The sequence below is a fragment of the Trinickia sp. genome (genome assembly GCF_036503415.1).
Taxonomy (GTDB): domain Bacteria; phylum Pseudomonadota; class Gammaproteobacteria; order Burkholderiales; family Burkholderiaceae; genus Trinickia.
The window spans coordinates 1-56,716 of the sequence record NZ_DASXWY010000180.1 but is presented as its reverse complement, the minus strand read 5'-3'; the positions used below and the strand labels follow the sequence as shown (position 1 = coordinate 56,716).

The 56,716-nt window shown below is 63.7% G+C and carries 51 protein-coding genes, 3 tRNA genes, 1 pseudogene and 1 riboswitch (1 of these 56 cut by a window edge); of the genes and pseudogenes, 28 read left to right on the top strand and 27 right to left on the bottom strand.

Annotated elements, in window-relative coordinates; translation table 11 throughout:
- Positions 1-732: the 3' portion of a guanine deaminase gene (guaD, locus tag VGL01_RS22170; protein WP_414720324.1), read on the top strand. It extends 624 nt beyond the left edge of the window; only the last 732 of its 1,356 coding nucleotides appear in the window; its start codon lies beyond the left edge, outside the window; the stop codon is at positions 730-732.
- Between the two features lie 68 nt (positions 733-800).
- A riboswitch (yybP-ykoY riboswitch) is annotated at positions 801-935 on the top strand.
- 83 nt (positions 936-1,018) lie between these two features.
- Entirely contained in the window at positions 1,019-1,591 is a 573-nt protein-coding gene (locus tag VGL01_RS22165; RefSeq protein WP_331573197.1) for a TMEM165/GDT1 family protein, read from the top strand.
- 43 nt (positions 1,592-1,634) lie between these two features.
- Here VGL01_RS22165 and VGL01_RS22160 read toward each other — a convergent pair whose 3' ends face one another.
- Positions 1,635-2,339 (bottom strand): DUF4136 domain-containing protein, encoded by a 705-nt coding sequence (locus VGL01_RS22160; RefSeq protein WP_331573195.1) that lies wholly within the window; start codon positions 2,337-2,339, stop codon positions 1,635-1,637.
- A gap of 154 nt (positions 2,340-2,493) precedes the next feature.
- Here VGL01_RS22160 and pepN point away from each other — a divergent pair, with 154 nt between their 5' ends.
- The 3 genes from pepN to VGL01_RS22145 all read left to right on the top strand — a co-directional run bounded on the left by pepN (position 2,494) and on the right by VGL01_RS22145 (position 6,491).
- A complete protein-coding gene (gene pepN, locus VGL01_RS22155; RefSeq protein ID WP_331573193.1) occupies positions 2,494-5,184 on the top strand; it encodes an aminopeptidase N in 2,691 nt (896 codons plus the stop codon).
- Positions 5,185-5,344: 160 nt separating this feature from the next.
- Positions 5,345-6,361, top strand: a complete 1,017-nt coding sequence (locus tag VGL01_RS22150) for a class 1 fructose-bisphosphatase (protein ID WP_331573191.1) — start codon at positions 5,345-5,347, stop codon at positions 6,359-6,361.
- Positions 6,362-6,415: 54 nt separating this feature from the next.
- A tRNA-Thr gene (locus tag VGL01_RS22145) sits at positions 6,416-6,491 on the top strand.
- A gap of 118 nt (positions 6,492-6,609) precedes the next feature.
- Here the strand turns inward: VGL01_RS22145 and pcaG are convergent.
- Together pcaG and pcaH are read right to left on the bottom strand one after the other, a co-directional pair.
- Positions 6,610-7,257 carry a protocatechuate 3,4-dioxygenase subunit alpha gene (pcaG, locus tag VGL01_RS22140; RefSeq protein ID WP_331573189.1) on the bottom strand — a complete coding sequence of 216 codons (648 nt, stop codon included), beginning with the start codon at positions 7,255-7,257 and terminating at the stop codon, positions 6,610-6,612.
- The gene (gene pcaH, locus VGL01_RS22135; protein ID WP_331573187.1) at positions 7,257-8,009 is read right to left on the bottom strand and encodes a protocatechuate 3,4-dioxygenase subunit beta; all 753 of its coding nucleotides are present in this window, start codon (positions 8,007-8,009) and stop codon (positions 7,257-7,259) included. The genes pcaG and pcaH overlap by 1 nt, the downstream gene beginning before the upstream one ends.
- A gap of 137 nt (positions 8,010-8,146) precedes the next feature.
- On the opposite strand from pcaH, the gene VGL01_RS22130 reads away from it, so the two are divergent.
- From VGL01_RS22130 to pcaC, 3 genes are all read left to right on the top strand, one after another.
- The gene (locus VGL01_RS22130) at positions 8,147-9,097 is read left to right on the top strand and encodes a LysR substrate-binding domain-containing protein (RefSeq protein WP_331573185.1); all 951 of its coding nucleotides are present in this window, start codon (positions 8,147-8,149) and stop codon (positions 9,095-9,097) included.
- 87 nt (positions 9,098-9,184) lie between these two features.
- Positions 9,185-10,585, top strand: a complete 1,401-nt coding sequence (locus tag VGL01_RS22125) for a 3-carboxy-cis,cis-muconate cycloisomerase (RefSeq protein WP_331573183.1) — start codon at positions 9,185-9,187, stop codon at positions 10,583-10,585.
- Entirely contained in the window at positions 10,586-10,981 is a 396-nt protein-coding gene (gene pcaC / locus VGL01_RS22120; RefSeq protein WP_331573181.1) for a 4-carboxymuconolactone decarboxylase, read from the top strand.
- A 12-nt stretch (positions 10,982-10,993) separates the two neighbouring features.
- Here the strand turns inward: pcaC and VGL01_RS22115 are convergent, their stop codons facing one another.
- Complete coding sequence (locus VGL01_RS22115; RefSeq protein ID WP_331573179.1) at positions 10,994-11,935, bottom strand: LysR family transcriptional regulator; 942 nt, start codon at positions 11,933-11,935, stop codon at positions 10,994-10,996.
- A gap of 117 nt (positions 11,936-12,052) precedes the next feature.
- Here VGL01_RS22115 and VGL01_RS22110 point away from each other — a divergent pair, with 117 nt between their 5' ends.
- The 3 genes from VGL01_RS22110 (at position 12,053) to VGL01_RS22100 (ending at position 14,366) form a co-directional block, all read left to right on the top strand.
- Positions 12,053-13,171 carry an aldo/keto reductase gene (locus VGL01_RS22110; RefSeq protein ID WP_331573177.1) on the top strand — a complete coding sequence of 373 codons (1,119 nt, stop codon included), beginning with the start codon at positions 12,053-12,055 and terminating at the stop codon, positions 13,169-13,171.
- Positions 13,172-13,418: 247 nt separating this feature from the next.
- A complete protein-coding gene (locus tag VGL01_RS22105) occupies positions 13,419-13,568 on the top strand; it encodes a hypothetical protein (RefSeq protein ID WP_331573175.1) in 150 nt (49 codons plus the stop codon).
- A gap of 201 nt (positions 13,569-13,769) precedes the next feature.
- A complete protein-coding gene (locus tag VGL01_RS22100) occupies positions 13,770-14,366 on the top strand; it encodes a chorismate mutase (RefSeq protein ID WP_331573173.1) in 597 nt (198 codons plus the stop codon).
- 17 nt (positions 14,367-14,383) lie between these two features.
- Here VGL01_RS22100 and VGL01_RS22095 read toward each other — a convergent pair whose 3' ends face one another.
- Positions 14,384-15,547, bottom strand: coding sequence for an exonuclease domain-containing protein (locus tag VGL01_RS22095; RefSeq protein WP_331573171.1), 1,164 nt, complete (start codon positions 15,545-15,547; stop codon positions 14,384-14,386).
- Positions 15,548-15,644: 97 nt separating this feature from the next.
- Positions 15,645-15,857 carry a cold-shock protein gene (locus VGL01_RS22090; RefSeq protein WP_173257085.1) on the bottom strand — a complete coding sequence of 71 codons (213 nt, stop codon included), beginning with the start codon at positions 15,855-15,857 and terminating at the stop codon, positions 15,645-15,647.
- Between the two features lie 375 nt (positions 15,858-16,232).
- Between VGL01_RS22090 and VGL01_RS22085 the strand changes: the two genes are divergently transcribed.
- Together VGL01_RS22085 and VGL01_RS22080 are read left to right on the top strand one after the other, a co-directional pair.
- A complete protein-coding gene (locus VGL01_RS22085; protein WP_331573169.1) occupies positions 16,233-16,499 on the top strand; it encodes a hypothetical protein in 267 nt (88 codons plus the stop codon).
- 484 nt (positions 16,500-16,983) lie between these two features.
- The gene (locus VGL01_RS22080) at positions 16,984-18,135 is read left to right on the top strand and encodes a porin (protein ID WP_331573167.1); all 1,152 of its coding nucleotides are present in this window, start codon (positions 16,984-16,986) and stop codon (positions 18,133-18,135) included.
- 112 nt (positions 18,136-18,247) lie between these two features.
- Here VGL01_RS22080 and greB read toward each other — a convergent pair whose 3' ends face one another.
- On the bottom strand, positions 18,248-18,811 hold the full coding sequence (gene greB, locus VGL01_RS22075; RefSeq protein ID WP_331573165.1) for a transcription elongation factor GreB: 564 nt from the start codon (positions 18,809-18,811) through the stop codon (positions 18,248-18,250).
- 114 nt (positions 18,812-18,925) lie between these two features.
- Between greB and VGL01_RS22070 the strand changes: the two genes are divergently transcribed.
- Positions 18,926-19,002, top strand: a tRNA-Arg gene (locus tag VGL01_RS22070).
- 63 nt (positions 19,003-19,065) lie between these two features.
- Here the strand turns inward: VGL01_RS22070 and VGL01_RS22065 are convergent.
- The 4 genes from VGL01_RS22065 to VGL01_RS22050 form a co-directional block, all read right to left on the bottom strand.
- Positions 19,066-21,444 carry a bifunctional (p)ppGpp synthetase/guanosine-3',5'-bis(diphosphate) 3'-pyrophosphohydrolase gene (locus tag VGL01_RS22065; protein ID WP_331573163.1) on the bottom strand — a complete coding sequence of 793 codons (2,379 nt, stop codon included), beginning with the start codon at positions 21,442-21,444 and terminating at the stop codon, positions 19,066-19,068.
- Between the two features lie 108 nt (positions 21,445-21,552).
- Positions 21,553-21,756 (bottom strand): DNA-directed RNA polymerase subunit omega, encoded by a 204-nt coding sequence (gene rpoZ / locus VGL01_RS22060; RefSeq protein WP_006400783.1) that lies wholly within the window; start codon positions 21,754-21,756, stop codon positions 21,553-21,555.
- Positions 21,757-21,816: 60 nt separating this feature from the next.
- A complete protein-coding gene (gmk, locus tag VGL01_RS22055) occupies positions 21,817-22,515 on the bottom strand; it encodes a guanylate kinase (RefSeq protein ID WP_331573161.1) in 699 nt (232 codons plus the stop codon).
- A 7-nt stretch (positions 22,516-22,522) separates the two neighbouring features.
- On the bottom strand, positions 22,523-23,446 hold the full coding sequence (locus tag VGL01_RS22050) for a YicC/YloC family endoribonuclease (protein ID WP_331573159.1): 924 nt from the start codon (positions 23,444-23,446) through the stop codon (positions 22,523-22,525).
- A 222-nt stretch (positions 23,447-23,668) separates the two neighbouring features.
- Here VGL01_RS22050 and rph point away from each other — a divergent pair, with 222 nt between their 5' ends.
- The 7 genes from rph to VGL01_RS22015 all read left to right on the top strand — a co-directional run bounded on the left by rph (position 23,669) and on the right by VGL01_RS22015 (position 28,362).
- Entirely contained in the window at positions 23,669-24,409 is a 741-nt protein-coding gene (gene rph, locus VGL01_RS22045) for a ribonuclease PH (protein ID WP_331573157.1), read from the top strand.
- A gap of 25 nt (positions 24,410-24,434) precedes the next feature.
- On the top strand, positions 24,435-25,061 hold the full coding sequence (gene rdgB / locus VGL01_RS22040; RefSeq protein ID WP_331573242.1) for an RdgB/HAM1 family non-canonical purine NTP pyrophosphatase: 627 nt from the start codon (positions 24,435-24,437) through the stop codon (positions 25,059-25,061).
- Positions 25,058-26,275 carry a radical SAM family heme chaperone HemW gene (gene hemW, locus VGL01_RS22035; RefSeq protein ID WP_331573155.1) on the top strand — a complete coding sequence of 406 codons (1,218 nt, stop codon included), beginning with the start codon at positions 25,058-25,060 and terminating at the stop codon, positions 26,273-26,275. The genes rdgB and hemW overlap by 4 nt, the downstream gene beginning before the upstream one ends.
- A gap of 60 nt (positions 26,276-26,335) precedes the next feature.
- Positions 26,336-27,007: a UdgX family uracil-DNA binding protein gene (locus tag VGL01_RS22030; RefSeq protein WP_331573153.1), complete on the top strand. Its 672-nt coding sequence runs from the start codon at positions 26,336-26,338 to the stop codon at positions 27,005-27,007.
- 97 nt (positions 27,008-27,104) lie between these two features.
- Positions 27,105-27,194: transfer RNA gene (locus VGL01_RS22025), tRNA-Ser, on the top strand.
- A gap of 404 nt (positions 27,195-27,598) precedes the next feature.
- The gene (locus VGL01_RS22020) at positions 27,599-28,078 is read left to right on the top strand and encodes a DUF2778 domain-containing protein (protein ID WP_331573151.1); all 480 of its coding nucleotides are present in this window, start codon (positions 27,599-27,601) and stop codon (positions 28,076-28,078) included.
- Positions 28,075-28,362, top strand: coding sequence for a hypothetical protein (locus VGL01_RS22015; RefSeq protein ID WP_331573149.1), 288 nt, complete (start codon positions 28,075-28,077; stop codon positions 28,360-28,362). Before VGL01_RS22020 ends, VGL01_RS22015 begins: the two co-directional genes overlap by 4 nt.
- A gap of 434 nt (positions 28,363-28,796) precedes the next feature.
- On the opposite strand, the pseudogene VGL01_RS22010 reads toward VGL01_RS22015, so the two are convergent.
- The 3 genes and pseudogenes from VGL01_RS22010 to VGL01_RS22000 all read right to left on the bottom strand — a co-directional run.
- Positions 28,797-28,928: pseudogene (locus tag VGL01_RS22010) on the bottom strand (type II toxin-antitoxin system RelE/ParE family toxin); the annotation flags it as partial.
- Positions 28,929-28,983: 55 nt separating this feature from the next.
- Positions 28,984-30,138, bottom strand: a complete 1,155-nt coding sequence (locus VGL01_RS22005) for a branched-chain amino acid ABC transporter substrate-binding protein (RefSeq protein ID WP_331573147.1) — start codon at positions 30,136-30,138, stop codon at positions 28,984-28,986.
- Between the two features lie 298 nt (positions 30,139-30,436).
- Positions 30,437-31,168, bottom strand: a complete 732-nt coding sequence (locus VGL01_RS22000) for a LuxR family transcriptional regulator (RefSeq protein ID WP_331573145.1) — start codon at positions 31,166-31,168, stop codon at positions 30,437-30,439.
- Between the two features lie 360 nt (positions 31,169-31,528).
- Between VGL01_RS22000 and VGL01_RS21995 the strand changes: the two genes are divergently transcribed.
- The 4 genes from VGL01_RS21995 to VGL01_RS21980 all read left to right on the top strand — a co-directional run bounded on the left by VGL01_RS21995 (position 31,529) and on the right by VGL01_RS21980 (position 35,370).
- Positions 31,529-32,275 carry a hypothetical protein gene (locus VGL01_RS21995; RefSeq protein WP_331573143.1) on the top strand — a complete coding sequence of 249 codons (747 nt, stop codon included), beginning with the start codon at positions 31,529-31,531 and terminating at the stop codon, positions 32,273-32,275.
- Between the two features lie 11 nt (positions 32,276-32,286).
- Positions 32,287-32,877 (top strand): C39 family peptidase, encoded by a 591-nt coding sequence (locus VGL01_RS21990; RefSeq protein WP_331573141.1) that lies wholly within the window; start codon positions 32,287-32,289, stop codon positions 32,875-32,877.
- 449 nt (positions 32,878-33,326) lie between these two features.
- Complete coding sequence (locus tag VGL01_RS21985) at positions 33,327-33,836, top strand: TonB family protein (protein WP_331573139.1); 510 nt, start codon at positions 33,327-33,329, stop codon at positions 33,834-33,836.
- Positions 33,837-34,053: 217 nt separating this feature from the next.
- Positions 34,054-35,370, top strand: coding sequence for an MFS transporter (locus VGL01_RS21980; RefSeq protein ID WP_331573137.1), 1,317 nt, complete (start codon positions 34,054-34,056; stop codon positions 35,368-35,370).
- Positions 35,371-35,420: 50 nt separating this feature from the next.
- Here the strand turns inward: VGL01_RS21980 and opgC are convergent, their stop codons facing one another.
- A complete protein-coding gene (opgC, locus tag VGL01_RS21975; RefSeq protein WP_331573135.1) occupies positions 35,421-36,566 on the bottom strand; it encodes an OpgC domain-containing protein in 1,146 nt (381 codons plus the stop codon).
- Between the two features lie 192 nt (positions 36,567-36,758).
- Entirely contained in the window at positions 36,759-36,896 is a 138-nt protein-coding gene (locus VGL01_RS21970) for a hypothetical protein (RefSeq protein WP_331573132.1), read from the bottom strand.
- A gap of 343 nt (positions 36,897-37,239) precedes the next feature.
- Between VGL01_RS21970 and VGL01_RS21965 the strand changes: the two genes are divergently transcribed.
- Positions 37,240-38,637 (top strand): chloride channel protein, encoded by a 1,398-nt coding sequence (locus VGL01_RS21965; protein WP_331573130.1) that lies wholly within the window; start codon positions 37,240-37,242, stop codon positions 38,635-38,637.
- 91 nt (positions 38,638-38,728) lie between these two features.
- On the opposite strand, the gene minE is transcribed toward VGL01_RS21965, so the two are convergent.
- From minE to VGL01_RS21935, 6 genes are all read right to left on the bottom strand, one after another.
- Positions 38,729-38,983: a cell division topological specificity factor MinE gene (gene minE / locus VGL01_RS21960; protein WP_173257066.1), complete on the bottom strand. Its 255-nt coding sequence runs from the start codon at positions 38,981-38,983 to the stop codon at positions 38,729-38,731.
- A 12-nt stretch (positions 38,984-38,995) separates the two neighbouring features.
- A complete protein-coding gene (gene minD / locus VGL01_RS21955) occupies positions 38,996-39,808 on the bottom strand; it encodes a septum site-determining protein MinD (protein ID WP_331573128.1) in 813 nt (270 codons plus the stop codon).
- 62 nt (positions 39,809-39,870) lie between these two features.
- Positions 39,871-40,608, bottom strand: coding sequence for a septum site-determining protein MinC (minC, locus tag VGL01_RS21950; RefSeq protein WP_331573126.1), 738 nt, complete (start codon positions 40,606-40,608; stop codon positions 39,871-39,873).
- A gap of 170 nt (positions 40,609-40,778) precedes the next feature.
- Entirely contained in the window at positions 40,779-41,285 is a 507-nt protein-coding gene (locus tag VGL01_RS21945; protein ID WP_331573125.1) for a GNAT family N-acetyltransferase, read from the bottom strand.
- 203 nt (positions 41,286-41,488) lie between these two features.
- On the bottom strand, positions 41,489-42,841 hold the full coding sequence (locus tag VGL01_RS21940; RefSeq protein WP_414720325.1) for a DUF3999 domain-containing protein: 1,353 nt from the start codon (positions 42,839-42,841) through the stop codon (positions 41,489-41,491).
- A complete protein-coding gene (locus VGL01_RS21935; protein WP_331573123.1) occupies positions 42,838-45,702 on the bottom strand; it encodes a DUF2339 domain-containing protein in 2,865 nt (954 codons plus the stop codon). Before VGL01_RS21935 ends, VGL01_RS21940 begins: the two co-directional genes overlap by 4 nt.
- A 247-nt stretch (positions 45,703-45,949) precedes the next feature.
- Here VGL01_RS21935 and VGL01_RS21930 point away from each other — a divergent pair, with 247 nt between their 5' ends.
- Positions 45,950-46,327: a copper resistance protein CopC gene (locus VGL01_RS21930; RefSeq protein ID WP_331573121.1), complete on the top strand. Its 378-nt coding sequence runs from the start codon at positions 45,950-45,952 to the stop codon at positions 46,325-46,327.
- Positions 46,328-46,387: 60 nt separating this feature from the next.
- Here VGL01_RS21930 and VGL01_RS21925 read toward each other — a convergent pair whose 3' ends face one another.
- Genes VGL01_RS21925 through VGL01_RS21905 form a run of 5 tightly spaced genes read right to left on the bottom strand, consistent with a single transcriptional unit; the run spans position 46,388 to position 56,506 of the window.
- Positions 46,388-48,499 carry an HlyD family efflux transporter periplasmic adaptor subunit gene (locus VGL01_RS21925; protein ID WP_331573119.1) on the bottom strand — a complete coding sequence of 704 codons (2,112 nt, stop codon included), beginning with the start codon at positions 48,497-48,499 and terminating at the stop codon, positions 46,388-46,390.
- Between the two features lie 40 nt (positions 48,500-48,539).
- Complete coding sequence (locus VGL01_RS21920) at positions 48,540-49,964, bottom strand: efflux RND transporter periplasmic adaptor subunit (RefSeq protein WP_331573118.1); 1,425 nt, start codon at positions 49,962-49,964, stop codon at positions 48,540-48,542.
- 5 nt (positions 49,965-49,969) lie between these two features.
- Positions 49,970-50,779: an efflux RND transporter periplasmic adaptor subunit gene (locus tag VGL01_RS21915; protein WP_331573117.1), complete on the bottom strand. Its 810-nt coding sequence runs from the start codon at positions 50,777-50,779 to the stop codon at positions 49,970-49,972.
- Positions 50,776-52,362: a TolC family protein gene (locus tag VGL01_RS21910; RefSeq protein ID WP_331573115.1), complete on the bottom strand. Its 1,587-nt coding sequence runs from the start codon at positions 52,360-52,362 to the stop codon at positions 50,776-50,778. Before VGL01_RS21910 ends, VGL01_RS21915 begins: the two co-directional genes overlap by 4 nt.
- A gap of 22 nt (positions 52,363-52,384) precedes the next feature.
- Complete coding sequence (locus VGL01_RS21905) at positions 52,385-56,506, bottom strand: hypothetical protein (protein WP_331573113.1); 4,122 nt, start codon at positions 56,504-56,506, stop codon at positions 52,385-52,387.
- On the opposite strand from VGL01_RS21905, the gene VGL01_RS21900 reads away from it, so the two are divergent.
- On the top strand, positions 56,490-56,716 hold a 227-nt coding region (locus VGL01_RS21900; RefSeq protein WP_331573111.1), incomplete at its 3' end, for a hypothetical protein. The genes VGL01_RS21905 and VGL01_RS21900 overlap by 17 nt on opposite strands.

Below are 56,716 nucleotides of genomic sequence, written 5' to 3'. Positions count from 1 at the left end.
CGTTTCGCGCCGACATCGACGCCCGAGCAGCTGCAAGCATGCGGCGCGCTCGCGCAAGCCCATCCGGACGTATTCGTTCAGACGCACGTCGCCGAGAACGTCGACGAGATCAAGTGGGTGGCCGCGCTCTACCCGGGTTATCGCAGTTATCTCGATGTCTACGATCGCCATGGACTGCTGCGCCGCCGTGCGATTTATGGGCACTGCATTCATTTCGACGATCGCGATCGGGCTCGCATGGCCGAGAGCGGAGCCGTCGCTTCGCATTGCCCGACATCGAATCTCTTTCTCGGCAGCGGTCTGTTCGATATTGCCAAGGCAGGCGCGCATGGCATGGCGGTGACGCTCGGCACCGACGTGGGCGGGGGCACCGCTTTCTCCATGCTGCGGACGATGAACGAAGCGCATAAAGTCGCGCGTCTGAGCGGGCATCACCTCAGCGCGACGCGCATGTTCTGGCTCGCCACGGCCGGTGCCGCGCAGGCTCTCGATCTGGACGGGACCATCGGCACGCTGGCGCCGCAGACCGAAGCCGATTTCATCGTGCTCGATCCGCAGGCCACACCGCTGCTCGAGCGGCGTATGCAGCGTGCCGAGTCGCTCGAGGAACGACTGTTCGCGTTCGCCTTGCTCGGCGACGATCGCGCAGTATTCGAGACCTATGTGGCAGGCCGATGCGTACATCGCCGCGACGACGATGCGCGCCGCCGACGCGCGCTCGCCGCCCACTGAACGCCGGCGCGACGCGAGGCTGCCCGGCCGCCCGGTTCCGCGGCCCAGCGCCGCGCCTGTGTTAGAATCCGTCCCTCATTGGGGAGTAGCCGCCCCGCCGCTTCGCGCCGGTTCACCGGTCATGCCGAGCGCGGCGGGGGCATCCGTCAACAGACTTGGCCTACGGCCATGGCGGATGCAGCCTCGGGCCTGGCGAGACCGATGACCCGCACGCGCGCCGTTTATGGGCCCGGTGTCGCCGCGGGTCGTCGCTCGTACACATCTCGGCCCGGGAAGAACCAACAACGTGGACCAAGCCTTTCTGATCTCGACCGGCGCCGTCGCGCTCGCTGAAATCGGCGACAAGACTCAATTGCTCTCCCTAGTCCTTGCGGCCCGCTACCGCAAGCCCATTCCGATCATGCTCGGCGTGCTCGTCGCTACGCTGGCCAACCATGCGGGCGCCGGCGCAATCGGGAATTGGCTCGGCGCGCTCGTCACGCCGACGGTCATGCGTTGGGCATTGACGATCTCGTTCATCGCCATGGGCATCTGGGTGCTGATACCCGACAAGCTCGATGCAAACGAGGCAAACGTCGCGCGCGGCCGGCTTGGCGTCTTCGGCGCCACCCTCGTCACGTTCTTTCTGGCTGAAATGGGCGACAAGACGCAGATCGCGACCGTCGCGCTGGCCGCACGATTTCACGACTTCATCGGCGTGGTGGCCGGCACCACCCTCGGCATGATGCTGGCCAACGTGCCGGCCATCCTGCTCGGCGAGCGCTTCGCTCACCGTCTGCCGACACGCACCGTGCATGTGATCGCAGCCGTCCTGTTCATCGTGCTCGGGGTGCTCGGGCTGGTGCGCGGAACGGTTTGACGGGCGCGGACGGCCGCGGCGAAAGCAGGCGGCCGTGACGATGCTATTGCGCCGCCGGGACGGATGCTGCAGCAGGAGCGCGGCCTGTTGCCGGCGGTGCGACCGGCACCTCGTTCGACGCCGCGCCGCCATGCGAATCGACGGGTATGCGCACCGTGCGCACGACCCCGTTGCCGAGCGGGAAATCGGCCAACGCGCTGCGGGCAAGATAAGGCATGGCCTGCACTAGCGAGGGCTCATCGTTCGTTGTGCGCGCGGTGACGTTGTAGACTTCCCGGCCTGTCGAGCGCTCGGTGATCCGCACGCCCAGCGTATGCGTGTAGACCGGATAGGTTTGGCTCACATAATCCGGCGGGAACCCGCCAAAGGGCCCAAACGGGCCCATGGGCCGCCAGAACGGGCCCGGCCAGGGGTTCCCATAGTAGACCGGCTGCGTGACAGTCATCGCGCCGGCATCGGTCTTGTAACCGAGTCCCACGAGATAATGTGCGTCGGTACGCGGTACACGCCGGAACGCATAACGATCGAGCTCGGAGGCAACGAGTTGCTCGTAGGTCGCTTGCTCGAGGCTGTTTTGCTGCGCCGGGGTGCGGTCGAATGAATAAGTCCGCGTTGCGTCGCTGCCGCTCCATTCCGAAAAAGCCGTGACCTGCGAGCTCACGTAGGTCGTACACCCCGCCAACGTCAATGCCGACACGGCGCAGACCGGCGCGACCGCACGTCTTACCTGTTGCCACTTCGCCTTCATATCTTCCTCTGTTTTGCTACGGGGCCTGCCTTCACCCCGGGCCTCGTCGCGATGATACGCCGAGCCTGCAGCGCCGCGCCGGCCGGCTTTGTACAATGGATGACGACCTCGCCGCTGATGCGCGAGCCCAAACGGTCCATTTTCCCGATCCGCCATGTCCGATACCGCCAATTCCGCTGTGATCCGCCGGGCCGACTATACGCCGCCGGCTTTTCTCATCGACTCGGTTGCGCTCGAGTTCGATCTCGTTGCCGAACGCACGATCGTCAAGAACACGATGCGGGTGCGACGCAACCCCGGCGCCGCGCATGCTGCACGCCTGGAACTCATGGGCGAAGCGTTGGAACTTCTCTCGGTCTCGCTCGACGGCACGTCTTCCGCGGAGCATCGCGTCCACGAGCACGGCCTGGTGCTCGACGCCGTACCCGACACGTTCGAGCTGACGATAGTGAGCGCGTGCAAGCCGGCCGAGAATACGACGCTCTCCGGCCTTTACGTCTCGAGCGGCAACTTTTTCACCCAATGCGAGGCCGAAGGTTTTCGGCGCATCACCTACTTTCTCGATCGCCCCGACGTCATGGCCACCTACACGGTGACGCTGCGCGCGGACAAAACCGCCTATCCGGTCCTGCTCTCGAACGGCAATCTCGTCGACACGGGCGATTTGCCGGACGGACGCCACTTCGCCAAATGGCAGGACCCGTTCAAGAAGCCGAGCTACCTTTTCGCGCTGGTCGCCGGCAAACTCGTCGCGCTCGAAGAGCGAATCCGCACCGGCTCCGGCAAGGAAAAACTGCTGCAGGTCTGGGTCGAGCCGCATGATCTCGACAAGACGCGACACGCCATGGATTCGCTCGTCAACGCGATTCGGTGGGACGAAGCGCGCTTCGGCCTCGAGCTCGATCTCGACCGCTTCATGATCGTCGCCGTCAGCGATTTCAACATGGGCGCCATGGAAAACAAAGGCCTGAACATCTTCAACACGAAGTATGTCCTGGCCAACCCCGAAACCGCCACCGATACCGATTTCGCCAACATCGAGGCCGTGGTCGGCCACGAGTATTTCCATAACTGGACAGGCAATCGCGTCACCTGCCGCGACTGGTTCCAATTGAGCCTGAAGGAAGGGCTTACCGTCTTTCGCGATCAGGAGTTCTCGGCCGATATGCAAGGCGGCGCGACCGACGAAACGGCGCGCGCCGTGAAACGCATCGAGGATGTACGCGTGCTGCGGCAGATGCAATTCGCGGAAGACGCGGGCCCCATGGCGCATCCGGTGCGCCCCGAGAGCTACGTCGAAATCAACAACTTCTATACGATGACCGTCTACGAGAAAGGCGCCGAAGTCGTGCGCATGTATCAGACGCTCTTCGGGCGCGACGGTTTTCGCCGCGGTATGGATCTCTACTTCAAGCGGCATGACGGGCAAGCCGTCACGTGCGACGATTTCCGCCATGCGCTGGCCGATGCGAACGGGCGCGATCTGGCGCAATTCGAGCGCTGGTACAGCCAGGCCGGCACGCCGCGTGTCGGCGTGCGGACAGCGTACGATGAAAAAACCAAGCGCTTCACGATCACGCTCTCGCAACGGTATGCGGACGCGGCGCCCGCTGCGCGCGAAACACAACAAGGCCCGCTCCTGATTCCGTTTGCGATGGGTCTCATCGGCCGCAACGGCGCCGATCTGCCGCTCCGTCTCGAAGGGGAGCCCGCTGCGGCCGGGACGACGCGTGTGCTGGAGCTGACGGAGAACGAAGCGCAGTTCACGTTCGTCGATGTGGCCGAAGCGCCCTTGCCTTCCCTGCTGCGCAACTTTTCGGCACCGGTGATCGTCGAGTACGACTACACCCATGACGAATTGGCGTTTTTGCTCGCGCACGACAGCGATCCATTCAATCGATGGGAGGCTGGCCAGCGCCTCGCCACGCGCGAGCTGCTGGCGTTGGCCGCGCGCGCGGCAGCCGACGAGCCGCTCACGCTCGACGATTCCGTTGTCGCGGCATTCGCGCGTGTGCTGACCGACAAGACGATCTCACCCGCGTTTCGCGAGCTCGCGCTCGTGCTGCCCTCGGAGTCGTACCTTGCCGAGCAGATGGCCGAGTCCGACCCGTCGGCGGTGCACCGCGCGCGGCAATTCGTGCGCAAGCGCCTCGCCACGGCGCTGCGCGACCAGTGGCTGAGCCTCTACGAAAATCATGTGACGCCGGACCCGTACGAGCCGACGGCGCAAGCCGCGGGCCATCGCGCCCTCAAGAATCTCGCGCTGGCCTACCTTGCCGAGCTCGACGACCCGTCCGACGCCGTGCGGCTCGCGAATGCGCAGTACGACGCCGCCGACAACATGACCGATCGTGCGGCCGCGCTCGCGACGCTCATCGCCGCGGGTGCCGCGACGAATACGCCGATCGCGGAGCGTGCGCTCGAAGACTTCTATCGCAGGTTCGAGCGCGAGCCGCTCGTCATCGACAAGTGGTTCTCGATGCAGGCCACGCAGCGCGGTAGCGAGAAGCGGCCCGTGATCGAGATCGTGCGCAAGCTCATGAGTCATCCGGCGTTCACCTTGCGCAATCCGAACCGAGCGCGTTCGTTGATCTTCAGCTTCTGCTCGGGCAATCCCGCGCAGTTCCATGCGGCCGACGGCTCGGGCTACGCGTTCTGGGCGGAACAGGTCGTGGCGCTCGATGCGCTCAATCCCCAGGTGGCCGCGCGCCTCGCACGCTCGCTGGAACTCTGGCGTCGCTACACGCCGGCGTTGCGCGAGCGCATGCGCGAGGCGCTGCAGCAAGTGGCTGCGAAGGCTTCGTCACGCGACGTACGCGAGATCGTCGAGAAAGCGTTGGCTTGATGCCGTGGAGCGCCGTTTGGTGGCGCTTCGCGACCCAACGAACGGGCACGCACGTGCCCGTTTTTTTCGTGCCGACCGTGCGCCTGCCTACAAAAACTCGCGGCCATCGGCGTCGCGGCGGGTAAAATCCACGGCATCCCCTGGCTTTCGGAGTACCGCAATGTCTCTGCAACGACGCACTACCCTCACGAAATTTCTGATCGAGCAACAACGCGAAACCAACAAGCTGCCGGCCGACTTGCGTCTTTTGATCGAAGTCGTCGCGCGCGCTTGCAAGCTCATCAGCTATCACGTCAGCAAAGGGGCTTTGGGGGAAGCGCTCGGTACGGCGGGCAGCGAAAACGTTCAAGGCGAGGTCCAGAAAAAGCTCGACATCCTGTCGAACGAAATTCTCCTCGACGCGAACGAATGGGGCGGCAACCTTGCCGCGATGGCGTCCGAGGAAATGGAAAAGCTGTTTCCGATTCCGGCCAACTATCCGCGCGGAGAATATCTGCTCGTGTTCGACCCGCTGGACGGTTCATCGAACATCGACGTCAACGTATCGATCGGTACTATTTTTTCGGTGCTGCGCTGCCCTGACGGGCAAGTCGCGACCGAGCAATCGTTCCTTCAGCCCGGCACGCAGCAGGTCGCGGCAGGCTACGCGGTCTATGGACCGCAAACCATGCTCGTATTGACGACCGGCGATGGCGTGAATGGCTTCACGCTCGACCGCGAACTCGGTTCGTGGGTGCTCACGCATGCCAACTTGCGCATTCCGGAAGACACGCGGGAATTCGCGATCAACGCCTCGAACGCTCGCCACTGGTATCCGCCAGTACAGCGATATGTCGACGAGCTGCTGGCCGGCAAGACGGGCGTGCGTCAGGCCGATTTCAACATGCGCTGGGTCGCATCGATGGTTGCCGATGTGCATCGGATCTTGCATCGCGGCGGCATCTTCATGTACCCGGCGGACAAGCGGACCCCGGACAAACCGGGCAAGCTGCGGCTCATGTACGAGGCGAATCCGATGTCGTTCATCGTCGAGCAGGCCGGCGGCGCGGCGACGAACGGGCACGAGCGCATTCTCGATGTGCAGCCCGAGAGCCTGCATGAGCGTATCGCGGTGTTCCTCGGTTCGAAGAACGAGGTCGAGCGCGTCACGGGCTACCATCGCGAAGAAAAAAGTTAAGATGGGGGCTTGCTATCCGGCGCGACATGTCTCTATAATCGCGTTTCTCCTGATGCCGGAATAGCTCAGACGGTAGAGCAGCGCATTCGTAATGCGAAGGTCGGGGGTTCGATTCCTCTTTCCGGCACCATAAGATTCAAACAAAAAGCCCAGTCTCGCGACTGGGCTTTTTGCTTTTTTGGTGGCCATTCTCGCGGCAGCACGCACCGCACCCGGTACACACCGCGGGCGCGCGCCGGCAACCCAACTCAAATGTCGAAGAAGACCGTCTCGCGTCCACCGTCGGGCGTGTCTTGCAAGCGAATGTCGAAGGTATAGACGGCTTTGCCGTCCCGCTCGCTGCGCTCGGCGATGAGCGTCTTGCGGCGCACATCCCATTCAATGCCGCCAAGCACCGGATCGCGCAGATTGGCTTCGGCTTCGTCGCTGAAATAAAGCCGCGTATGCAAACCGAGATTGATGCCGCGCGCGAACAACACCAGGAGAATATGCGGCGCTTGCCGCGTGCCGCTGCGCCCGAGCACCGCGCCGGGCTTGATCGTCTCGAATCGATACACGCCCGTTTCGAAATCGGCGCCCGTGCGTCCCCACCCGCGAAACGACGGATCGATCGGCAGGTCCTGCCGGTCCGCCGGATGAGCGTAACGCCCGGCCGCATTGGCTTGCCAGATTTCGATCAACACGTCGCGCACGAGCGACCCGGAGCCGTCGTAGACACGTCCTTCGATGTCGATGCGCTCGCCTCGTGTCTCGCTCGTGACCAGCACATTGCCGAAGTTGTTTTCGAAGATATCGAAACCGGCCTGCTTCGGCGCAAGACCGATGTGCACATACGGCCCCCCGGTCTGCGATGCGGTTTCGTTCAAATGGAACGGAGCAAACGGTGTCAGCGCCATCACTTCACTCCCGGCAAAGACTGTTCGAAGTAGGTAGCGCGGCGTCCGCGCAGCGTGATGTCGAAGCGGTAGCACCGGCTGTCGAGTGGGACGTGGTTCGCCGGATCGAGCGCCGCAATGAGACCGCGGATCTGCTCCTCGCTCGGGATCGTCTTCAGGATCGGACATTGGGCAATGAGCGGGTCGCCCTCGAAGTACATCTGAGTCACCAGCCGCTGTGCCCACCCATCGCCGCTCAGCGAATAGTGGACATGCGAGGGACGCCAATCGTTGATGCGATTGCGCCACGGGTACGGTCCCGGCTTGATCGTCCGGTAGACATAGTGGCCATCGGCATCGGTCAGCATCCGCCCGCAGCCGCCGAAATTCGGATCGATCGGCGCGAGATACTTGTCGTTCTTGTGGCGGTAACGGCCGCCCGCGTTGGCCTGCCAGACCTCCACCAGCGCATTCCTGACCGGCCGGCCGAACTCGTCGCGCACAAAGCCGTGGACGATGATGCGCTCGCCAATGGGCAACCCCTCCTTCGCGAAGTTCAGGATGAGATCGTTGTCGAGCGGCCCCAACTCGTCGGCGCGGAACACCGGCCCTGTCGTCTCGGATAGCGTGCTTTGCGTCGAAATCAACGCGTTGCGCGGCGAGCGCAATATGCTCGTCTTGTAGCCAGGCGCGTAGGCCGGCGGGTGCTGCGCCGTGTCGCGCTGGGCGAACTCGCCAAAGGCGCCAAAGTCCTCAGCGGCCGATGTCTGCATGAACCGTCTCCCAAAATGCTTTCGAATGACATTGGGCTCGCCGCGCGGTGAACGAGCGGGTGCCTGAGTCGTTAATGTATGTTTCCCGAAACTTGAGGTAAATTGACTTGTTTGCCGATTTTTCATAACCTGGGGTGATGGAAAACCGCCTTCGCCTTCGCCACATCACCTGCTTTCTGGCCGTTGCCCAGGAGCGCAATCTCGGCCGCGCGGCGGAGCGGCTCCACTTGAGCCAGCCGGCGATCTCCAAAACGCTCGCGGAACTCGAAGCGCTGGCGGGCGCCCAGCTCGTCGAACGAGGACGCCACGGAGCCCGGTTGACTCCAGCGGGCGAGCACTTCTTACGCTATGCACTCGACGTCGGTCAGGCGCTCGATTCGGCCGGCGCCGCGTTGAGCGGTTCGGCCATGCCATCGGCCGCCGCGCTCGAAATCGGCGCACTGCCGACTGTCGCCAGCGGTGTCATGCCCGATGCACTGATTCGATTCAAAGAGGTTCGCCCCCATGCCGGCGTCCGGTTGCGCACCGGCACGAATGCGTTGTTGCTCTCCGCACTGAAGGCTGGCGAACTCGACTTCGTGCTCGGGCGCATGGCCGAACCCTCAGCCATGCAAGGGCTCTCGTTCGAGTTTCTGTATGCCGAACCGCTCGTGATGGCCGTTCGGCCGAGCCATCCCTTGCTCGAGCAAAGCGCCGTTTCGCTGACCGCGGTGCTGGACTATCCACTCATCGTCGCGCCGCAGACAACGGTGCCGCGCCTGAACACCGACGCCTACTTCGATGCCCACGCGCTGCGTGTGCCGCCCGAGTCCATCGAAACGCTGTCGGTTTCAGTCGCTCGCCTCATCGCACGGCGCTCGAACGCGGTTTGGGTGACGCCGGCGCGCGCCGCACACGACGACCTGCAAGGCGGTTCGCTCGTCGCGCTGCCGCTGCCGATGGCCGGGGCCGAAGAACCGGTGGGCATCGTGCGCCGCAGCGCGGGCACAACGAGCGAGCTCGCACAAGCGTTCGCCGAGATCTTGCGCACACTTGCACGGAGCGAACCGGGCAAGCGGCGAAAGCGGCCAGGCGATCGCGTTTCTTGACCCGCTGCGGCCTCACGCATACCATGCGTCGATTATTGTTCGTTAAATGACACTTTGTTCGGTGATCGAACAAACGACTGTACCATCATGCTCGAATTCGACGGACGACTGACCGACCGCCTGAGCTCCACCGAGGCGCTCATCGCAATCTTTTCGCCGCGCGCGACGATCCAGCGCATGCTCGATGTGGAGGCGGCATTGGCCCGGGCCCTCGCATCGGCCGGCGTCATTCCGGGCGATGCGTCCGGGCCCATCGAGGCCGCGTGCCGCGCGGAGTGCATCGATGCCGACGCGCTGACGCACGCCGCCGCACGGGCGGGCAATCTCGCTATTCCGCTCGTGAAGCAACTGACCGCGGCGGTCGCCGAGCAGGCTCCCGAAGCGGCGAAATACGTGCATTGGGGCGCCACGAGTCAGGACATCATCGATACGGGCATGGTGCTGCAGTTGCGCGACGCGCTGAATTCGATCGACGCGCAAATCGCGTCGCTCGACGACGTCCTGGCCGGCCTGGCCGAGCGACATCGCGCCACGTCAATGGTGGGTCGCACCTGGCTGCAGCAGGCGCTGCCGATCACGCTCGGCATGAAGTTCGCGCAATGGCTCGATACGCTCGAGCGCCATCGGGCGCGCGTGACACACCTGCGCCAAAGCGCGCTCGTGCTGCAATTCGGCGGCGCGGCCGGCACGCTCGCGAGCCTCGGCGAGCGCGCCGATGCCGTGACGCAGGCGCTTGCCAGCGCGTTGGCCCTGGCGGTACCGGTGCTGCCGTGGCACACGCAGCGCGATCGCATCGCGGAGATCGCGACGACGCTCGGACTGATCACGGGTACGCTCGGCAAGATTGCTCGCGATGTATCGCTTCAGATGCAGACCGAAATCGGCGAGCTTGCCGAACCGTCGGGCGCGGGCAAAGGCGGTTCGTCGACGATGCCGCACAAGCGCAATCCGGTCGGCTGCGCCGCTGTTCTGAGCGCCGCCGTGCGCGTACCGGGGCTTGTCGCGACGGTGCTCGCCGCCATGGTTCAGGAACACGAACGCGCCCTGGGCGGCTGGCAGGCCGAATGGGAGGCCCTGCCCGAGATCGCCCGGCTCTGCGGCGGAGCGCTCGCGCACGTCGACGAGATCGCGCGCGGGCTCGAAGTCGACACCGGGCGGCTTGCCGCCAACCTCGGTTCGACTCACGGCCTCATCCTCGCGGAAGCGGTCATGCTCGCGCTCGGCGAATCGATGGGACGTCAACCGGCGCATCGCCTCGTCGAACATGCGTCGCAACGGGCCGTTGCAAGCGGACGCAATCTGCGCGACGTGCTGGCCGAGGATACCGAGGTGACGAGCCGCTTGGACGCGGCTCGCCTCGATGCACTCTTCGATCCGGCCAACTACGCGGGGCGCGCGCACGCGTTCGTCGACGCGGTGCTTGCAGCGTTTCGCGAATCGCGGGCCGAAGAAGCCGCCAGAACCAATCGAGATCAGGAGTCCGACTAAATGAACGACCAGGAACGCTACGACGCAGGCATGGAAGTGCGCCGCGCCGTGCTCGGCGATGCGCACGTCGATCGATCGCTCGCCAAGCAAAACGAATTGACGAGCGAATTCCAAGCGCTCATCACGCGCTACGCATGGGGCGAGATCTGGACGCGCCCGGGCTTGCCGCGCCATACGCGCAGTCTGTTGACCATTGCGATGATGGTGGCGCTCAATCGCGGCGAGGAACTCGCGCTGCATTTGCGCGCGGCGAAGAACAACGGCGTGACGCGAGACGAAATCAAGGAAGTGCTGTTGCAGACGGCCATTTATTGCGGCGTGCCGGCGGCCAATTCCGCGTTTCATCTCGCCGATCGGATCTTCGCTGACGAAACCGACGCCGCCGGTGGCTCATGAGCGTTCCAGCCGTCATTGCCCAGCCGAATCTCCGCGCGCCGTAGGCGAGTGCAAGCGTTTTTCCCGCAGCAAGTCGATGAAAACGCGCAGTTTGAGCGGCATATGCACGCGGCTCGATGTATAGAGGCAAAAGCCGTCGAAGGTAGGACACCAATCGTCGAGCACGCGGACGAGGCGGCCGTCGGCCAGTTCCGGTGCGACATAGTCCTCGATGACGTGCAAGAGGCCGATGCCGTCCACGGCCGCGCGCACCATGGTGCGCAAATCGTTGGTGACGAAACTGCCCGGCGTATCCACTTCGAAAACCCGCGTTGGATCGGCGGGCGGTGCGAACTCCCATCGATAGATCCCGCGGCTCGTCGCAAAACGATAGTGCAGACAGTCATGCCGCATGAGGTCATCCGGTACCGCGGGTACCGCATAACGCTCGAAATAGGCCGGGGAGCCGGCCACGGCGATCCGCAGCGGTCCGGATAACGGAATCGCAACCATATCGCGGGCCAGCATTTCGCCGAGTCTGATCCCCGCGTCGAACCCCTCCCCGACGAGATCCGTCAGTCCGTCATCGAGCATCATATCCACCGTGACGTGCGGGTAGCGCCGCTTGAATTCAGCTAGATGCGGCAGTACGAGCAGCTCGCTCGCCACGCGCGGCAGGTTGATCCGTAACGTACCGGCGGGATGGCCCCGTTGCGCATCGAGCGCATCGAAGGCGGCGTCGAGCATCGAAAGCGCCGGGCGGACCCGCTCGAGAAAGTCCGCGCCGGCCTCCGTCAGCGCAACCCGGCGGGTCGTGCGATTGAAGAGCCGCACGCCGAGCTGCGCTTCGAGTGCCCGGACGGACTGCGAAAGCGCGGACGCCGAGACCCCGCTCTCCAGTGCTGCGCGCGTGAAGCTCTCATGGCGCGCGACGCTCGCAAAAGCCACCAGCGCGGGAAGTCGGGCTGGGTCCATATCGATCCTTTTATTAAGCAGCGCTTCAAAATGCTTGCAGAATAGCGGCCTTTTTCCAAGGGATCAACGCAGGCACGATACGGCCATCGACATACTTCACCAACAAGGAGAACTGCCATGACGATGGACCGCTATACGCTGCTCGGCCGCTCGGGGCTGCGCGTTTCGCCGATTTCCCTCGGCACGATGACGTTCGGTACCGAATGGAACTGGGGCACCGAGGAAGCAACCGCGCGTCGCCTTTTCGATATTTACGTGAATGCCGGCGGCAACTTCATCGATACCGCGGACCTTTATACCGAAGGCACCAGCGAACGTTGGCTGGGCAAATTCGTCGCCGAAAGCGGGTTGCGCGACAAAATCGTCCTCGCGACGAAATACAGTTATAACGCTCAGGCCGGCAACCCGAACGCCGGGGGCAACCATCGCAAGAATCTGATGCGTGCGCTCGATGCGTCGCTCGCGCGGCTCGGCACCGACTACATCGACCTCTATTACGTGCACACGTGGGACCGCATGACGCCCGTGGACGAGGTGATGCGCACACTGGACGATGCCGTCCGGGCGGGCAAGATTCGCTACGTCGGGCTCTCCGACACCCCCGCGTGGTTCGCGGCGCGCGCGCAGACGCTGGCGCAATGGAGAGGCTTCGAGCCCGTCGCGGCCATGCAGCTCGAGTACTCCCTGATCGAGCGCAACGCGGAAAACGAGTTCGCCGATCTGGCCGTCGAATTCGGCATGGGGCTGGTTCCCTGGAGTCCGCTCGCCATGGGTCTGTTGTCGGGCAAATATCGGCCATCGGAGGGTGCATCGGGCGCCGGGCGCCTTCAGACCGTGAGCGAGCAAACGGCGGGGCGCATGCCGCCCGGTTTCGACAAGCTGACGCCGCGCAACTTCCGAATCGTCGCCGAGCTCGAGGCGGTGGCCGCCGAAGCCGGCCGCCCGATGGCCCAGGTTGCGCTGAACTGGCTGCACGACAAGCGCGGAGTCTCGAGCATCATCGTTGGAGCGACGAAACCCGAGCAGCTCGAGGATTCGCTTGCATCGCTCGATTTCACGCTCGCGCCCGAGCTTGCCGCGCGTCTCGATGCCGTGTCGCAACCCGACCGGCCGTTCCCCTACTACATGTTCGCGGACGGTCACCAGGCGCGCATCCACGGCCATGTGGAAGTCGCCAGCAAGCCTCGGCGCTACGACGAGCCCGTCATCGTGCCCGCGCCTTCGCCATCGGTCTAACGAGGATCCATGCCGCTGCCGTGTGCGTCGGGGCACTGAGCCATCGCTGCCCGTCGGGCAAGCTGTACCCGATGGCTGCCCGGCGCGCAGGCAGTGTGCGACAGGATTCGACTCGTTGATTACCCTGAATCGCTCTTCAAAGCAGGCGCACGTGTGCCGTTAATGCAACAAATCGTTAAAAAGCGATTCGGCGCTGGCACCGATCGACGGACGCGTCAGATAATCGCTTTGTATCAGGAGAGAGATCATGGAAGCGAAGCCCACCCACATTCCGCCCCCCGACAAAATCGCAAGCCCGGATCCGGAGCCGGTGGGCGTCGAATTTCTGGGTGCCGAGCTCCCGGAACATGTTCGCGCGTTCTTCGACGAACAACGCAGATCCTTCGAATCGAAGTGAGCGGACACCGCTCGGAAGCTGCTTTGCATCGCGCGGTCGTCCGCGCGTCATGAGTCTGCGCGCGCGCAGTGCTCGCCTCCACATGCGTGCCGCTATGGCGGCACCGCGCTGTCATCCCGCTGCCGCCGACCGTCCGCCGTGCCGGCGGTCGTGCGGCGTTCCTTGCCGGCCCGGCCGGCTGACTGCCTGAACCTTACCCCCATGAAACGTCCACTGAGTGCTGCAGCGCTCGGCGCCATCGCGTTATGCGCCGCCTTGTCCGTCATGCCCCGTCACGCGCGGGCCGAGGGCGACGATACCCCGCTCATCAACCTCGTCGCGCTGGCCTCGAAACGGCTTGCCCTGGCCGTACCCGTCGCCCAATGGAAATGGGCAAACGGTCGGGCGATCACGGATCCGCCGCGCGAAGCGGCACTGCTGGCCGACGTGGACAAGCGCGCACGCGCGGCAGGTGTCGATCCCGCCTTCGCTCACGCCTTCTTTCAGGATCAGATTGAAGCCAGCAAGCAAATTCAGACTGCGCTGTTCGACCGATGGAAGACAACGAAGCCGCCCGAGGGGCCCGCGCCCGACCTGGCCGCCACTACCCGCCCCGCGCTCGATCAGCTGACGCAGGCGCTGATTCCCGCGCTCGCGCGCGCTCAACCGCTGCGCGACAGCGCCGATTGCCCGACGAGGCTCAAGCGCAGCGTCGAGAACTGGAAAGCCATGACGCACTATGAATCGGGCGAGACCGCTGCGCTGACGACCGCGCTGGCGCACGTCTGCTCGTCCGGTGGAATGGGCGGCACCGGCTGAAACCGGGCGCGGCGCGTTCAGATAGGCGCCGCTTCGGACGCCGTCATGGTGACGGCCGATCCCGGCGCGAGCTGCATTACGCGCAAGCCGCGCTCGAGATGCGTTCGCAAAATGCGATACGTCGATGACTCGAACGTGCATCGAGCGCAATCCACGGCGAGCGCGCTCGCGTGCTCGACACTCGGCGCCGCGCCGAGGTAGCACCAGCGATCGACGACGTGGAAGACGGGAACGGCGCCATCCGCTCCATGCTCCACGACCGCAATCGCTCCGCTGAACGGCCAGGGCGCATCGCTTGCCTCGCCACGTGCGGCGCGTGGCTGCCGGTTGTACCGGGGCTGCAGCGTGGCGATCCATTGCGCTTCGGCCAGCAGCGCGCCCAGCTCCCCTCCCGTATCGCGCCACTCGACCCGCCGAACCTCGGCTGCGAGACGCAACTCGCGCGCCGAACGGCGTTCTCCAACGAGATGGGCGCGGATACGCTGACGCAGCCTGACGCTGCGGCCAACGAAGAGCGCGGTACCCGCTTCGTCGTAAAAAGCGTAGACGCCGCAGCCGACCGGTGCGGTATCGAGCAGATCTTCGGTGATATCGCCGGCAATGCGATAGCGGCGCATCGTTCGCTCGACCTGCTCGCGCAACACATCGAGCGGCCATAACCCGTGCAGCGTATGCCAGAACTGCCAGAGCAAGTCCGCATCGGCGAGCGCTCGATGACGCGCGATCGGCACCAGCGCGTGCCGGGCGATCAGCGCATCCAGCCCGTGCCGTTTCTCGGACGGATTCAACGCGCGCGAGAGGCGCACGGTGCATAGAACGTCGGGATTGAACGCGAGACCGACGCGCTGGAACTCGCTTCGCAGGAATCCCCGATCGAAACTGGCGTTGTGCGCGATGAAAAGCCTGCCGTCGAGCCGTCGATGGAGCTCGGAGGCGATCTCATCGAAGCTCGGAGCTTCGCGCACCATCTCGTTGGTAATGCCGGTGAGCTGCTGAATGAACGGGGGAATGGCCTGCCCGGGATTGACGAGCGTGCTCCAGCGCGAAATTCCGTGGGGCCCCGCTTCGACGACGCCGATCTCGGTAATCCGATGATCCGCGAGCGATCCGCCGGTCGTTTCCAAGTCGACGAATACGATCGGGGCATCGACAGCCGATTCAGGCAAAGGAGAAGATGACATGAACAAAAACGCTCGGGGGGCAACAATAACCGAAGTATGCACCACCCGAGCGCCGGCTACCGAACGCGGCCGGGCGCCTTGGCCCGGGCCCGCAGCGTCAGATCGGACGAATGTTCGCCGCCTGCTTGCCTTTCGGTCCGGTTTTCACCTCGAATGTCACGCGTTGATTTTCTTTGAGTGATTTAAAACCATCGGCCTGGATTTCGGAGAAATGCGCAAACAAATCCTCACCGCCCTTATCAGCCGTAATAAAGCCAAAACCTTTAGCATCGTTAAACCATTTGACGATACCAGTTTCCTGAGTACTCATAGTACTGATTCCCTCGAGATTTTTAATAGACGGGCAGCGCCCTCCACCGAAACCCCCTTGTGGACGACACGCCACAGTCTCTCCGTCTGCGACTCGTCGCCAGGTCAATCCGGCGCTGCTTTTATAAAGGGAAGCGAGAGCCCTCGTCAAGATTTTTTTCATTAACTGAACGGCCGCGCGATGCTATACGCATCAAGCGCAAATAAATGCATTAACCCCCGTCAAGATTGCCGGCAGCATCGCAATAACGGGGATCAACCCGGCAAAATATACCGCAGTTGCAACAAAATATTTCCGATGTAAGTATTTATCCGAGTTGTCCGCGATCCACCGGCGCCGGATGATTGAATCAGATTATTAGCTGTGGAGACCATCATGCAATTGCAACGCCTCAAACGCCTGTTCTCCCGGCTCATGCATGCGCCCTTCGCACGCCAGCCTCTAGCGTCCGTAGCGTCCGGCGTCGCTCCTGGGAGCGGCTTCGATCCTTTCTGGCACGGCGACCACTGGCAGAACTTGCTCGCCTCGCCTATGGATGCACGTCACTATGTCGTCGAAGACTGGGCGCCTGCGTTCGATGAGTCGTCAGCCGGAGCCTGGGAGAAAGACGGCGATACCGCCCGGCGGCGTCGTCGCCATTGAATAAAAAAAAGCGCGGCCAGCGGCCGCGCCGTCAAGCTCGGAGACCTTTTTCTCTACGAAAAAGAGCCCTCAGTGTAAGGCCCCGCGGACGCGACAATCGACAACATAATCCGCAACCATCTCTTCCTCGTTACGCAATAATCAGTTGAAACGCGCGTCTGTTTCCACGAACAGACGCGGACTGATTTGTATCGCAAACGCAACAAGCGAAAGCTCGGCATATCTCCATCACAGCGGCAATCCTTCGTGAAAGCCTTGCGTGGCAAGCGATTGCGCGGGACTTGTTGGCCATTGCGCATCGCAAAATACTTTATTGCGCGAACTGAAATGGCAGTCTGCGGGGGGTGCTCATTTACACTCAGCCGGGTTGGAAGACAAAGCGCCTAATGGTGGTGGGCGCGCTTGCACGCAAATGCCTCTCGCTGTCGGTGGCATGACTGTCTTCCGAAAGCTGCAAAAAATTTCCCGTTCTGGAGTGATAAAGATGAAGAAGACTCTTCTGGTCGGCGCCCTCACCGGCGTATTTGCAACGATGGCGCATGCGCAAAGCAGCGTCACGCTGTACGGCCTGATCGACGCAGGCATCACCTACACGAACAACCAGCGCGGCCACAGCAACTGGCAAGAGACGAGCGGTAGCGTGAACGGCAGCCGCTGGGGGCTGCGAGGCGCCGAAGACCTCGGCGGCGGTTTGAAGGCCATCTTCACGTTGGAAAACGGCTTCAACATCAACAACGGTACGTTGGGGCAACAAAGCCGCATGTTCGGCCGTCAAGCCTATGTCGGCTTGTCGAGCGCCGATTACGGTACGGTCACTCTCGGTCGTCAGTATGACGACGTGGTGCAGTACCTCGGGCCGCTGTCGCTGACGGGTACGCAATACGGCGGTACCGGATTTGCCCACCCGTTCGATAACGACAACCTCGACAATTCGTTCCGGGTGAACAACTCGGTGCACTACCAGAGCGCCAACTACGGCGGCTTCAAGCTCGGCGCAATGTATGGTTTCTCGAACGCCGCGGGCGGCTTCGCGAACAACCGTGAGTACAGCGTCGGCGCATCGTACAACTTCGGCGGCTTCAACTTCGCCGCGGCGTACTTGCAGTTGAACAACGGTCTGAACTCGGCCACCGCGCTCGGCGCCGCGAACACGGGCGGTGCAGTGACGGATTCGCCGTTCGCCGGAACGCGTCAGCGTGTCTGGGGTGCCGGCGCGAACTACACGTTCGGCCCGGCAACGGCCGGTGTCGTGTTTACGCAGTCGCGCGTCAACAATGCGACGAGCATCGCCAACGCCAACCCGGTAACTTCCGGCTCGCTGGCGTTCGCTGCGCCGACGGGTCTGCGCTTCAACAACTATGAAATCAATGGTCGTTATGCGCTGACGCCTGCATTGAGCCTCGCGGGACAGTACACGTTCACCGACGGCAAGGTCGGCAGCACGGATCCGAAATGGCACACGTTCGGCCTGCAAGCCGATTACATGCTGTCAAAGCGTACCGACGTTTATCTGCAGGGCGAATATCAGCACATCAAGGCCGATGGCTCTGGCCTGACGGCTTTCATCAACGGCTTGGCTCCGTCGTCCACGCACAACCAGGTTGCCGTGACCGCCGGCCTGCGTCACCGCTTCTAATACGCATCGAAAAACGGTTGTATGCCTCGAAGGCGCCGCTTGCGGCGCCTTTTTTTCGTCGGCGAATCGCGAGCGGCCGGCATGAAGCGACGGTCAAGCCGCCATCGGGCGCTCAAGCGCTCGCTGGCGGATAACGGACATCGAGAACATCGATCTGCTCCGGCCCCGCCGGCGTGTGCAGCGTGACGACATCGCCGATACGTGCCTTGAGCAAGGCGCGCGCGATCGGCGAAATCCAGCTGACGTGTCCGCAGTCGAGATCGACCTCGTCGATGCCCACGATGGTGACCGTATGCGTCTCGCCATCGACACCCGCGTAATCGACGGTCGCGCCGAAAAAGACTTGATCGACGTTCTCCTGCCTGCTGCTGTCGACGACCTCGGCCAAATCGAGCCGTTTGGTCAAAAAACGGATGCGCCGATCGATCTCGCGCAAGCGGCGCTTGCCATAGATGTAGTCGCCGTTCTCCGAACGATCGCCATTCGAGGCGGCCCATGACACGAGTTTCACGACCTCGGGCCGATCTTCGTCGATCAGATGCAACAACTCGTCGCGCAGGCGTTTATGCCCTGCTGGCGTGATGTAGTTCTTGGTTCCTGGCGGGATCTCGGGCTGCGCGACGTCGAGATCGTCATCGCCGTCCTCGCCCGATTCTTTGACAAAAGCTTTGTTCATGATGAAACCACTGCGTCGATTCGATGAGTCTTCAAGACTACACGATAACCCCGGGCGCAACGCCTCGCAGCTCTTCCATTTTTCCAGGGTCGTGCTATACTTTCGCTTCTGCGTGCGGCTGTAGCTCAGTTGGATAGAGTACTTGGCTACGAACCAAGGGGTCGTGGGTTCGAATCCTGCCAGCCGCACCAATTACGAAGGGCCTTCCGAACGGAAGGCCCTTTGTTTTTGTCGACCTGTCCGGCGCTCGGCCGTCAGTAGTCGGCCCGCTCCCGCTCGATGCGCATACCGCCGTCGTGCCGGTGATGCCCCTCCTCGCTCGGCCGCTCGCGCGCAATGCGCATGACGTCGGGGTTCGTCCGCACGCGTCGCATGACGTTCGCAAGGTGAACCCGATCGCTGACCTGGATGACGAAGCGCAGCACCGTCGACTCCTGGGACAAATCCTCGTCCATCGCAATATGGACGATGTTCGCGTCGGCCGACGTGATGTCCGCCGCCACGCGCGCGAACACGCCCTTGGTGTTCTTGACGAGGACCTTGACGGCAACGTCGAACAGGCGCCCGGGCTGCGGCGCCCAGGCCACATCGATCCAGCGCGCGGGATCGCGCCGATGGATCCGCTGAGCGACCCGGCAATCGGTCGTATGAATGGCCATGCCGAGACCGATGCCGATGTAACCCATGATGTCGTCGCCCGGTATCGGCCGGCAGCACGCCGAAAGCTGTACGGACATTCCCTCGGTGCCAGTGATGACGACCGGCGGCGCATGGGGCGCCGTAGAGTGCTCTGTACGCGGATGGTCGTCGTCGGCATCTCGCCCACTGACGAGCACTTCGATGCGCTTGGCCATGACCGCGGCAACACGCCGGCCCAAGCCTATATCGGCGAAGATTTCCTGACGGTTTTTGTTGCCCGTCCATTGAACGAGCTTTTCCCAGATTTCGGGTTCGACCTCCGCCAACGACAGACCGTAGCCTTTGAGGCCCTGATCGACGAGCCGCTCGCCCAGTTGCACCGACTCGTTCAGCCGCATCGTCTTCAGATAGTGACGAATCGCCGAACGTGCCTTGCCGGTGCGCACGAACCCGAGCCACGCGGGGTTCGGCTTCGAGTACGGCGCCGTGATCACTTCGACGATATCGCCGCTCTTGAGCTCCGTGCGCAGCGGCAGCAGCTCGTTGTTGATCTTGACGGCCACGCACTGATTGCCGAGGTCGCTGTGGATCGAATAGGCGAAGTCGAGCGCCGTGGCGCCGCGCGGCAATGCCATGATTTTCGATTTCGGCGTGAATACGTAGACGGCGTCCGGGAACAGATCGATCTTGACGTGCTCGAGGAACTCGCTCGAATCGCCTGCCTCGCTCTGGATGTCCAATAGCGACTTCAACCATTGGTGTGCGCGCTTTTGCACATCGTTGAGATCGGCGCCACCATTCTTGTACAGCCAATGTGCCGCGACGCCCGCCTCTGCGATCTCGTGCATCTTGCGCGTGCGCACCTGGAATTCGATCGGCGCGCCGAACGGTCCGACGAGCGTCGTATGCAACGACTGATAGCCGTTGACCTTCGGGATCGCGATGTAATCCTTGAACTTGCCCGGCACGGGCTTATAGAGCGCATGCAGCGCCCCGATGCAGGTATAGCATTCGAGCGCACTGCCGACGACGACGCGAAAACCATAGACGTCCAGCACCTGCGAAAACGAGAGCTGCTTGTCGCGCATCTTCTTGTAGATGCTGAAGATCGTCTTCTCGCGCCCCGTCACTTCCGCATCGATATGTGCGTCGCCGATGGCGCGCTGCACCGACTCCAGAATCTTGCCGACGACTTCGCGCCGGTTGCCCCGCGCCGCCTTGACCGCTTTCTCGAGGGTCGCGTAGCGATTCGGATTGAAGTTCGCAAAGCTCAGATCCTGCAGCTCGCGATAAGTATTGTTCAGGCCCAGCCGATGCGCGATCGGGGCATAGATGTCGAGCGTTTCGCGTGCCACACGCCGGCGCTTCTCGGGCGGAACGGCGCCGAGCGTACGCATGTTGTGCAGGCGGTCGGCGAGCTTGACCAGAATCACCCGCACGTCCCGCGCCATCGCAAGCAGCATCTTGCGGAAGTTTTCCGCCTGCGCTTCCTCGCGATTGCGGAACTCCATCTTGTCGAGTTTCGACAACCCGTCGACGAGCTCCGCCACCTTCGCTCCGAACCGCTCGGCGAGTTCGGCCTTCGTCACGCCCTGGTCTTCCATGACGTCGTGCAACAGCGCGGCCATGATCGATTGCGCGTCGAGCTTCCAGCCGGCACAGGTTTCCGCGACGGCGACGGGATGCGTGATATACGGCTCGCCGCTTTGGCGATACTGGCCCAGATGCGCTTCGTCGCTGAAATGGAACGCGGCCTTGACCTCCTTGATCTCCTCCGGGCTCAAGTAGCCGGCGAGCATCGAGGTGAGCTTGGCGATGGAAACGACGTCGTGCTTGCGGGGCTGCTCGGGCGTGGCTGTCGGCCCGAACAGATGGCGGAACGATTGTTCCAGAACCGCGTCGATGTATTTGCGCGCGGCACCCGGCGCTTCGGTCTCGTGTTCCGGGTTGACGGCCTCGGCAGCAGTGGAGGCGGACGATGGGATGTTGCTCATATTCGCCTCCGTATCGGTGGTTGCCGGGTCAGTTGAGCGCGTTTGGCTCGATAGACTGCGCGAAGTCGCGGCGACGGATACTGCCGCCGCGCTTCACGAACTCGATGCTCAGACGGGTACCTTCTTCAACATCTCGAGACCGACCTGGCCTGCAGCGATCTCGCGCAGCGCGACAACGGTGGGTTTGTCGCGGCTCTCGATCTTGGGCGTGTGACCCTGGGCCAACTGGCGGGCGCGATAAGTCGCGGCGAGCGCCAGCTCGAATCGATTCGGGATTTGCTTCAGGCAGTCTTCGACGGTAATGCGGGCCATGTTCGGAAATTCCTTCTTGATATGCTGCTTATTCTACCTTATGTATGCAGCCGTCCACCGTCACTCGGCGGCCGGCAGATGGATGCCGAGCTCGATGAAGAGCTCGCTGTTGCGGGCGTACTGCGAATCGAAACGCAGCCGCGTCGCGGCAACGATACATCGCAACTCGGCCAGGGCCCGATCGAAATGCTCGTTGATGAGCACGTACTGAGCATCCGATGCGTGCGCCATCTCGCTGCCGGCCGCAAGTAGCCTGCGCGTGATGACGTTCGGCTCGTCCTGGCCTCGCTTCTTGAGACGGACCTCGAGCGCCTCGAGCGACGGGGGCAGGATGAATATCTCGACCGCGTTGCGGAACTGCTTTTTCACCTGCTGCGCGCCCTGCCAATCGATTTCGAGCAGCACGTCATGGCCGCTTTTCATCTGTTCCTCGATCCACACGCGCGAAGTCGCATAGTAATTGCCGTGCACTTCGGCGCTCTCGAGAAACTCGCCGGCCGCGTGACGGGCCAGAAAGTCGTCGACCGTCGTGAAGTGGTAGTGCTGCCCGTCCTGTTCGCCAGGCCGCGGCTTTCTCGTCGTGTATGAAATCGATAGACGAATGGCTGCGTCGTCGGCCAGCAGCGCGTTCACGAGCGTCGATTTGCCGGCCCCCGATGGGGCGACGACCATGAAAAGGTTGCCGGGATACACCCCGGCGTAGGGATTGCGCGGAGCGCCGCTTTTGCGCGCGCCGCCTGCGGACGTAGCGTCGATCATCGGTGGTTCACTCCAGGTTCTGGACTTGCTCGCGCATCTGCTCGATCAGCAGCTTGAGCGTCATCGACGCGTCGGCAAGCTCCTTCGCAGCCGCCTTCGAGCCCAGCGTGTTGGCCTCGCGGTTCAGTTCCTGCATCATGAAATCGAGCCGCTTGCCGACCTTGCCGCCCTTCTCGATCACATGACGCGTCTCGTTCAAATGCGCGGTGAGGCGCGACAACTCTTCGGCGATATCGATCCGGATACCGTACATCGTCACTTCCTGACGGATGCGCTCGGCGATCTCTTCGCGCGAGACGATCGTTGCGACCCCGTCGGGCGCTGCGAGCCCCAGCGCCTCTTGCAAGCGCTCGACGATCTTTTGCTGATGCTTGCCGATGAGCTCCGGCACGAGCGGCGAGATGCGCTGCAAGATCGCCTCCATCTCGGTCACGTTGCCGAGCAACATCGCACCGAGCTGCGCACCCTCGCGGCCGCGGACATCGATGAGTTCGGCGATCGCCTGCTTGCCGCAAGCGAGCACGGCGTCGCGCAGCGCCTCCGCCGATGCGCCGCTTTCCGCGAGCACACCGGGCCAGCGCAAGATCTCGCCCGTGCGCATGCGCTCGACGCCGGGAAAGGCATCGGTGACGGCCTGCTCGAGCTTGGCGAGTTGCTGCAGCACCTCGGCGTTCAGCGCACCGACGCTCGGCGTCTGCTCGCTGCGCTGCACGTTGATGCGGATGTCGACCTTGCCGCGGGAGAGCTTGCTCATGAGCAATTCGCGCAGCGTCGGCTCGCACGCGCGCACCTCTTCGGGCATACGGAAATTGAGGTCCAGAAAACGCGAATTCACGGTGCGCAGTTCGACCGATACGCTCATGCCCGCCGAAATGCCCGGCACCGCAATTTCGCGCGTAGCGCTCGCGTAGCCTGTCATGCTGTAGATCATCGTCCGTCTCGCGTTTGGGGCCGTTGCCGGCCGGTGGTTCGAGGCGCCCGTCGCGCCAATGAGGCGTCGCGCAGGCGAAAGGGGCATTATCCCATTTTTGCGCCCGGCGCCTGCTCCGAGCGCCGCTCGCAGGGCGTGGCAAGGCAGCTCGGGGCGGCACGCGCGATGCGGCGCCTCCGGAACGGTAAAATCACGGTTTCCCTCCTCATACCTTTGCCCACCATGACCGATCTCGTTGAACGCCCGAGCGGGCGCCGTGCCGATGCACTGCGCGACGTGCACATCACGCGCCATTACACGAAGCATGCGGAAGGGTCCGTGCTCGTCGAATTCGGCGATACCAAGGTCATCTGTACGGCAAGCGTGCTCGAGCGCGTGCCCGAGTTTCTGCGCGATCGCGGCCAGGGCTGGCTCACCGCCGAATACGGCATGCTGCCTCGCGCCACGCACACGCGCAGCGATCGCGAAGCCGCGCGCGGCAAGCAGACGGGGCGCACACAGGAGATTCAGCGGCTCATCGGCCGCGCGCTGCGATCGGTGTTCGACCTCGAGCGGCTCGGTCAGCGCACGCTGCACGTCGATTGCGACGTCATCCAGGCCGACGGCGGCACGCGTACGGCCAGCATCACCGGTGCGTTCGTCGCCGCGCACGACGCGGTGTCGAAGCTTCTCGCGGCAGGACGCATCGAAAGCTCGCCGATTCTCGACTATGTGGCGGCTATTTCGGTCGGCATCTACGAGGGGCTGCCGCTGCTGGACCTCGATTATCGGGAAGATTCGCGCTGCGATACCGATATGAATGTCGTCATGACCGGCGACGGCGGATTCGTCGAAGTCCAGGGTACGGCCGAGGGAACCCCTTTTTCGCGCGACGAAATGAATGCACTGCTCGATCTGGCCCAATCCGGCATCGAACAGTTGATCGCCAAGCAAAAGGCAGCGTTGGAGGTTGCAGGTGACTGATCGCGCAAGCGAATCCTCGCGCACCATGCCGGGCAGTGTCGCCCGTTCGCTCGGGCGCGTCGTGGTTGCGTCGAACAACGCCGGCAAGCTGCGCGAATTCGCCGCGTTGCTGGGCGATGCGGGCATTGCGCTCGTCGCGCAAGGCGAGCTCGGCGTCCCGGAGGCCGACGAGCCGCATCCGACCTTTATCGAGAATGCCCTGGCGAAGGCGCGCCATGCCGCGACATTGACCGGCATGCCCGCGCTTGCAGACGACTCCGGCTTGTGTGTCCATGCGCTGGGCGGCGCACCCGGCGTGCATTCGGCGCGGTTCGCACTCGATGCGGGCGGCGAAAAAAGCGACGCAGCCAATAACGCGCGGCTCGTCGCCGAGCTCCAGGGCGTGCAGGACCGGCGGGCCTACTACTACTGCGTGCTCGTACTGATGCGACATGCTGACGATCCGGAGCCGCTCGTGGCCGAGGGCCGCTGGCATGGCGAAATCATCGACACGCCGCGCGGCAGCAACGGCTTCGGTTACGACCCGCACTTCTTCGTGCCGGCGCTTGCGGCCAGCGCGGCGCAGCTCGATCCCATCGCCAAGAACGCACATAGCCATCGCGCGCTGGCGCTGCGTGCGCTCGTCGCCCGGCTCGCTGGGGAGACGCAATGACTACCCCCGAGTACGATCGGCATCGCGTCGTTCAAGCGTTCGTCGCGCCTGGGAAGATTGCGCTGAGCTCGCTGCCGCCGCTGGCGCTCTATGTCCACTTCCCCTGGTGTGTGCGCAAGTGCCCGTATTGCGATTTCAATTCGCATGAATGGAAAGGCGAACGCTTTCCCGAAAACGATTATCTCGATGCGCTGCGTGCCGATCTCGAGCAAGCGCTGCCCCTCGTCTGGGGACGGCAGGTGCACACCGTCTTCATTGGCGGCGGGACACCAAGCCTGCTGTCGGCAAGCGGGCTGGACCGGCTGTTATCGGATGTGCGCGCGCTGCTGCCGCTCGATGCGGACGCCGAGATCACGATGGAGGCCAATCCCGGCACGTTCGAAGCCGAGAAGTTCGCGCAATTTCGCGCAAGCGGCATCAACCGCCTGTCCGTCGGCATTCAGAGCTTCAACGAGCGGCACTTGAAGGCGCTGGGCCGGATTCACGACAGCGGCGACGCGCATCGGGCAGTGGAAATTGCCGCGCGGCATTTCGAGAACTTCAACCTCGATCTGATGTTCGCACTTCCGCAACAGACACTCGACGAATGCCGTGCCGACGTGGAGCGCGCGCTTTCGTTCGACCCGCCCCATCTCTCGCTCTATCACCTGACGCTCGAGCCGAATACGCTCTTCGCGAAGTACCCGCCGGCGCTGCCCGATGACGACGCCTCGGCGGACATGCAGGACTGGATCCATGAGCGCACGGCGGCGGCCGGATACGAACGCTATGAGGTGTCGGCCTATGCCAAGCCGCATCGACAGTGCAAGCACAACCTCAACTACTGGCGTTTCGGCGACTATCTGGGCATCGGGGCCGGTGCGCATTCCAAGCTGTCGTTCGCCCATCGGATCGTTCGTCAGGCGCGTTACAAACACCCGGCCACCTTCATCGAAAAGGCACGCGCCGGCTCGCCCGTCGAGGAGGAACGCGAGGTAGGGCCACACGATCTGCCGTTCGAATTCATGTTGAACGCGTTGAGGCTGACCGAAGGTTTTCCCGTGCATCGGTTCATCGAGCGAACGGGGCTCGCGATCACGGCAATCGAGCCCGCGCTGCGCGAAGCCGAGCAGCGCGGCTTGATCGCACGCGACCATGAACGGATTGCGCCCACGCCGCTCGGGCAGCGGTTTCTCAACGATCTGCAGGCGCTGTTCTTGAACGAGCGCGCCTGACGATTGTTGGGGGGCATCCTAATTGCTCGCATCGATTCCGGGATGCTACGCAAACCGGTCATGAACGCCCAGAAACGCCGCCCACCGCCCACGGCTGCCGATGCCGAGCCCCAAGCTCGACCCGAGGTCGAGCCGGAACAGCAGCCGCGCACGCTTGACGCGTGCCGCCGCTGTGCACTTTGGGAGCGTGCCACGCAGGGCGTGCCGGGCGCCGGGGCGCGGCATGCGCCGATCATGATGGTCGGAGAACAACCGGGCGACAGCGAGGATAAAGCCGGCAAACCTTTCGTCGGACCTGCCGGGCAGTTGCTCGATGACGCGATGCACGAAGCTGGCGTCGTCCGCAAGGACGTTTTCATCACGAATGCGGTGAAGCATTTCAAATGGGAGCCGCGCGGTAAGCGGCGGCTGCATAAAACGCCTGCGCAACGCGAAATCGAGGCATGCCGCTATTGGCTGGACCAGGAATTGGAGGAAGTCGCGCCGAAGGTCGTGATCGCGCTCGGCAGCACGGCGCTCAAGGCGCTGCTGCAGGACCCACATGCCCGGTTGCAGGAGCACTTCGACAAAGTGATCGAGCATGGTGGACGCGCCATTCTGGCGACATGGCATCCGTCGTACGCGTTGCGCGCACCGGATCGCGAGACGCGTCAACGTGCGCTCGCGCATATCGTCGAGACGCTGAGCAAGGCCGGGGCGCTGGCGCACGGTAAGCGCTCGGGCACGGAGTAAGCGGATCTTGCGACGCGGGGGAAGCGGGCTGCGCGGGATGCAGGGCGCCGTCGGCATTGCAGCAGGCCGACTGTTTCGCGGTACAATCGCTCCCCTCGGAGGGCTGGCAGAGCGGTTGAATGCACCGGTCTTGAAAACCGGCAAGGCTTTACGGCCTTCGTGGGTTCGAATCCCACGCCCTCCGCCAGAACGCCCCTCCGAAACAATCTTGGACAATTCGGTTAAATCGCCAATTCCCTTGCTGCATAAGGCTCACAAAGAAGAATCCAAAATCGAAATAGTCCGGAGTCGTTGCGAATAGTCCGGTTTAGTCGCGAAGTTTTGGGGGGTCGGTAGGTGGGTAGGCTGTTGGTGCGGTCACGCCCTGGCACTTGCCACTGTTTTCTCCGCCGAACTCATCGGAGCCCCGCTAGGCGGCATTTAGGCCATTCCGTATCACTCACGCGGGGCGCGATCGCCCGCGCTGCTCGTCTCTCATCTCGCTCAGCCGCGCGGCGGGCGCTATGTATCTGGGGCATAGGGACGTGAACGCGCCTCAGGATTTGATATGCTTTCGCCCACCAATAAAAAGACGATCGAGGGCACAAGTCAATGGCAGCGAACTGCACATTCGTTCTGAACGGCCAGCCTATCAGCAAGCTGACTTGCGATGGGCTCACCTTTCCAGCTTTCTCCGGCGACGTCGGACACGAGAATAGGGCCGCCGATACGGCATTGGCAAAGGCGGGGCCGATTCCGAAGGGGCGCTACTACATCATCGCGCGGGAGAGCGGCGGGCGCCTTGGCTGGCTGTGGGATCCCATCAAGGACGAGTTCAGCAACTCACACCGCAATGAGTGGTTCTCGCTACACCCGGTGACACAGCCGATGGCCGATTGGGTCATCGTGAGTGGCGTACGCAGAAATAACTTCCGCCTCCATCCCGCGGGCCGTCAGCGTCTCAGTGAAGGCTGTATTACCCTCACGGACCAATCGCGTTTTAATCAGCTCCGTACCTACCTCCTCTCACTTCCGCCCAGCTATATTCCGGGCACAAAAGCGCGTTACTACGGCGTCGTGGAGGTGAAATGAAATATGTGCTGCGCACGGCGATGGTAGCGGCGTTGACATACCTGTACTTGAAGCTGATCTATAGCTGGCAGTGGGTCGACGATGTTCGCAAGAGCGCCGGCGGCCAAAAGGTCTACTTCTTCCTCGCGGACCTCTTCAATGTGCGCGGAGCCGATGAAGGGGAAACTCTGTTGCTGCTCTTCTATTTTTTTGTCTCGTTGGCGGCCGCATGCATCACTGTCTGGACGATCTACCGATTCATCGTCCGACCGTTACGCGAGGGGCGACGCCGAAAGGCTTCTTAGTCGCGGGTTCTCAAGCGAGCGGTAGGCTGTGGTTGCATGCCAGGCTGGTCGGTTTGCAGCCGACCAGTTCGGCGAGTTCGTTTCGCGTCAGGTAACGACTCATGATGTAGGGGAAGCGAATTCTTTTACCGCCGTACTCTGATGGAGAGTTCGAAACAGCGGCCTTTCGGCTCTCGGTCAAGTTGTATGCGATTCGCGTAGTTCCGGCGGATAAGCGAAGAGCGGGAAGACTTGCCCCCATCGGCGCTGCCACATCGCTGCGGCGGCAAATTTCGCGCCCCATTCGATGTGAGAACAGGCTTGCCGTATCGCGCGTTCGCCGCTGCCGCCGAAGCTCGAGCAGTGATGTGCTGCAAATTCGAAGGCGAGATAGCCTGGGGAGGATTTCGCCCGGAGTCGGGTACGTGACTTCGCGTGCCATGATGATTCTCCAGTCAATGGTAATCGACGATCTCGACCTCGAATGCGTTGCCACCCTCGAACCGGAAGCACACGCGCCATTGGTCGTTGATGCGGATGCTGTACTGGCCGGCGCGATCGCCTCTGAGCGGCTCCAGCCGATTGGAGAACCAGTAGGCACCGGCAATGTACAGCGGACACGCCCTCCGCCAGAACGCCCCCCTACTTCACCGCCACCCACCGCCCCTTGGCATCGAGGCTGGCGTACGGTTCGAACTTGCCATCGCGCACCGTCACCGCCATGAACGGCGCCTTCGCTCGATCGCCCTTCTGATCGAACTCGATTTCGCCCGTCGCACCGTTGTAGCGCTTCAGTCTGTGCAACGCCGCCGCGATGTCCTCCGGTTTGATCGAGTTCGCGTTCTCGATGGCCTGTGCCGTAACCCCGATCGCGTCGTACTCGTAAACCGAATACGGACCGGGCGCGCGCTGGTAGGCGGCTTCGTACGCCTTCACAAAACCCCGTGCGCGGGACTGCGGGAACAACTGCGGTAACGGCGACGTCGTCACGATCATCCCCTCCACCGCCGCTCCCCCCTTTTCGATCAACGACGGGTCCGCGGTGCCGTTGCCCATGAAGTATCTGATCGATGGCGTCAGCTCGCGCCGGTTTTTCGCCAGCACGGCAGCGTCGTTGTAATACCCCGTGAAGTACAGGACATCCGCCTTGGAATCGGTCGCCCCCTTGATCACGCTGCGATAGTCCGGCTGTCCTGGTGTAATCGCACGGTCGTAGACCACCTCGACACCCGCTTGCTTGAGCGCCGCGATCGTGCTTTGCGCGAGCCCCTGCGAATACGTGGACCCGTCGTTGAGGACCGCTGCGCGCGTCGCATGCAGTACGTCTCTCATGAACTGTGCGGCGAAGCCTCCCTGCGCGTCGGTTCGCCCTATCGTGCGAAAGACGTCGTTCCAACCGTGATCGGTGAGTTGCGGAAACGTAGAGGCATCGAGCACGTAGGGAATATGCCGGTCGTGCAACACGCGCAGCTCGGGCAGCGCAGCGCTCGAGCAATAACCGCCTGCGACTGCGACGACACCCGCCGCAACGAGCTGGGTCGCCGCCTTCGCCGCTCCGTCGGGATTGCAGGCATCGTCTTGCGGTACGAGTTCGAGCTTCCTGCCAAGTGCGCCGCCGGCGGCATTGATCTGCTCGATGGCGAGCCTGCCGCCATCGACGATGTCGACACCCGCCCGCTCGTAGCTTCCGGACAGCGGCGCGGGCACACCGATCTTGATCGTTTCTTGCGCTTGCACATCACGGGGCGCGAACGCGAACGGCAGTACGGTCCACACCGCGAGCATGACCGCTGCCATGCGGCGCGCAGCGACTGATGCAGACCGCGGCGCGCCAGTCTCGCGGAAAACACCCGGCTGGCTTCCATCCCTCATCTTGCGGCTCCTCCGTTACAGCAGGCGACCAGCGTCGCTGCGTAACGGAGATATCGGCTGCGCCGGGCAAAAGGTTCAACCGTTTATCAGCATGGAATCGTTTCCTCGGGAAAACGCTGACATCGGCCCCGTGTCGCTTCAGCTCAAACTCGGCGAACGCTCGTGCCCCGAGATGCCGGCCACCGGCCAATGCGGGGCCCGATCTCCCCTGGGCAAATTGCGGCTATGCAAAACAAGGCGTGGAGGCCAACCGATCCACCTCGATCAATCCGAGCTTGACCGCCATCATCATTGCGGCGCTTCGCGAATGCACGTCCATTTTTCTTTTGATGTTATGGATGTGATAGTTGATCGTTGCCTGCGACCGATCCAGTATCTTTGAAATCTCCCACGTCGATTTTCCGAGTGCGAGCCATTTTAGGCACTCCGTTTCGCAGGGCGTCAGCTTCGGCACCGATGAACTCATTCCTTCACGCGCAAAGCGCAGGCCCGTCTCGTAAGCGATATCCCGAATCAATCCCAGTTTCGGCATATGCACCACCACGTCGCGCCTCGCTTCCTCCGATTTCCGGCTCGTGGCGAAGCACAACATACCCACTTCCTGTTTTGGCCCATGAATCGGAAACGTTACGCCCCACCGCATGCCGAATCCGCTCGCCTGTTCGTACAGAATCTGCTCTTCGGGCTCGACAAAACGCTCGCTGCCCCAAACGAGCGGTGTGAGCTTCGACTGGCAATAGCGCACGATGGGGTCGATGCGCACGTAGTGCTTCTGTTCGTATATCTTTCGCCACACCGCCGAATGATTGCCGCGATAAAACGCACTTTCGAACGGCATGGTGTTTCTTATCGACAAAGCGAATATCGTGTATTCGAAATCATGCCGCCGGCCAATTTCAGATAGTTCATCGAACCACGTGTCCGAATCTGCGGCATCAAGGAGCGCTGCACCCATTTCATATCGAAACATTTTTCCCTCGGCCTCATTCAAGTTCCAGATTCACAGAGATGAATCTCGCAACCCCGCCTGCCGAACGATACTGGATGGAAACTTGAAATTCAAACGAACTTGAGCCCGTTAATCTTAGTATTTGAGAAAATCAGCGGCCGTCGCAAATTGTTCGTTATAAATCCACACCCAATCCACATAGTGGGTTTTCGGAGAAAATCGCCCGGAAAAACCGCTGCAGCCAATCTATGCGAATCGCTTCGAAACCTCTCAACCTCACGGAGCCCGCTGGCCGATCGCACCGCTTCTTCCTAAGCTCCAATTCAGCCATGGCAGCGCCGTGCCTTAGACGAAGGAGCCGTCCCCATGCATTCATTCAGGCAGTCGCTCGGAATCCTGCTCGCAGTGGCGCTGATCGCCGCGTGCCCGGCACCCGTCGCGGCCAACGAGGGGAATGCCTCGTCGCCAGTCGATTTCACGCTCGCGCTCGGCACGCCGCAGCGCGACGCCGCCGAACGCTCGCTCGCCGCGTTGGCTGAACATGCGATGGACAACGACGATAGTCGCTCGCTCAGCCGCATTTTCTCGATGGATTCGCCGGGCGCCGTGCGCGATGCCGCGATCGGCTACGGCTTCGAGATTTATCTGATCGATGCGGCTTCGCTGCTTGCGGGCAACAGCATCGACAAGAGCCTGCGCCGTACCGGAGTCTGGCGATTCCTGGTGCTGATCGGCGACCGGCCAGTCGGCCTCGCGACGGTCGCGCGTGTGCACGGCCAGTGGAAAACGGTGCAGATGGGCGGCGCGGGCCTCGCCGCAGACATCTCACGCGCCGTGAGCGACTATCTCCGCGACCCTTCGGCCCCACGACTGCGCTTCATACGCAGCGAGCAAGGGCTGGCGGATTTCATCGAAGTCGTCGCGCACGGCGAACCGGCATACCTGCCGTTGCTGAGTGCGCAAGAACTCGCGTTTTCGTCGAGACCGGATTTAGCCGCTGGCGCGAGCCCTGTCGCCGCCACGAAGCGCGAGGCGCTGAGCGAACACCGGATCATCGACGCGCTGCGTGCGAGTATCCGGCGCGGGATGAGCGATCCACGCTTCAGCCATTGAGGAGTTCCATCATGAAGACTACTCCGGCGGCGTATCTCATCGCGAGCGCAGCGGCCTTCATAGCGCCGCAGATGGCAGCGCAGGCGGCAAGCGTTCAACTCGATGTTCCCCTCGTGCAGCAAATACACAGCGAGTGGTGTTGGAGCGCGGACGCGGACGCAGTGCTGGCTTACCGCGGCGTCACGACATCGCAATGCCGAATCGCCAACTGGGTCGACTCGGTCGGCTATGCATGCGGAGCGTATCCGTTTTATTGGAACGATCGAGCGAATTCCGGAAACTACCTGGCCGGTACGACCGGTATCGAAGGCATCCTTTGGTGGCTGGGGCGGCGCGCATCGCGCTATTACGGCAGCCCGCTTTCCTATGGTGCGACGCGTTCGGCCGTTCAGCGCGGCAACCCTGTGATCGCGCTCTGGTCCTGGCCCGGCGGAGGCGGCCATTTCATCGTCATCGACGGTTTCGACGATGCTTCGCAAACGCTTTACTTCATGAACCCCTGGCCGGGCGAAGGTGCCGGTTATGGCGACTACGACTGGATGAGATATGGGCAGGGCGACATGGGGCTTCACACCTGGGTGGAGTCGCTGATCGCATACTAGGGCCTGTTCACGCTAATTACAGGCTTGCGAACGTGCCTTGCCGGCCGCAGGACAAGGAGAGAGGAGGCGCAATAGCCGTAGCTATTGCAACGACGAACGACGCCGTAATGCGGCCGGCAAGGCACGTTCCCCTGGTTGTAGGAATCCTTCGTGGGGCTGGCCACCAGAAGGGCCGATCGCCGCGTCATGCTCCTTGTGAATACGTCGAGTATTCCCTTCGTCCCATTCCTTGCGCTCGGCCCTTCTGGTGGCCAGCGCAAGCCTGTAATTAGCGTGAACAGGCCCTAGGATTCGATCGCTTCGAAACGAACATCCGCACAGTTCGCGCTCGTTCGCATGCGCACACAAAATCGCGCGAACCCGGATGCGCAATGGCGGCCGGTAGCCTACTCTTTTCTTATCCCGTTGCCCCCGCTCAGCCGAGCATCCATCGATAGCCGCACCTCGCCATGATCGCCATTTTTCGCCGCCTTCCCGCGCCGCGCGTCCGTGGGCATTGGCGCTTTCCAGCTTTGGGCGCGCTGGCTCTCGCGAGCGCCTGCACATTCACGCCGCCTCAGCGGCCGTCCGCGCTGACGGCCCCGCCGCCGGCCGCAGTCAACAGTGCGACGCTCGATCAGTACCGCAAGCTGGTCGCCGAGCGTATCGTCGAGCGCAATCCTTCCTATGTGCAAAAACGCCCGCCGCAAGCGATGCTGCGCTCGCTCGTCGTCGTTGCGATGAAGGTCGATCGCGATGGCAAGCTGGTCTCGTCGTCGGTCTATCGCACCAACGGCGACGACGAAGCGGAAGCCACGGCGCTGGCCTCGCTACGCCGCGCCGCCCCGCTGCCACCGCCTCCGCCCAAGCTGCTCAACGCACTCGGTCAACTCGAAATGTTCGAGGATTGGCTCTTCAACGACGACGGTAAGTTCCAACTGCGCACACTTGCCGCGCCGCAGGCCCAGGCGTTCGACTGAAACGCTCGCACCGTGCATCCGCCGACGCCAAGGTCGGCGGACTCGCTATAATCCAGACCGCATTGCATCGCACCGCTGGCCGCGTCGCACCGCTTGGCGGCCAATGCGTCGAGCAACGCAGCGATTCCCGATCGATCCACAACAACGGACCCCGCCTGCGTTCGGCGCGGTTTCGCGCGCGGGCCTCGCATCGCGCGTCACGACCACGGAGACTCCTATGCCGGCTTCGCCGTCATCCCCCGCGATGGCTACCTCATCCGACGCAGACAACGCGACGAGCCGCTCGCGCATCGTATTCGCGAGTTTCATCGGTACTGCGATCGAGTTCTACGATTTCTACGTCTACGCCACCGCGGCCGCGCTCGTGATCGGCCCGGTATTCTTCCCGCACAGCTCGCCCACGGCTCAGGCGCTCTCGGCGTTCGTCACGTTCGGCCTCGCTTTCATCGCGCGGCCGGTCGGCTCGATGCTGTTCGGGCATTTCGGAGACCGCATCGGCCGCAAATCGACACTCGTTGCGTCGCTGCTCGTCATGGGCGTATCGACGACATTGATCGGTTTCGTGCCCGGCTACGATTCGATCGGCGGCCTGGCACCGGTGCTGCTCTGCATCCTGCGTCTCGGGCAGGGAATCGGTCTAGGCGGCGAATGGGGCGGCGCCGCGTTGCTCGCCACGGAGTACGCGCCGGCAGGTCGCCGCGGCTGGTTCGGCATGTTCCCGCAACTCGGACCGTCCGTCGGCTTTCTGGCATCGAACGGACTTTTCTTCGGATTGGCGCTCACGTTGTCGGACGAGCAGTTTCGCAGCTGGGGCTGGCGCGTGCCGTTCCTGCTGAGCGCCGTGCTCGTCGCGCTCGGGCTTTACGTCCGGTTGAAAATCGCCGAGACCCCGGCCTTTCGCGCGGCAATCGAGCGGCGCGAACGCGTACGCGTGCCGCTCGTCACGCTGTTCGCACGCCACGGCGGGCCAACGCTGCTCGGGGCGTTGGCGATGGTCGTCTGCTATACGCTCTTTTATATCTCCACCGTCTTCACGCTCTCGTATGGCGTCGGGACGCTGCATTTTTCACGGCAAAGCTTCCTCGGGCTGCTATGCCTCGCCGTCGTTTTCATGGCGCTCGCGACGCCGCTCGCGGCATGGGCCAGCGACAGATTCGGCCGCCGGCCCGTCCTCATAGCCGGTATCGCGGCCGCCATCGCCTCGGGCTTTACGATGGCACCGCTCGTCGGAAGCGGATCGCCGCCGCTCGTCGCGCTCTTTCTCATCATCGAGCTGTTTCTGATGGGCATCACGTTTGCGCCGATGGGTGCGCTGTTGCCCGAGCTCTTTCCTACGAGCGTGCGTTACACCGGCGCAGGGGTGTCGTACAACCTCGGCGGGATTCTCGGCGCATCGGTCGCGCCGTATATCGCGCAGATGCTCGCGGCCCGCGGCGGCCTCGCGTGGGTCGGCGCTTATGTCTCGATCGCCGCCGCCGTCAGCCTCGTCGCCGTCCTCGCAATGCGCGAGACACGCGGTATTGCGCTGAACTGAGCGTTTCCTTTACGCACGGGGCGGGCCGCGCCGAGCCGCCGGCCCGGCTCCTACTCGCGCTCGCGGGAGCGGGCCGGAAGCCATGCCATCGCTGCCGGCGCGCTGACCGGACGCTTGCGAGCCTTCAACGCGCTTGCAGCGTGTCCGAGCGACACGAGTAGAACAACGGCTGACGCGTCACCGAGCAGACGCGTCGGCCAGTCCGTCCAGATATCGCTCGTCTGCACACGTGCGAGCGCCAACGCCGCGTCGATCGACATCGAGACCACCGTGCCGCCCACGAAGCAGATGAGGCCTTGTTTGCCGATCGTCACCACGCTCGGCAAGCGATCGGCCAGCTTGCGCAACCATCCTAGCCGCACTGCTTGTGCGCACAGCCAGGCAATCGAGAGGAAGCTGACGATGCGAACGCTCGCGAGATTCTGTTTCATGAAGCCCGGCGACGGATGCGCATCGATGCAGAGCTTGACGAAGGCAAAGGTCAGGGCCACGACGAAGGCGGCCCGCGTTACCCGCTTTCCCGTCACCGTGGCCAGCGTCTCGGCCGATACCGGGTGTATCCGTGCGAGGATGCCGAACATGAACATCAGTTGCCAGGCAAACGGATTGAAAGGCCAGCTCCCGTCGCCCGCCGCCGGCAGCAAAGCGCCGAGCCATGGCGCGACGAGCCAGAGGGCGAGACTGGACGTCAGCACGGCCGCCGGAGCGCGGCGCGTAAGCGGCACGATGAGCGGCACAACCAGCGCGAACAGCACATACATCGGCAATACGGCCGATAGATAAGGCTGACGACGAAAGAGCGCAACGTCCGCCAGCGTCTGCAACGGATGGCGCGCGAAGACGGGCCAGCTCGTATCGGCCATCGCCGCTTGCGCGCAGGGCACGCGGGTCAACAACGCACCGCCGACCAGCATCAGCGCCGCGGTCAGCAAGTAAGCCCGATAGATTTCTCCGGCCCGCTTGAAAAAGCGTCGGCGGGCGCCGGTTTCGCCGTTGCTGGAAGCCACCGCGCCATAGGCCGCCGCGGAAGCATAACCGCCTAGAAATACGAATACTTCGGCGGCATCGCAATACGCGTAGCTATGCAGCATCGCGTGTTGCAATATCCCCCTCGAGATGTGATCGAGCGCGATGACGATCAACACCGCACCGCGCAAAAAATCCACTTCGACCGAACGTCCCGCAGTCCCACTCATTGGATCCCCTCGAACGAATCGGACGGCGGCAACCGGGCAATGCTATCGGCGCCCCGCCTCGACCCTCGTTTCCTGACGAACAAATGCGATGGACAACCTGTTCCCTCGTCCGTTCCTCGTCGAGCCGATGCCGTTCATGAAAAGCAGGGTTCGCGCCTGCGCGGGTTGTGCGCCGCGCAACGATGCGTGGATTCAACGATCGTAATAACGGCCATGATAGCCGCCATGGTAGTAGCCGGGATAGTAACCTCCGGCCGGTACCACGACACATCCCGCCAATGTCGCGGCCAGCAGCGCCCCCGCGACCCAAGTCAGTATCGAGCGTTTCATTTCGTCTTCTCCCCTCAAGCGCGTGCATGCGGCGCATATCGAACATCGGAACGTCGAATCGTTGCGGCCAATTCGACGGATGAGTCGATTGGACAGCAGCACGCGATGCCGCAGCGTTGCAATTTGTAAGCAGCCGATGCGGACGTATTACAGAACATCGGCATCGCGCGTGGAACACGGTGCGTACGCTGGCGGCATGGGTGCCGCCGTGAACGAACGGGCACAGATTTAACAGGCTTGTAATGAGCGCAGCGCCCAATCCTGCAAGCACATCGCCTCGATTCTTGCGAGGCGTGACAGACGATGGCTCGCTATAATCGCCACTTTGGCCGCCCACTCCCCCATGCTCCGGACCAAGCTCGCCCGATCCCCCGGTCTCGTCCGCTACACGCGGCACCTATGGCGCCGCTATGGGATTTTCTGGCTAGGCGCGATTGCGGTCGGATTGCTCGCCGTTTTCTACGCGCGGCTGATCGACTGGGGCTACAGCACCTTCCAGGCGATGCAGCATCGCCACGCATGGCTGCCGCTGATCGTCACGCCAGCCGTCGGCGCGGCGTGCGTCTGGGCCACGCGACGCTTTTTCCGAGGCGCGGAAGGCAGCGGCATCCCGCAGGTCATCGCCACGCTCGAAGAAGGCCCGTCCAGGCTCGGGCCGCGCATGCTCGCCATGCGCATTCTCGTCGGCAAAGTCGCTGTCTCCTTTCTCGCGATCCTCGGCGGTTTTACGATCGGACGAGAAGGGCCGACGGTGCAGGTTGGTGCAACGCTGATGTACAACCTGCGCCGTTTCTATCCGCGCTCGAATGCCCTCATCGAGCGTCAGCTCGTGCTCGCCGGTGCGGCCGCGGGCCTCTCCGCGGCCTTCAATACGCCGCTGGCCGGCATCGTGTTCGCCATCGAGGAGTTGACGCGCAGCTTCGAAGCACGCGCGAGCGGCGTGCTGATCACGGCCATCATCGTGGCCGGCGTGATCGCGCTGGGCATGAATGGGAATTACACCTACTTCGGCACGATCCAGCTCGGCTCGCATTTCCCCGATCTGCTCGCGCTCGCCGTTGTCATCACTGCGCTGGTAACCGGGCTTGCGGGCGGTTTTTTTGCGTGGCTCCTGCTGCACACCTCGCGCTGGCAGCCCGCCGCGTTGCAGCGGTTGCATCGCGAGCAGCCGGTACTGTTCGGCGCGCTGTGCGGACTCGTGGTTGCGGTCGTGGGCATCGTCTCGGGCGGCACGACATTCGGCAGCGGCTACGCCGAGGCGCGCGGCCTGCTCGACGGACGCGAACAATTGTCGGCGTTTTATCCGTTCCTCAAGCTGATCTCGATGGTCGGCTCGTATTTGCCCGGCATACCGGGCGGCATCTTTGCACCGTCGCTATCGATCGGTGCCGGCTTCGGCAACCTGCTGCACATGGTGTTCACGAACATGCAGTTGCCGATGCTGATTGCGCTCGCGATGGTGGGCTATCTGGCAGCGGTGACGCAGTCACCGATTACGTCTTTCGTCATCGTGATGGAGATGATCAACGGTCATGCGCTCGTGATCTCGTTGATGGCGACCGCACTGATCTCCAGCCGTGTGTCGCGGCTCATTGCGCCGCCGCTCTACGAGTCGCTTTCACACCGTTATCTGACGCCGGCGGCACCACCCGCGGCCGCGCCCGAATCGCCCAAGACGCTCGAACCGCTTTTCGAAGACGAGGAGCCGCCGGCAAAGCCGGCTGACGAGCGAAGCAGTTGATCGACAACCGCGCAAAAACCGGGGAGATGAGCAAGCCACGCAAGTTGCGCAGCGGCGACGGCGATGCGGACGTCAGACGCCCGCATCTCGTTCAAGTCTGAGGAATTTCGATTTTGACTTCGAGGACTTCGAGATCGTCTTGCCGTTCGAGGCTCACGCGGATATCGTCGTCCGAAATTTTGACGTACTTCGAAATGACCGCGACGAGCTCCCGCTGCAGCGCCGGCAGATAATCGGCCGGCGCGTGCCCACCGCCGCGTTCGTGAGCAATGATGAGTTGCAGTCGCTCTTTCGCGACCGCCGCGGACTTCTTCTTTTCGCCGAGCAAAAAGGAAAGTATCGACATGGCGTGCTCCGCTTACTTGCCGAAGAGGCGCTGCAAAAGCCCCGGCTTCTGATAATCGGTAAAGCGCAACGCCTTGTCCTCGCCCAGAAAGCGCGCAACGATATCCTTGTACGACTCGGCCACGTCGGTGCCGTCCATATGCACGGCCGGCAAGCCCTGGTTCGAGGCGTGCAGCACCGCCTCCGATTCGGGCACCACGCCGATCAGTTCGATACGCAGGATCTCCTGGATATCGGACAGCGAAAGCATTTCTCCTTCGCTCACACGCTTCGGGTTGTAGCGCGTGATGAGCAGATGTTCCTTGATCGGCTCCTTGCCCTCGATGGCGCGCTTCGTCTTCGAGGAAAGGATGCCGAGAATGCGGTCGGAATCGCGCACCGACGACACTTCGGGATTCGTCACGACCAGCGCCTCATCGGCAAAATGCATGGCGAGCAACGCACCCGATTCGATACCGGCCGGAGAGTCGCAGACGATGTAGTCGAAGCCCATGCCGCTCAGATCGTTGATGACCTTCTCCACACCTTCGAGCGTGAGCGCATCCTTGTCGCGCGTTTGCGACGCAGGCAGGACGAAGAGGTTGTCGCACTTCTTGTCCTTGATGAGCGCCTGGTTGAGGTTCGACTCGCCCTGGATCACGTTGATGAAGTCGTACACGACGCGGCGCTCGCAGCCCATGATGAGGTCGAGATTGCGCAGCCCGACGTCGAAGTCGATCACGGCCGTCTTGAAGCCCCTCAGTGCGAGGCCCGACGCGAAGCTCGCGCTCGTCGTGGTCTTGCCCACGCCGCCCTTGCCCGAAGTCACCACAACGATTTTTGCCATTTCCCCTTACCCTGTGTTCGTCAATTGAGTCGATGAGGCTTGCGCGATGCGTATCGCGCATCTCACGTGAGCCGCAGCGGCTCGATGATCAGTCGTTCGTCGGCAAGCCGGATTTGCACCGACTTGCCCAATAATTCGGCCGGCAACGGGTTTTCCGACGTCCGATAGATGCCTGCGATCGAAATCAGTTCCGGTTCGAGACACGTGCAGAAAATCCGCGCGTCGTGATTGCCGTGGACGCCGGCGAGTGCGCGCCCGCGTAGCGGCGCGTAAATATGGATGTTGCCTTCGGCGATCACTTCCGCGCCGTAGCTCACGAGCCCGAGCACGATGAGGTCGCCCTTCGCATAGATTTGCTGCCCCGAGCGCAGCGGTTTATCGATGACGAGCGCCGACGCAGCGACCTGCGGCACCGGCGCAACGACGTCCGCGGGCTGCGGCGCGGCGGCGCTTGCGTGCTCGCCCTTCTGAGGCGCTGCGCGCCTGTCGCGCGCTTCGAGCAAAGGCAGCCCGCCGCGAGCGGCCCACTCGGTCTGATGTGGCGCGGCAACGACGCCGAGCGCGCGCATTCTGACTTCGCCCAGCAGTGCCGTCAGCTCGTCGACCGGCACGCGCTCGTCATCGGCAAGGCGCCGTACATCGATGGCGACGACATCGCCCGCGAAGAATTCGGGAGTCGCCTCGAAGCGCCGCGTGAGCTCGCTCTTCAGCGCACCGAGGTCGGTCGTCTTGACGACGAACAAGAGCGTATCGACCGAGCCGCTGCGTAGTTCGAAGAATGGCGATTTATTCAGCGACATAGCATTGAGGCAAAAAATTTTGCGTATTTTACAGGGGTCCGCGCGTGCGGCGACGATTTTTCCGATATGAGGAATGGCTGCGGTGGCCGGAATGGCCCGTCAGCGAACGGTGCGCAACCCGTCAGAGCCGATTCCGAAGGAGATGACGCAGGAGGCAGGATGGGGCGCACTCAGCGCTTGACGTGCCGCACCAGCAGCGTTTCCCACGCTTCCGGTTGACGTGGCATGCGTGCGTGGTCGCCCGTCGGCCCGAAGCCGAGGCGCTCGTAGAACCGCATCGCGTTGCGGTTGATGTCGGTCACCCACGCGTGGATTTCGTCGGCGCCGCGCTCGGCGAGCCATTCGCTCGCCGTATTGACCAGCAGCTCTCCACCGCGCAAATGGCGCACGGCCGGCGCGACCCATAGCGCGCAGACGAACGCCTTGTGCCCGTCGTCGAAGTAAGCGCCGATCAGCCCCGCCGGGTAACCTTCCGTGTAGAGAATGAAAGACGTGGAGATGTCGGATCCGGCATGGCGGGCGGCGATCGCTTCGAACGTTTCCGTCTGTTCGTGGAGCGCCTCCTCCAGCGTCTGCCCGAACGCGTAGGGCGCTTCGCGTAATGCAGCGGTGCGCAATTCGCGCAGTGTTGGGCCCTGGTCGGCAGCAATACGGCGAACTGTCAGCGATGAACTCATGAATATCCGATGGGCGGAAGAAATGCTGGTGCGTAGCTTCGCCCTAACCGGCGAGCGAGTCAAATAGTCGTCGCGGAAAAGCACGCTGAGAGTCTTGCAAGACCCGGAACACGCGCATCTATAGCACGTAAGCACACTGAAAGAAAGCTCTCGCGTTGGCACTACGAAACGTCAGGCGTGCCGATCGTCGCCACGGGCGAGCGTCACGACCGCGCCGTATCTTGCGGCCGCAAGAGGCGCCAAGCCATCGCGGCGAGCACGGCGACGGCCAATAGCAACGCGCCCCAGAGCACGTATCGGCGCCCTGAGTCCGCATTGCCGGCGGCTCGCCGCGCTTCATCCTCGTCGACCGGCAGCGGCGCGCCCAGATGTGCCGGCTTGACACCCGCCCCGCCCTCGCCCCCCACGAGGATGTCGTCGCGCGGCTCGGCGGCCCCGGCAACGCGCGCATTGCCGACGCCAAGCGAGAACGGTCCGGCGCCGCGAGCGACGAACGTGAGCCGTGCCGGTTGCCAGCCCACTGCGGCGCTCGGCATGCCGTTGCCCAGTCCGCCGTTGCGCATGTCGACGACGATTCGCCATTGACCATCCGTATCCGGCGCGAATTCCAAAGGCGGATTGCGCGCCTCGCCGTGTTGCGCGACGCGAAAAAGCAGCGCGTGCGCAATCTCGCGCCACGGCACATCGCCGTTCGGGCGCGAGTAGACGGTGGCTTGCGCCACCGTATTCAGTTGCGGCACATCGATTCTGAGGCGGTCGACCGGGTAGGCGCCGCCCGTTTCGAACAGGTATTCGCCCGCAGCTTTGCCCGCACGGGCGACGAGGCCCTCGCGCCATTGGCGGGCGCCATCGGATGGGCGGGCTTCATCGGGATAAAGCTCGACGTCGACCGATGCAATCTCCGGGCCGCCGCCAAGCCACCGAAGCCGCAAATAGCGCTCTGTCTGCCCGAGGTTATCGAGCGCGATGCGTTCCTGCGCAAGACGCTCGCCGTTGTGATTGGCCTCGAGGATCGAGGCATCGGCCACCGCACGCCAGCTTTGCAGATCGGCGCTGGCATCGACATGCACGCGTCCTTGGTAGCTGTCCTCCCGCACATGGATGACAAGCGCGCCCACGTGCTGCGCGGCAGAACCGATATCGAGCAGGTCCGCATCGCGCGCGCCCGCGTTCGGTGCGGCCGTCGTGAGGCGCAGTGTCCCATCCTGTGCGATGGACACGCCGGCCGTTGCGGCGGGCGCATTCGCAGCGGCGGTCGGCAACGGAAACCAGTTGACCGGACGCAGCGTCGGCGCCTGATGGGCCACGGGCGCATCGAGCGAATAAGGCACGGGCTCGCCTGCGCCATTGAGCACACGCACGTCTCCGAGATCGGATCGACGGCTCGCGGCATAAACGGCCGGTGGCACGGCAAGCACGTAGTACGGCGCGCTGCCGTCCAGTTCGAGCGCAAAGCGATGCATGAACGGCGTTGGCGCAGCTTGCGCCGCAACCGGCAGCCCAATGGCGAACGCCGCGAGAACCGCCGCGCCGCAGCCTGCAACGAAACGCTTCAGGTGAGGTTCCCTCCCGTTGTTTCGTGCTCCGAAACTTTCGGCGGCAGCGGCGAAAAGTAGCCGATCAACAGCAGCATCACGCCGATCCCGATGAACGACACGATGCGCTCGAGCCCCTGAATGTGCGACAAGTCGAACACGAACAGCTTCAAGACGGTCAAGGCGAGCAGGCCGGCCGCTACGAACCAGACCGCGCGTGCGCCCTTGTGCGTGGCCCAGATGGTCATGGCAAGCGCGCTCACCGCCCAGAGGATCGAGACGCAGGCTTGCGCCAACGTGGAGCGCGCCATTTCGCCGAGGCTGTACGGCAGACCGATCCAATGATGAAGCGCGCGCAACAGCAACGCGTTGAGCCAGAGAAATCCCGTGGCCAGTGTCGCGTAAGCGAACACGCGGGACGGTAACGCAAAACCGAATGTCGACGCGCGCCGCAGCCATGCCGCCATCGCAACGAACACGAGCATCTGCGCGACATCGAGTGGATTGAGTAGCGGCAGCCACAGCAACGGCGCCGCGCTGCCATCGCTTTGCAAACTGGCGAGGGTCCATACCCAGAGCAGTGCGGCAAGCGGCCCGGCCGCCCACAGCTGATAGGCACGCGCGAATCGCCCGATGGGCCAACGCAAGCGTGTCCCGACGGTCGACACGAGTAAAACCGCCATGCCGACGCCGTATGCCCACGCGCTCCAACTCCAGGCACCCTCGGGCACGTACGTGCGCAAACGCCAATACGCTTGCTGGGCGAGCACACAGCAGAGCACCCAGAACATCACCGTATGCAGCGCATCCGCAGTCCGGCCAGGCGCATCGCTTTGCTCGCGCCATAGCAGCAGATATCCGAACACGAATGCGGCCGGCCACGCAATTGCCCCGAGACCCGTGAGCGGCGCCTCGTTCAAGCCCAGCGCGGCGAGCGAAAGCCACGCCAGTACCGGCGCGAGCGCCAGTGCGGGCCATCGCGCCGCAGGCCATGCAAGCGCGTGGCGAAGCGCATGCGCGAACCAGGCTGTCAGCACGGCAAAGAGTATCGAGGCATCGATAGCGAAACGCTGTGGCGCCCCGACGGCATGCATTTGCGCGTAGGCCGCGATCTCGTCCGCTCCGCCGCCGATCCACCAGAGAAGCCCCCAGATCGCCGCCGCGAGGCCCAGTTGCCCGGTCCACGGACGCCACGCGCGCCCTTCGTCGCGCCCATGCAGTTGCCAACCGGTGAAAACGCCGCCCGCTGCAATCAGCAATGTCGCCAGATAGGCGCCGTTCAGCACCGGCGTAGCGGGTGCGCTCGCGAAAAGCTGACTCACGAAAAATGCGCCGGCTGCCGCGAGCTGCATGAGGAGCCCGAAAGCAAGCGGCAAGTAGCGCCGTTGACGCACGCCGAGCCAGGTGACGGCGGCGCCTTCGACCGCCCAGGCCGCGCTCGTCGTCGGTCCGCTGAACGCGAGTGGAATAGCGAGCGTCGCGAAGACGACGCCAATGGCCGCCGCGGACTGAAACAGCAACGCCAATCGCTCGCGCCGACGCGCGAGCCACGCGGCTACGCTCAGGTAGAAAGCGCCCAGTGCCACCGCGCTCCAGGCAAGGCCGAATGGAATGTGCCTCATCAGCGCAGCCTGCAAACCGAGCGCGACGATGGGGGTGCCGAATACGAGCGTGCCGTCGACGTAATGCTGGATCGCGAGTTCGCGGCGCATCGCATAAAGCAGTGCGATGCCGACGTACATCAGAAAGAAGAGGATCAGAAACGGCTCGGTGCTCGCGAGCAATTCAGGCCGGTACGACGTCACTCCCCAGGCTGTGCCGATGGCGAAAGTGAACGTAAAGCCGAGTAAATTGAGTGGACGCCAGGCCTTGAACCAGGCGATGGCGAAGATGCCGGCATCGAGCAGTGCGTAATAACTGAACAGAACGACGTGACTGCCGCCACCTGTCGAAATCAGCACCGGCGCCAGGAAGCCGCCCGCACTCGCGAGAAACGCAAGCGCGGGCGCGTCCTGGCGTACCGCCAGAAACACACCCAGGGCACAAATGACGACCATCAATGGGAACGCCGCACTGGCGGGCAGCAGCCCGTACAGCTTGGTCGCCGCAAACACCGTCAGGTACAGCACACCGATACCGCCGCCTTGCAGTACGAGGCCATAAGCACCGCGCCGCGGGCCGATACGCCAGCCCAGTACGAGCAGCACGACGGCGCCGAGCGCGACACCCGCGAGGCGGAACTCAACTGGCAGCATCGCGTTGTCGGCCGCATATTTGAGCAGGAACGCCACGCCGAAAAAGAGGACGATGATGCCCACCCGCACTACCGTGTTACCGCCGACGAGCCAATCGCGCGCCGCTCGCACCGCACGCTCGAAGATCGTCGGTGCGATCGGTGCGATCGGTGCGGTCGGAACGGTCTGCTCGTTGCGCTCGCCGGGCATGGGCACGGACATCGCCGCGGTTCCGGGCTGAACTTCGCTTGCGTCGTCACGGGAGGCCGGCGGCGTGCCGGAATCGGAGGGCCCGACAGGCGCTACTGTCGTCTGCGCGGCGACAGCGTCGCCGGGGAGCGGCTGCGCGATGGGAGACACCTGAGGGGGTTGCGCCTCGGGCGAATGCAGCCGCGCGAGTTCCTGCGTCAATGCGGCGACCTGGCGTTCGAGCTGCTCGACGCGCGCAGCGAGCGTCGTCGAACCGTCGAAAGCCTTTTCCGCGCCCGCGTCAGCGGTTGTTTGAGCCGGCGATGCCCGGCGGAGCCACACGCCGAACATGAAGCCGGCCAGCGCTCCCACTATCGCCCCGCTCACATCGGAGGCACCGAGAAGCCGCGCCATCGCCGAGCCGATCACCAGGCCCACCACCCCAAAGATCCAGCGCATGTGTTCCTCTTTTTGTCTTTTCATCGCAACGGCAACGGCCAGCGTGCGCAATGTGCGCGACGCGAGCAACGTGAGCAACGCGAGCGACGTCCGATATGGCAGGAGAACGATGTGTAGGCTATCACATGCATTTTCGCGTGCCCCCGTTGGTGTGGCATGCCTCGTTTGCGACACTACGGCCGATCGGCTACGATCGGAGCCCTAGTCACGCGCCCGCTTTGCACTGCATTGAAAGGTCACTGAGGATATGAAGAAGCATCTATCGATCGTTTCCGCGGCGCACATTGCCGCCGCCGCACTGACGCTTGCCGCCGCCTCGCTCGCGTTCGCTCACGCCAGGCCGACTCGTCAGGAGCCCGCCGCCGGCGCCACTATCCCGGCGACGATCAACAAAGTTGCCATCGATTTCGACGACCGTCTCGAACCGGCGTTCAGTTCGATCGATGTGACCAATGCACAAGGCAAGTCCGTCGTCAGCGGCAAGTCGGCTGTCGATGCGGCGAACCCGAAGCACATGTCGGTTTCGGTCGGCACACTCGCGCCCGGCAAGTACACCGTGGTGTGGGTCGCCGTTGCCGCGGACGGGCATCGCACACAGGGGCGGTATACGTTTTCGGTGAAGTAACTGCCGAGCATGCGATCGTCTTCGGCATCACGATAGTCGCCACGGAAGGCGATCGCATCGTCAAGCGCCACCCTCGCGCACAAATACGGCCGCAAGCCACTTCAACGCTCGCCACGCAAAACTTTGACGCGCCGCGCCGATCGTCGCGGTGCCGACGATCTCGCGCGGCCACGCCTCGTTCCCGGGGCACGCGCCGATCCGTACGCGATAGGTGGCCGCGAGCGGCACGAGCTGATGCGTGCCCGGCTGCGACTGCACAGGCAGCGGCCCACCGTACACGCTTGCCAGCGAGGGCACATCGAGCGCGGCAAGATTGACGCGATCGACGGCCGTTACGCGGCAGTGCAGCGCACCCCGTTCGGGCAGCGACGCAACGAATGTCACCGGCTCGCCGGACGCGATGCGCGCCGCATCGTCTTCACCGACGAACGCCTCGCCCTTCACCCCCATCGGCCCGACGACGTCGAACAGATGCTCGCCGCGCGGCAGCCAGGTACCGGGCGCGAGCGCGTCATCGGTTTGCACGACACCTTCGAACGGCGCACGCAGCGTGAGTTGCGCGACTTGCGCCGAGAGCCCCGCCACCGTTTCGCGGGCAGCGTCCCAGCGCCGCCGCAGCGCGACACCCTGTTCGAGTAGCCGCGTATCGAACGACTGCTGCTCGACCTGCCAGCGCAACAACGCTTCGTCGGCTCGTGCTGCTTGCAGTCGATGCGTCAGATCGGGCGAGCTCAGCACGGCAAGTACGTCACCCGCATGTACGCGCTGACCGTCGCGGGCGATCGGTGCCTCGCCGCTCGCGTAAGCCGCCTCGGGAGCGTAGAGGCCTTGCGCGCGCTGCGGCCCCAGCACGGCCGGCGCGCCCACACCGCCGTGCCAGGGCAGCACGACAAGCGCAAACAGGATCGCGCCGAGGGCCGCGCTACGCCGGGTCTGCCGGCACCAACGCAGCGCCGAACGGCGATGCCAGCAGGCGATGACTTCGCGCACGATCGGCCGTGCGATGAACCAGCCGAATTCGACGCAAAACAGGATCAAGCCCAGCGCCTTGAAAAAAGCGTGATAGACGATGAGTGCAATCGAAAAGAAGACGACGAGCCGATAGAGCCAGGTCGCGAACGAGAACGCGATCAAAAAGCGTCTGCGGCGTGCTGCGCACGGCTCGGGCTGGGGATCGCCAAAACCGAACAGCTGCTCGCGCATCCACCAGCGGCCGAACGCAAACGCGCGATCGTGCAGATTCGGCATGTCGAGCCAATCGGACAGCAGAAAATAGCCGTCGAAGCGCATGAACGGGCTCGCGTTGATCGTCAACGTGCCGATCCAGGTCGTCGTTGCGAGCAGGAATGCGCCCGCGCGCAACGGGCCATCGGGCAACAGGCTCCAGGCCAGCGTGGCGAATGCGGCCAATGCAAGCTCGGTCACCATCCCGGCAGCACCAATGCGCAAGCGTTCGGCGCGCCCCGGCACCTTCCAGGCTTCGGTGGTATCGGTATAGAGCACTGGCACCATGACGAGCAGCGCGACGCCCATCGTCGGCACGCGGCAACCGTAGCGATGCGCCGTGAACGCATGGCCGAACTCGTGCAGCACCTTGGCACAGCCCAGTGCGAGAGCGATCGCGGCAAGCCCGCGTAGATCGGCGTAGCCGTGGAAGGTGTGGACGAATTCGTCCCAGCGTCGCGACACGAGCACGAGCCCGATCAGCGCCGCAACCGCGACGCCGATCCAGAACGCGGGGCGGTAGGCGAGTTCGGCGTAACGCGCGAAGCGCCGCAGAAAAGGCATCGGCCGCCACAGTGGCACGCGAACCATCAAATAATGCTTGAGCAGCCACATGGCGTGCGACAGCTTGCCCGCCGCGGCTGCGCTCGCGAGCCGTCCCGTGTCGGCCGCGCTCGTCGCGACGAGCAGATTCTGATGAAGCAGCGTCCGTACGAGCGACTCGAAGTCCTCCATCGTCAGGTTCAACGTCGTCTCGGCGTTGACCGAAGCGACGATCGCCCTTGCATCGTCGAGCGGCCAGCGCGAGAGCATCTCGAACGCGGGCCACCCGATCTGGAAGAAACGATTCGCCGCCGGATCGTGGAGCATCCACGTCGGGGCGCCGTCCGGCGTCGCGGCGCCGGGCGTGAGACTCAGTTCTTGGCGAAGGGATGGAAGGCGGGGCATCGAAGCTACGTCATTTCACAAGGCGTGGTCATGGACCGACCTACCAGCCGAACCACTGCCGGGCCGATGCGAGCGGGCGGCGCAGCAGATAGTAGGCGAGCGGCACCCATCGACCATGAATGCGCGCGGTACCCATCGTGCCGAGCGGCGGCTTGGCAGCATCGACGAACGTTGCCTTCACACGGTAGGCGACCACGCCGTCGGGTGTCGGCTCGGCGCGATACGCCACCGTATCGATGCGGGCATCGTAGGACGCGAGCGGCGAGCTCTTCGGATAAAGCGTGACGGTCGCGCCAGGTACGACATCGACGTTGTCGGCAACGGGCACATAGGCGGTCAACTCAACATGGACCGGATCGGCGAGCAGCATCACCTTCTCCCCGATCGATACCGCCTTGCCGTTCCAATCGTTCGGATCGGAGAACACCGCGACGCCGCCGCGTGGCGCATTCACGCGCACGCGCGCGAGCTCGCGCGCCGTATAGTCGAGTTCGACCGCGCTCTGATCGAGTTTGCCTTTGCGCAACGCCATGTCGAGCCGGTCTTTATCGTCGGTGACGGCCAGTTGCGCGGTCTGCCGGTATTCCTCCTGCGCTGTGGCGTAGTTTTTGTTTGCAAGCGCATAGCGCGAAGCGAGTGTCGTCGAGTCGAGTGCGAAGAGCGGCGCGCCCGCCTCGACGCGCTGATTCGGCTGCGCGAAGAGCTTGTCGATGACGCCGTCGAGCGGCGCGCGCACGACGAACGGATCCTTCGGCGTGACTTCGGCCGGCGCGAGCACCGTCAGCGGCACGGGTATGACGAGCGCAACGGCGACGGCTGCAAACAGCCGGCGTCGATGTTTGCCGGCGCGCAGGGCGAGTTTCGTGCGCTGCAGCCAGGAAGCGCGTGGCGAAAATGCCGCGAGGGCGTGCGACCAAACGCGCGCGAGCTCGGCTAGCAGCGCTTCGTCGAGCTGCGTCCACGGCTCGTCGCGCGCAAAGAGGACACCGCCGAGCGAGCGGCCGGTGCGATCGAAAAGCGGCACCCATAGAGCATGTGCCGGCCACCAGGCGTCCCATTCGGCAGCGAGCGGCTCCGGCAGGCTGTCCGCAACAAAGGCATAGGGCCAATCGAGGGCCGGCTGATCGCCGGCACCCGCCCCCTCGCGCGCGTCCGCCTGCTGCGATGCCGATGACGCGTCCGCTTGCGTCGAATGACGTTTTTCAAGCTCGCGACACACTTGGCCGAGCCATTGCACATAGGGTGCGCCGGGATCGCTCTGCGGCAGCCCCGAGACCGCTGCGACCGCACCCGGAAGCGGCGCCGGCGCCCGCCACCACGCCGCTTGACGATAAGGGACGAGCGAAAGGGACTCATTGACGATGACGAAGCCGAGCGTCTCCTCGCTCGGTGCTTGCCGGGCGCGTGCTGACAACTGCCATAGCAGCGCGAGCGCGTCCGCCTGGATCCGCAAGGGGGCGTTCATGACGGCTAGCGGCTCGCGCCGGCGAAGCTCGCCCACCCGCTCATACCGGGCAGGAGCTCGGATGCGTGCCCGGACAATGCGGCCGTCACATCGATGGTCTGCGTGACGGGATCGACGCGCGCGCCGATGCGAGCGACCGTGGCCGGATACACCTTGCCGACCTCATCGACCTTGACCGTCAGCGGATGGCCCGGCTTGAGCCAGGCGAGCCATTTCGACGGGACGATCATCTTGAGCTCCAGGTGGCTCGTGTCGACGATCGTCATCAGTGCTTTGCCGGGCTGCGCAAACTGCTGCGCCGAAGCGCTGCGCTTGACGACGCGCCCGTCGAACGGCGCCGCAATGGCGCACTTGCGCACCGTCGCCTGCATGTAGGCCACCTCGGCCGCGCTCGCTTTCGCCTTTGCCGCGGCTTGCTCGACGTCGATCTGGCCGATCGAATGGAGCTGCGACAGCCGATCGTTGACGCGCTTCAACTCCACGGCGGCGTCGGACTCGGCTTGCGCCTTGTGCAGTTGAGCCGCGTACAGCGAGCAATCGAGCGACACGAGCGTCTGGCCCACGCGGAACGCATCGCCATCGCGAAACGGCATCGAGGCGATCTTCGCGCTGATTTCGCTCGACACTTCGACCTCGTCGCGCGCAACGAGCTGAATACGGATGCGTCCGTCGTCCTCGGCATGCGCGACGGGCACACCCGAGGATCCCGACGCCGCCGGGGCCGGGGTCCCCGATTGCACCCCTGCAGCCCAACCACCCTGAACCGCCATCATCAATACCGCACCGCCAAGCCCTGCCCTGCCCCATCGCTTCATTGCGCCGTAACTCCGTTCGCGTGGCCGAACTCGGCCCATCGCGCTTGCTCCTTGTCGAGCGATTGCTCGATCGATTTCAGATCGCCATTGCGCGTGTCGGCCGGAACCGGGTCGAGTCCGAGCGTCGCAAGCAGTTGGCCATAGGCGCTTTCGAGCTCGCCGTAGCTTTGATAGAGGCGCAGCTCCGAGATCATGGCCGAAGTGGCCGCGCGAATCTCCTCGAGCTTGCCTTGCGCATTCGCCACCGTCGCGTTGTGCGTGTGCTGCAGGATCTGGCCATCCACGTCGTTGAGCTGCTTGTACAAATCGAACTGTCGCTGCTTGGCGCCGAGCTCGGCGTTCGCGACGTGAACTTGCGTGAGCACGGCCATCGACAGCGCGAGCCGCTGCGCATGCGCGACGTCGCGCTGGGCACGGGCCATGCCGCGGATGTTCTTCGCGTTGAGCAGATTCAGCAGATTCCAGCTCACATTGATACCGGCCGCACGCCATGCGTGATAGGCGAGCAAGCTGTTGCTGTCGTAATGGCCGCCCAACTGCACCTCGATGCCGGGCAACAGTTTGGCGATTGCCTTATGCGTCTCGTTGATGCTGATGCGCTCGTTGTAGCCGGCTTCGACGAGTTCTGGCCGGCGCTCGAGCGCCGTCTCTTCCATGCGGTCCATCGGCATCTCGAAGCTAGGCACCGTGAAATCCGCCGGCGGCGCGAGCGTGAAATCAGTGCCGGGCGCAATGTTCATCAACGAGGCGAGCCGCGGCTTGGCTTCCTCGAGCTGATCGCGCACGGCTTCGAGCTGGCGCATGATATCGAGCAGCGCATGTTGATAAGCGAGCGTGTCGAGCGGCGAGCGCAAGCCCTCGCTCTGCGATTGCCGCGATTCGTCGAGCGCGTGCTTCGCTTGCTCGAGCAGCGGGCCAATGCGGCTCTCCAGACGCTGCGCGCCCGTCGCCTCCCAATAGGCCTCGCGCACCTGCTGCATCATCAGTTGCACCACCTTGCGCCGGCGCTGCTCCACGACGAGCACGCGATCGGCCTGCTCTTTGGCCTCGAAGTAGCTCACCCCGAAATCGAGCAAATTCCACGAAAACGTGAGATCGGCCGTGCGAATGTCCCGGTCGGTCGAGTAGGACGACTCCAACGATTGTTCGCCCGTGGCGAGCGACACGGATCGCGAGGCGAGCGGATGATTGCGCGACGTGTAGCCGGCAGCCGCGGTCAAACGCGGCAGCATGTCGAAACTGGCGACGTCGAGCTGCTTTTGCGCAAGCGCCTCTTCCATCATCTTCAAGCGATGATCGAGGTTGTAGCGGATCGCACGCGCCATGGCCTCGTCGAGCGTAACAGGCCCGGCGAGCGGCGGCTGCTCCGCGAACATCGCCGTGCGGTCGGCACGCGCGCTCTGGGCGCGTTCGGCGTCCGTGAAGGGCGTCGGGTGGATGGCGCAGCCCGACAGCCACATCGCGGCCAGCGAAACGGCAATCAGCGAAGGGCGCAGGATACGCGTGGAGGCCGTTGCCCACGCAACGGAGGATTCAGTAGTGGACGACGGCATCGCTATGGCACAGGTCGATTGATATCTCATTGGTCTTGGAGGATGACGTAACTCATATGCGACGCGTCGCGCCGCCGGGATGCGAAACATGCAGCGCAGCGCGCGCCTGGGCGAACTGCTGATCGAGCGACGGCTTGCCGAGCGGTCTCGCCGCGCGCGCGACCGAGGGCTCGGCCGGCGCGCGGCTCGTGTGCCCTTGCGGCGATGGATGCACTGCGCCGTGCTTGTCCTGTCCATGCTGCTGATCGTGCTGATTGCGCTCATCGTGCGAGCTGCCATGCTTGTCGTGCGGCGCGAGCACGATCTGGCGGCGCGTTTCACGACCCGATGCGTCGCGCGTCTGAACGACGATATGGACGTCTTCCGCACCGGGAGGGAGTTTGCCCCGCAATACGCCGCTTGCCGCGTCGTAATGGATCCAGCCTGGCAGCGAACGGCCGTTGGCAAGCCGGACCGTGACGTCGGAGCCGCCGTGCATCGCCTCGGAAGGCGGCAACAGCGTCGCGACTTCGATCGAGAACGGGTCGTTCGGCCCCATTGCAAACGAGACGTCGGGAAGCGGCACGGGCGCCTCGACGGTACCGACCGCAATTGCCGCATCGAGCGCCGCCGCGTCGAAGCGGGACACCGAGGCACGATCGAGCGGCTGCATGTTGCGCGGCGCGCTCGGATCGGAGAACGTCATTGTCGGCACGATCGGTACCGAGCCCACGGGCAGCGGCTCATCGAACTCGTCGAGCACGTCGGGCGCGCCGGTGCGATCGGAGCCCGTAAACAACGGCGGCTGCGCTGCTGCCGGCGACTCGATGACCGCCGGCGGCGTCGGGAAGATCGGTACGATGCCCGTCTGGCCCCTGACGATCGTGATCGTATTCGATGCCACGGCACTCGTCTTCACGCCGTCGCTGACGGTGAACGCCACGGTGCGGCTACCGCTCGCGCCCGACTTCGCATCCGAGTAGGTGACCGATTGCAGTGCGGCCTGCCATTGCGCGAGCGATGCGGTGCCGCCGGCCGAGGTCAACGTCAGCACACCTGTAGCGGCGTTGTAGCTTGCGGCGATGTTGCCCGTTGCCGCGCTGCCGGTGAACGCAAGCGTATCGTTCGCCGCATCGAAGCCCCCGTTGATCGCCACTTGCGCCGAGCTCAACGTAGCGTTCGGATCGCGGTCGCTGATGGTCACTTGCGGCGCGATCGCGACCGGCGTCGAATGCGCCCCTAGCGATGTGAACGTTACGCTTCCGCCGACGGACAGAAGCGGTGTCTGATCGGTGTCGATCACCGTGACGCTACGCGTTTGCGCCGCGCTCACGGCGCCGTTTCCATCGGTCACCGTGAAACTGATGACGCGTGTCGTGGTGTCGGGCACGACCGCCGTATCGGTGTACGTGATCGATGCAAGTGCCGTTCGCCATTGCGCCAGCGAGGCCGTGGCGCCCGCCGACGTCAGCGTCAGCACGCCGGTACTCGCGTTATAGCTGGACGCGATATTGCCCATCGTCGCGTTGTCGTTGGCGAACGCCAGCACGTCCTCGCCGGCGTGGAATCCGCCCGCGATCGCCACGCTCGCGGACGATGCCGTCGTACTGCTCGCATCGGTCAGCGTGAGGCCCGGCGAAACCACGATCGGCGTCGACGTGGCATTGTCGGCTGCCACGAATGAACCGGACCCCGCATCGGGCGTGATGTGCGGCTGATCGAGCACGACGAGCGTTGCGCTTGCAGCCGCGCTCGTCTTCGAGCCGTCGCTCGTGGCGAACGAAATCGTGCGATTGCCGAAGTGCATCCCGCTCGTCGAGAACGTCACGGCGCTCAGCGCATTCGCCCATTGCGCGTCGGTGGCGGTGGCGCCGGCCGAGCTCAGCGTCAGCACGCCTGTCGCCGAATCGTAGGTCGCCGCAATGTTGCCGAACGACGGGGCGTTGCTGTTCGTAAAGGTGAGGATGTCCTCGCCGCCATGGAAGTTGCCGGTGACCGACACCGTTGCCGACGATTGTGTCGGATTGTCGAGATCGGTCACGCTCACGGTCGAGTTGACGATGGTGGCGGATGTGCCCACCACGTAGCTCGTCGTGCCGCCCGCTGCCGTGACGACTGGCGTTTGATCCGTGTCGGCCACGGTCACCGTGCGCGTCGCGGTGTTGCTCGTCACGGCACTGGTATCCACCGCGGTAAAGCTGATCGTGCGCGTGGCAGTGTTCGGCGTGACCGCCGTGTCCGTATAGGTCACCGAATCGAGGGCCGCCTGCCATTGCGCCAGCGTAGCCGTCGCACCGGCGGAGTTCAGCGTCAAAACGCCCGTCGCCGCGCTGTAGGATGCGGCAATGTTGCCGTACGTCGTCGAACTGGTGTTGATGAACGCGAGGGCGTCCTCGCCGCTATGGAAGTTGCCCGTGATTGCAACGGTGGCCGAGGCCAGCGTCGATGCACCACCGTCGGTCACGCTCAACCCCGAATCGATCGCCACGGGCGTCGATGTCGCATTGTCGCCCGCCACGAACGATGCCGAACCCGGATCGGTCGTGATCGTCGGCGGCCCGAGTACGGCGACCGTATCGGTTGCCACCGCGCTCGTCTTCGTACCGTCGCTCACCGCGAATCCAATCGTGCGATTGCCGGGCGTGATACTCGATCCTGCGGAGAACGTCACGGCGCTCAATGCGTGGGACCACTGTGCATCGCTCGACGTCGCGCCCGCCGACGTCAGCGTCAGCACGCCTGTCGCGGAATTGTAGGACCCGACGATGTTGCCGAAAGTCGACGAATTCGTGTTGACGAACGTCAGCGTATCGCCGAAATGGAAGCCCGTCGTGATCGATACGGTGCCGTCCGATTGCGTCGTGTTGTCCTGATCGCTGACCGTGATGCCGCCGTCGATCGTTGCGGCCGACGTACCGGCGATGTAGTTGGTCGTGCCGCCGGTCGCCGAGACGATCGGCGTTTGATCCGTGTCGGTCACGGTCACCGTGCGCGTTGCCGTATTGCTCGTGACGGCGCCCGTGTCGACGGCCGTGAAGCTGATCGTGCGCGTCGTGTTGTCGGGTGTGACGGCCGTGTCGGTATAAGTCACCGCCTCGAGCGCCGCCTGCCATTGGGCAAGCGTCGCCGATGCGCCCAAAGAATTCAGCGTCAGCACCCCCGTCGCGGTGTTGTAGGAGCCGGCAATGTTGCCGAATGTCGTCGCACTCGTGTTCGTGAATCCGAGCCGGTCTTCGATGCTGTGGAATCCACCGGTGATCGCGACGGTAGCCGACGCCAAAGTCGGCGACGCGCCATCGGTCAGCGTCAGCCCGGAATCGATCGCCACGGGCGTCGAGCTCGCGTTGTCGCCGGCCACGAAAGACGCCGAACCCGAATCGGTCGCAATCGTCGGTGGGCCGAGCACGGCCACGGTGTCCGTACGTGCCGCGCTGGTTTTGACGCCGTCGTTCACAGCGAAGGAAACCGTGCGATTGCCCGGCGTGGCGCTCGCACTCGCTGAGAACGTCACCGCGCTCAATGCATGGCCCCATTGGTCGTCGCTCGCCGCAGCGCCCGATGAAGTCAGCGTCAACACACCCGTCGCCGCGTTGTACGAGCCGGCGATATTGCCGAATGCCGCCGAGTCCGTATTGACGAACGTCAGCGTGTCGCCACTATGGAAACCGCTCGTGACCGAGACCGTCCCCGACGATTGCGTCATATTGTCGCGATCGGTCACCGAGATGCCGCCGTCGATCGTCGCGGCCGACGTGCCGCCCACATAATTCGTTGTCCCTCCCGTCGTCGTGACGATCGGTGTTTGATCCGTGTCGGCGACAGTCACGGTGCGCGTCGCGGTAGCGCTCGTATTGCCCGCGCCGTCGACCGCCGTGAAGCTCACGGTGCGCGTCACGGTATCCGGCGTCACGGCGGTGTCCGTGTAGGTGATCGATTGCAATGCGCTCTGCCATTGCGCAAGCGTTGCGCTCGCGCTGGCCGAGTTCAGCGTCAGTACACCCGTTGCCGCGTTGTACGAGCCCGTGATGTTGCCCATCGTCGCGCCGTCGTTCGTGAACGCCAGTACATCCTGGCCGCTATGGAAGCCGCCCGTGATCGCCACCGTTGTCGAAGCCAGCGTCGTTGCGCTGCCGTCCGTCACCGTCAGACCTGCGTCGATCACTACCGGCGTCGATGCCGTGTTGTCACCGGACACGAACGAAGCCGAGCCCGAATCGGTCGTGATCGCCGGCGGCGCCGTCATGCTCATCGTGTCCGTTACTTGTGTGCTGTTCTTCGTTCCATCGTTCACCTGGAACAAGATCGTGCGATTGCCGTACGTCGTGCTGGTGCTCGAGAACGTCACCGAGCTCAACGCACTGGCCCATTGCGCATCCGTGGCGGTGCTGCCGAGGGAGGTCAGTAA

Bases quoted from the DNA above. Each gene is read 5' to 3' on its own strand.
- greB (WP_331573165.1), bottom strand. From the start codon at position 18,811: ATGAACAAAGCTTTTGTCAAAGAATCGGGCGAGGACGGCGATGACGAT.
- VGL01_RS21930 (WP_331573121.1), top strand. From the start codon at position 45,950: ATGAAGAAGCATCTATCGATCGTTTCCGCGGCGCACATTGCCGCCGCC.
- VGL01_RS21985 (WP_331573139.1), top strand. From the start codon at position 33,327: ATGATCGCCATTTTTCGCCGCCTTCCCGCGCCGCGCGTCCGTGGGCAT.
- VGL01_RS21990 (WP_331573141.1), top strand. From the start codon at position 32,287: ATGAAGACTACTCCGGCGGCGTATCTCATCGCGAGCGCAGCGGCCTTC.
- VGL01_RS22080 (WP_331573167.1), top strand. From the start codon at position 16,984: ATGAAGAAGACTCTTCTGGTCGGCGCCCTCACCGGCGTATTTGCAACG.
- pcaC (WP_331573181.1), top strand. From the start codon at position 10,586: ATGAACGACCAGGAACGCTACGACGCAGGCATGGAAGTGCGCCGCGCC.
- VGL01_RS21965 (WP_331573130.1), top strand. From the start codon at position 37,240: ATGCTCCGGACCAAGCTCGCCCGATCCCCCGGTCTCGTCCGCTACACG.
- VGL01_RS22020 (WP_331573151.1), top strand. From the start codon at position 27,599: ATGGCAGCGAACTGCACATTCGTTCTGAACGGCCAGCCTATCAGCAAG.
- rdgB (WP_331573242.1), top strand. From the start codon at position 24,435: ATGCCGGGCAGTGTCGCCCGTTCGCTCGGGCGCGTCGTGGTTGCGTCG.
- VGL01_RS21935 (WP_331573123.1), bottom strand. From the start codon at position 45,702: ATGCGCTGGATCTTTGGGGTGGTGGGCCTGGTGATCGGCTCGGCGATG.
- VGL01_RS21980 (WP_331573137.1), top strand. From the start codon at position 34,054: ATGCCGGCTTCGCCGTCATCCCCCGCGATGGCTACCTCATCCGACGCA.
- VGL01_RS21970 (WP_331573132.1), bottom strand. From the start codon at position 36,896: ATGAAACGCTCGATACTGACTTGGGTCGCGGGGGCGCTGCTGGCCGCG.
- minC (WP_331573126.1), bottom strand. From the start codon at position 40,608: ATGTCGCTGAATAAATCGCCATTCTTCGAACTACGCAGCGGCTCGGTC.
- VGL01_RS22030 (WP_331573153.1), top strand. From the start codon at position 26,336: ATGAACGCCCAGAAACGCCGCCCACCGCCCACGGCTGCCGATGCCGAG.
- gmk (WP_331573161.1), bottom strand. From the start codon at position 22,515: ATGATCGACGCTACGTCCGCAGGCGGCGCGCGCAAAAGCGGCGCTCCG.
- minE (WP_173257066.1), bottom strand. From the start codon at position 38,983: ATGTCGATACTTTCCTTTTTGCTCGGCGAAAAGAAGAAGTCCGCGGCG.
- VGL01_RS22005 (WP_331573147.1), bottom strand. From the start codon at position 30,138: ATGGCAGCGGTCATGCTCGCGGTGTGGACCGTACTGCCGTTCGCGTTC.
- pepN (WP_331573193.1), top strand. From the start codon at position 2,494: ATGTCCGATACCGCCAATTCCGCTGTGATCCGCCGGGCCGACTATACG.
- VGL01_RS22110 (WP_331573177.1), top strand. From the start codon at position 12,053: ATGACGATGGACCGCTATACGCTGCTCGGCCGCTCGGGGCTGCGCGTT.
- pcaH (WP_331573187.1), bottom strand. From the start codon at position 8,009: ATGCAGACATCGGCCGCTGAGGACTTTGGCGCCTTTGGCGAGTTCGCC.
- VGL01_RS21945 (WP_331573125.1), bottom strand. From the start codon at position 41,285: ATGAGTTCATCGCTGACAGTTCGCCGTATTGCTGCCGACCAGGGCCCA.
- VGL01_RS22015 (WP_331573149.1), top strand. From the start codon at position 28,075: ATGAAATATGTGCTGCGCACGGCGATGGTAGCGGCGTTGACATACCTG.
- pcaG (WP_331573189.1), bottom strand. From the start codon at position 7,257: ATGGCGCTGACACCGTTTGCTCCGTTCCATTTGAACGAAACCGCATCG.
- VGL01_RS22095 (WP_331573171.1), bottom strand. From the start codon at position 15,547: ATGTCATCTTCTCCTTTGCCTGAATCGGCTGTCGATGCCCCGATCGTA.
- VGL01_RS21910 (WP_331573115.1), bottom strand. From the start codon at position 52,362: ATGAGATATCAATCGACCTGTGCCATAGCGATGCCGTCGTCCACTACT.
- VGL01_RS21920 (WP_331573118.1), bottom strand. From the start codon at position 49,964: ATGAACGCCCCCTTGCGGATCCAGGCGGACGCGCTCGCGCTGCTATGG.
- hemW (WP_331573155.1), top strand. From the start codon at position 25,058: ATGACTACCCCCGAGTACGATCGGCATCGCGTCGTTCAAGCGTTCGTC.
- opgC (WP_331573135.1), bottom strand. From the start codon at position 36,566: ATGAGTGGGACTGCGGGACGTTCGGTCGAAGTGGATTTTTTGCGCGGT.
- VGL01_RS22130 (WP_331573185.1), top strand. From the start codon at position 8,147: ATGGAAAACCGCCTTCGCCTTCGCCACATCACCTGCTTTCTGGCCGTT.
- rph (WP_331573157.1), top strand. From the start codon at position 23,669: ATGACCGATCTCGTTGAACGCCCGAGCGGGCGCCGTGCCGATGCACTG.
- VGL01_RS22125 (WP_331573183.1), top strand. From the start codon at position 9,185: ATGCTCGAATTCGACGGACGACTGACCGACCGCCTGAGCTCCACCGAG.
- minD (WP_331573128.1), bottom strand. From the start codon at position 39,808: ATGGCAAAAATCGTTGTGGTGACTTCGGGCAAGGGCGGCGTGGGCAAG.
- VGL01_RS22050 (WP_331573159.1), bottom strand. From the start codon at position 23,446: ATGATCTACAGCATGACAGGCTACGCGAGCGCTACGCGCGAAATTGCG.
- VGL01_RS22105 (WP_331573175.1), top strand. From the start codon at position 13,419: ATGGAAGCGAAGCCCACCCACATTCCGCCCCCCGACAAAATCGCAAGC.
- VGL01_RS22085 (WP_331573169.1), top strand. From the start codon at position 16,233: ATGCAATTGCAACGCCTCAAACGCCTGTTCTCCCGGCTCATGCATGCG.
- VGL01_RS22100 (WP_331573173.1), top strand. From the start codon at position 13,770: ATGAAACGTCCACTGAGTGCTGCAGCGCTCGGCGCCATCGCGTTATGC.
- VGL01_RS21915 (WP_331573117.1), bottom strand. From the start codon at position 50,779: ATGAAGCGATGGGGCAGGGCAGGGCTTGGCGGTGCGGTATTGATGATG.
- VGL01_RS22160 (WP_331573195.1), bottom strand. From the start codon at position 2,339: ATGAAGGCGAAGTGGCAACAGGTAAGACGTGCGGTCGCGCCGGTCTGC.
- rpoZ (WP_006400783.1), bottom strand. From the start codon at position 21,756: ATGGCCCGCATTACCGTCGAAGACTGCCTGAAGCAAATCCCGAATCGA.
- VGL01_RS22065 (WP_331573163.1), bottom strand. From the start codon at position 21,444: ATGAGCAACATCCCATCGTCCGCCTCCACTGCTGCCGAGGCCGTCAAC.
- VGL01_RS22090 (WP_173257085.1), bottom strand. From the start codon at position 15,857: ATGAGTACTCAGGAAACTGGTATCGTCAAATGGTTTAACGATGCTAAA.
- VGL01_RS22150 (WP_331573191.1), top strand. From the start codon at position 5,345: ATGTCTCTGCAACGACGCACTACCCTCACGAAATTTCTGATCGAGCAA.
- VGL01_RS21925 (WP_331573119.1), bottom strand. From the start codon at position 48,499: ATGCCCCGCCTTCCATCCCTTCGCCAAGAACTGAGTCTCACGCCCGGC.
- VGL01_RS22000 (WP_331573145.1), bottom strand. From the start codon at position 31,168: ATGGGTGCAGCGCTCCTTGATGCCGCAGATTCGGACACGTGGTTCGAT.
- VGL01_RS22115 (WP_331573179.1), bottom strand. From the start codon at position 11,935: ATGGACCCAGCCCGACTTCCCGCGCTGGTGGCTTTTGCGAGCGTCGCG.
- VGL01_RS21995 (WP_331573143.1), top strand. From the start codon at position 31,529: ATGCATTCATTCAGGCAGTCGCTCGGAATCCTGCTCGCAGTGGCGCTG.